General features: G+C 54.7%; 59 protein-coding genes (2 of these 59 cut by a window edge). 33 read left to right on the forward strand and 26 right to left on the reverse strand.

Annotation, left to right across the window (positions count from 1 at the left end; genetic code table 11):
* The 7 genes from GO984_RS11165 to GO984_RS11195 all read left to right on the forward strand — a co-directional run.
* A protein-coding gene (locus GO984_RS11165) for an RsmB/NOP family class I SAM-dependent RNA methyltransferase (protein WP_157022621.1) crosses the window boundary here: on the forward strand, nt 1–72 show its 3' end. It extends 1,206 nt beyond the left edge of the window; 72 of the gene's 1,278 nt are visible here — the last part of the coding sequence; its start codon lies beyond the left edge, outside the window; the stop codon is at nt 70–72.
* 92 nt (nt 73–164) lie between these two features.
* On the forward strand, nt 165–1,907 hold the full coding sequence (locus GO984_RS11170) for a heparinase II/III family protein (RefSeq protein WP_157022622.1): 1,743 nt from the start codon (nt 165–167) through the stop codon (nt 1,905–1,907).
* A gap of 22 nt (nt 1,908–1,929) precedes the next feature.
* Nucleotides 1,930–3,519, forward strand: coding sequence for a bifunctional phosphoribosylaminoimidazolecarboxamide formyltransferase/IMP cyclohydrolase (gene purH, locus GO984_RS11175; protein WP_157022623.1), 1,590 nt, complete (start codon nt 1,930–1,932; stop codon nt 3,517–3,519).
* 15 nt (nt 3,520–3,534) lie between these two features.
* Nucleotides 3,535–4,014, forward strand: a complete 480-nt coding sequence (gene lspA / locus GO984_RS11180; protein WP_157022624.1) for a signal peptidase II — start codon at nt 3,535–3,537, stop codon at nt 4,012–4,014.
* Nucleotides 4,015–4,067: 53 nt separating this feature from the next.
* Nucleotides 4,068–4,583: a DUF3035 domain-containing protein gene (locus GO984_RS11185; RefSeq protein ID WP_157022625.1), complete on the forward strand. Its 516-nt coding sequence runs from the start codon at nt 4,068–4,070 to the stop codon at nt 4,581–4,583.
* 153 nt (nt 4,584–4,736) lie between these two features.
* Nucleotides 4,737–6,080 carry a M16 family metallopeptidase gene (locus GO984_RS11190; protein WP_157022626.1) on the forward strand — a complete coding sequence of 448 codons (1,344 nt, stop codon included), beginning with the start codon at nt 4,737–4,739 and terminating at the stop codon, nt 6,078–6,080.
* On the forward strand, nt 6,077–7,399 hold the full coding sequence (locus GO984_RS11195; RefSeq protein ID WP_157022627.1) for a M16 family metallopeptidase: 1,323 nt from the start codon (nt 6,077–6,079) through the stop codon (nt 7,397–7,399). The genes GO984_RS11190 and GO984_RS11195 overlap by 4 nt, the downstream gene beginning before the upstream one ends.
* 97 nt (nt 7,400–7,496) lie before the next feature.
* Here GO984_RS11195 and dapB read toward each other — a convergent pair whose 3' ends face one another.
* On the reverse strand, nt 7,497–8,306 hold the full coding sequence (dapB, locus tag GO984_RS11200; protein ID WP_157022628.1) for a 4-hydroxy-tetrahydrodipicolinate reductase: 810 nt from the start codon (nt 8,304–8,306) through the stop codon (nt 7,497–7,499).
* Between the two features lie 88 nt (nt 8,307–8,394).
* Between dapB and rbfA the strand changes: the two genes are divergently transcribed.
* From rbfA to GO984_RS11240, 8 genes are all read left to right on the forward strand, one after another.
* Nucleotides 8,395–8,787, forward strand: a complete 393-nt coding sequence (gene rbfA, locus GO984_RS11205; RefSeq protein WP_138162948.1) for a 30S ribosome-binding factor RbfA — start codon at nt 8,395–8,397, stop codon at nt 8,785–8,787.
* Nucleotides 8,784–9,521, forward strand: a complete 738-nt coding sequence (locus GO984_RS11210) for a phosphodiester glycosidase family protein (protein WP_342448078.1) — start codon at nt 8,784–8,786, stop codon at nt 9,519–9,521. Before rbfA ends, GO984_RS11210 begins: the two co-directional genes overlap by 4 nt.
* Before the next feature lie 150 nt (nt 9,522–9,671).
* On the forward strand, nt 9,672–10,577 hold the full coding sequence (gene truB, locus GO984_RS11215; protein WP_157022629.1) for a tRNA pseudouridine(55) synthase TruB: 906 nt from the start codon (nt 9,672–9,674) through the stop codon (nt 10,575–10,577).
* A gap of 173 nt (nt 10,578–10,750) precedes the next feature.
* Complete coding sequence (locus GO984_RS11220) at nt 10,751–11,437, forward strand: hypothetical protein (RefSeq protein ID WP_157022630.1); 687 nt, start codon at nt 10,751–10,753, stop codon at nt 11,435–11,437.
* A gap of 43 nt (nt 11,438–11,480) precedes the next feature.
* Nucleotides 11,481–11,987, forward strand: a complete 507-nt coding sequence (locus GO984_RS11225) for a DUF1643 domain-containing protein (RefSeq protein WP_157022631.1) — start codon at nt 11,481–11,483, stop codon at nt 11,985–11,987.
* Nucleotides 11,988–12,099: 112 nt separating this feature from the next.
* On the forward strand, nt 12,100–13,089 hold the full coding sequence (locus GO984_RS11230; protein WP_157022632.1) for a calcium-binding protein: 990 nt from the start codon (nt 12,100–12,102) through the stop codon (nt 13,087–13,089).
* A gap of 188 nt (nt 13,090–13,277) precedes the next feature.
* Nucleotides 13,278–13,547, forward strand: a complete 270-nt coding sequence (gene rpsO, locus GO984_RS11235) for a 30S ribosomal protein S15 (protein WP_138162943.1) — start codon at nt 13,278–13,280, stop codon at nt 13,545–13,547.
* A gap of 635 nt (nt 13,548–14,182) precedes the next feature.
* A complete protein-coding gene (locus tag GO984_RS11240; RefSeq protein ID WP_157022633.1) occupies nt 14,183–15,388 on the forward strand; it encodes a cation:proton antiporter in 1,206 nt (401 codons plus the stop codon).
* 55 nt (nt 15,389–15,443) lie between these two features.
* Here GO984_RS11240 and GO984_RS11245 read toward each other — a convergent pair whose 3' ends face one another.
* Nucleotides 15,444–16,793 carry a pyridoxal phosphate-dependent decarboxylase family protein gene (locus GO984_RS11245; RefSeq protein WP_157022634.1) on the reverse strand — a complete coding sequence of 450 codons (1,350 nt, stop codon included), beginning with the start codon at nt 16,791–16,793 and terminating at the stop codon, nt 15,444–15,446.
* Nucleotides 16,794–16,855: 62 nt separating this feature from the next.
* Between GO984_RS11245 and GO984_RS11250 the strand changes: the two genes are divergently transcribed.
* Both GO984_RS11250 and pnp read left to right on the forward strand, forming a co-directional pair.
* Nucleotides 16,856–17,185 (forward strand): ArsR/SmtB family transcription factor, encoded by a 330-nt coding sequence (locus tag GO984_RS11250; RefSeq protein WP_157022635.1) that lies wholly within the window; start codon nt 16,856–16,858, stop codon nt 17,183–17,185.
* A gap of 183 nt (nt 17,186–17,368) precedes the next feature.
* A complete protein-coding gene (pnp, locus tag GO984_RS11255) occupies nt 17,369–19,492 on the forward strand; it encodes a polyribonucleotide nucleotidyltransferase (RefSeq protein WP_157022636.1) in 2,124 nt (707 codons plus the stop codon).
* Nucleotides 19,493–19,600: 108 nt separating this feature from the next.
* Here pnp and GO984_RS23815 read toward each other — a convergent pair whose 3' ends face one another.
* Nucleotides 19,601–20,038, reverse strand: a complete 438-nt coding sequence (locus tag GO984_RS23815) for a T6SS immunity protein Tdi1 domain-containing protein (protein ID WP_157022637.1) — start codon at nt 20,036–20,038, stop codon at nt 19,601–19,603.
* A 286-nt stretch (nt 20,039–20,324) separates the two neighbouring features.
* On the opposite strand from GO984_RS23815, the gene GO984_RS11265 reads away from it, so the two are divergent.
* From GO984_RS11265 to GO984_RS11275, 3 genes are read left to right on the forward strand one after another with little or no spacing between them, the layout of a single operon-like run.
* Nucleotides 20,325–20,690, forward strand: coding sequence for a PepSY domain-containing protein (locus GO984_RS11265; protein WP_138162936.1), 366 nt, complete (start codon nt 20,325–20,327; stop codon nt 20,688–20,690).
* A complete protein-coding gene (locus GO984_RS11270) occupies nt 20,665–21,246 on the forward strand; it encodes a helix-turn-helix transcriptional regulator (protein WP_245227052.1) in 582 nt (193 codons plus the stop codon). Before GO984_RS11265 ends, GO984_RS11270 begins: the two co-directional genes overlap by 26 nt.
* Complete coding sequence (locus GO984_RS11275; protein WP_157022638.1) at nt 21,243–21,965, forward strand: glycosyltransferase family 25 protein; 723 nt, start codon at nt 21,243–21,245, stop codon at nt 21,963–21,965. Before GO984_RS11270 ends, GO984_RS11275 begins: the two co-directional genes overlap by 4 nt.
* A 157-nt stretch (nt 21,966–22,122) precedes the next feature.
* Here the strand turns inward: GO984_RS11275 and GO984_RS11280 are convergent, their stop codons facing one another.
* Nucleotides 22,123–22,773 carry a peroxiredoxin gene (locus GO984_RS11280; protein ID WP_138162933.1) on the reverse strand — a complete coding sequence of 217 codons (651 nt, stop codon included), beginning with the start codon at nt 22,771–22,773 and terminating at the stop codon, nt 22,123–22,125.
* Nucleotides 22,774–23,004: 231 nt separating this feature from the next.
* Between GO984_RS11280 and GO984_RS11285 the strand changes: the two genes are divergently transcribed.
* Nucleotides 23,005–24,444 carry an aldehyde dehydrogenase family protein gene (locus tag GO984_RS11285; protein WP_157022639.1) on the forward strand — a complete coding sequence of 480 codons (1,440 nt, stop codon included), beginning with the start codon at nt 23,005–23,007 and terminating at the stop codon, nt 24,442–24,444.
* Nucleotides 24,445–24,512: 68 nt separating this feature from the next.
* Here the strand turns inward: GO984_RS11285 and GO984_RS11290 are convergent, their stop codons facing one another.
* On the reverse strand, nt 24,513–25,268 hold the full coding sequence (locus GO984_RS11290; RefSeq protein WP_157022640.1) for an SDR family oxidoreductase: 756 nt from the start codon (nt 25,266–25,268) through the stop codon (nt 24,513–24,515).
* A 122-nt stretch (nt 25,269–25,390) separates the two neighbouring features.
* Nucleotides 25,391–25,834: a glyoxalase superfamily protein gene (locus tag GO984_RS11295; protein WP_157022641.1), complete on the reverse strand. Its 444-nt coding sequence runs from the start codon at nt 25,832–25,834 to the stop codon at nt 25,391–25,393.
* A gap of 257 nt (nt 25,835–26,091) precedes the next feature.
* Here GO984_RS11295 and GO984_RS11300 point away from each other — a divergent pair, with 257 nt between their 5' ends.
* Both GO984_RS11300 and GO984_RS11305 read left to right on the forward strand, forming a co-directional pair.
* The gene (locus GO984_RS11300) at nt 26,092–26,598 is read left to right on the forward strand and encodes a VOC family protein (RefSeq protein WP_157022642.1); all 507 of its coding nucleotides are present in this window, start codon (nt 26,092–26,094) and stop codon (nt 26,596–26,598) included.
* 68 nt (nt 26,599–26,666) lie between these two features.
* Nucleotides 26,667–27,509, forward strand: coding sequence for an alpha-1,2-fucosyltransferase (locus tag GO984_RS11305; protein ID WP_157022643.1), 843 nt, complete (start codon nt 26,667–26,669; stop codon nt 27,507–27,509).
* 77 nt (nt 27,510–27,586) lie between these two features.
* On the opposite strand, the gene GO984_RS11310 is transcribed toward GO984_RS11305, so the two are convergent.
* Nucleotides 27,587–28,240, reverse strand: coding sequence for an RluA family pseudouridine synthase (locus GO984_RS11310; protein WP_157022644.1), 654 nt, complete (start codon nt 28,238–28,240; stop codon nt 27,587–27,589).
* Between the two features lie 106 nt (nt 28,241–28,346).
* Between GO984_RS11310 and GO984_RS11315 the strand changes: the two genes are divergently transcribed.
* A complete protein-coding gene (locus GO984_RS11315) occupies nt 28,347–28,757 on the forward strand; it encodes a nuclear transport factor 2 family protein (protein WP_157022645.1) in 411 nt (136 codons plus the stop codon).
* Nucleotides 28,758–28,765: 8 nt separating this feature from the next.
* Here GO984_RS11315 and GO984_RS11320 read toward each other — a convergent pair whose 3' ends face one another.
* Nucleotides 28,766–29,140, reverse strand: coding sequence for a winged helix-turn-helix transcriptional regulator (locus GO984_RS11320; RefSeq protein WP_245231081.1), 375 nt, complete (start codon nt 29,138–29,140; stop codon nt 28,766–28,768).
* Between the two features lie 113 nt (nt 29,141–29,253).
* Here GO984_RS11320 and GO984_RS11325 point away from each other — a divergent pair, with 113 nt between their 5' ends.
* Nucleotides 29,254–29,862 (forward strand): NAD(P)H-dependent oxidoreductase, encoded by a 609-nt coding sequence (locus GO984_RS11325; protein WP_157022646.1) that lies wholly within the window; start codon nt 29,254–29,256, stop codon nt 29,860–29,862.
* Nucleotides 29,863–29,894: 32 nt separating this feature from the next.
* Here GO984_RS11325 and rarD read toward each other — a convergent pair whose 3' ends face one another.
* The 4 genes from rarD to GO984_RS11345 all read right to left on the reverse strand — a co-directional run bounded on the left by rarD (nt 29,895) and on the right by GO984_RS11345 (nt 34,914).
* On the reverse strand, nt 29,895–30,797 hold the full coding sequence (gene rarD / locus GO984_RS11330; protein ID WP_157022647.1) for an EamA family transporter RarD: 903 nt from the start codon (nt 30,795–30,797) through the stop codon (nt 29,895–29,897).
* Between the two features lie 68 nt (nt 30,798–30,865).
* Nucleotides 30,866–31,297, reverse strand: a complete 432-nt coding sequence (locus GO984_RS11335; protein ID WP_157022648.1) for a DUF3995 domain-containing protein — start codon at nt 31,295–31,297, stop codon at nt 30,866–30,868.
* A 68-nt stretch (nt 31,298–31,365) separates the two neighbouring features.
* Nucleotides 31,366–33,816 (reverse strand): GcvT family protein, encoded by a 2,451-nt coding sequence (locus GO984_RS11340; RefSeq protein ID WP_157022649.1) that lies wholly within the window; start codon nt 33,814–33,816, stop codon nt 31,366–31,368.
* 84 nt (nt 33,817–33,900) lie between these two features.
* Complete coding sequence (locus GO984_RS11345) at nt 33,901–34,914, reverse strand: GlxA family transcriptional regulator (RefSeq protein WP_157022650.1); 1,014 nt, start codon at nt 34,912–34,914, stop codon at nt 33,901–33,903.
* Between the two features lie 73 nt (nt 34,915–34,987).
* Between GO984_RS11345 and GO984_RS11350 the strand changes: the two genes are divergently transcribed.
* Nucleotides 34,988–35,287 carry a DUF1294 domain-containing protein gene (locus GO984_RS11350; RefSeq protein ID WP_157022651.1) on the forward strand — a complete coding sequence of 100 codons (300 nt, stop codon included), beginning with the start codon at nt 34,988–34,990 and terminating at the stop codon, nt 35,285–35,287.
* Here the strand turns inward: GO984_RS11350 and GO984_RS11355 are convergent.
* Together GO984_RS11355 and GO984_RS11360 are read right to left on the reverse strand one after the other, a co-directional pair.
* The gene (locus GO984_RS11355; RefSeq protein WP_157022652.1) at nt 35,267–35,719 is read right to left on the reverse strand and encodes a GAF domain-containing protein; all 453 of its coding nucleotides are present in this window, start codon (nt 35,717–35,719) and stop codon (nt 35,267–35,269) included. The genes GO984_RS11350 and GO984_RS11355 overlap by 21 nt on opposite strands.
* 91 nt (nt 35,720–35,810) lie before the next feature.
* Complete coding sequence (locus GO984_RS11360; protein WP_157022653.1) at nt 35,811–36,983, reverse strand: thiolase family protein; 1,173 nt, start codon at nt 36,981–36,983, stop codon at nt 35,811–35,813.
* 91 nt (nt 36,984–37,074) lie between these two features.
* Here GO984_RS11360 and GO984_RS11365 point away from each other — a divergent pair, with 91 nt between their 5' ends.
* The 3 genes from GO984_RS11365 to GO984_RS11375 all read left to right on the forward strand — a co-directional run bounded on the left by GO984_RS11365 (nt 37,075) and on the right by GO984_RS11375 (nt 39,835).
* Complete coding sequence (locus GO984_RS11365) at nt 37,075–37,413, forward strand: STAS domain-containing protein (protein WP_138162917.1); 339 nt, start codon at nt 37,075–37,077, stop codon at nt 37,411–37,413.
* Nucleotides 37,414–37,455: 42 nt separating this feature from the next.
* A complete protein-coding gene (locus tag GO984_RS11370; protein ID WP_157022654.1) occupies nt 37,456–37,899 on the forward strand; it encodes an ATP-binding protein in 444 nt (147 codons plus the stop codon).
* Between the two features lie 358 nt (nt 37,900–38,257).
* On the forward strand, nt 38,258–39,835 hold the full coding sequence (locus GO984_RS11375; RefSeq protein WP_157022655.1) for a gamma-glutamyltransferase family protein: 1,578 nt from the start codon (nt 38,258–38,260) through the stop codon (nt 39,833–39,835).
* Nucleotides 39,836–39,893: 58 nt separating this feature from the next.
* Here the strand turns inward: GO984_RS11375 and hspQ are convergent, their stop codons facing one another.
* Nucleotides 39,894–40,220 carry a heat shock protein HspQ gene (gene hspQ, locus GO984_RS11380; RefSeq protein ID WP_157022656.1) on the reverse strand — a complete coding sequence of 109 codons (327 nt, stop codon included), beginning with the start codon at nt 40,218–40,220 and terminating at the stop codon, nt 39,894–39,896.
* Nucleotides 40,221–40,511: 291 nt separating this feature from the next.
* Between hspQ and GO984_RS11385 the strand changes: the two genes are divergently transcribed.
* On the forward strand, nt 40,512–41,099 hold the full coding sequence (locus GO984_RS11385; protein WP_138162913.1) for a transglycosylase SLT domain-containing protein: 588 nt from the start codon (nt 40,512–40,514) through the stop codon (nt 41,097–41,099).
* Nucleotides 41,100–41,194: 95 nt separating this feature from the next.
* Here the strand turns inward: GO984_RS11385 and GO984_RS11390 are convergent, their stop codons facing one another.
* From GO984_RS11390 to GO984_RS11405, 4 genes are all read right to left on the reverse strand, one after another.
* Entirely contained in the window at nt 41,195–41,776 is a 582-nt protein-coding gene (locus GO984_RS11390; RefSeq protein WP_157022657.1) for a LolA family protein, read from the reverse strand.
* Between the two features lie 42 nt (nt 41,777–41,818).
* Nucleotides 41,819–44,686, reverse strand: coding sequence for a DNA translocase FtsK (locus GO984_RS11395; protein ID WP_157022658.1), 2,868 nt, complete (start codon nt 44,684–44,686; stop codon nt 41,819–41,821).
* Nucleotides 44,687–44,795: 109 nt separating this feature from the next.
* Nucleotides 44,796–45,974: an aminotransferase class I/II-fold pyridoxal phosphate-dependent enzyme gene (locus GO984_RS11400; protein WP_157022659.1), complete on the reverse strand. Its 1,179-nt coding sequence runs from the start codon at nt 45,972–45,974 to the stop codon at nt 44,796–44,798.
* A gap of 109 nt (nt 45,975–46,083) precedes the next feature.
* A complete protein-coding gene (locus GO984_RS11405) occupies nt 46,084–47,412 on the reverse strand; it encodes an amidase (protein WP_157022660.1) in 1,329 nt (442 codons plus the stop codon).
* Nucleotides 47,413–47,501: 89 nt separating this feature from the next.
* On the opposite strand from GO984_RS11405, the gene GO984_RS11410 reads away from it, so the two are divergent.
* Nucleotides 47,502–48,731, forward strand: a complete 1,230-nt coding sequence (locus GO984_RS11410) for a UbiH/UbiF/VisC/COQ6 family ubiquinone biosynthesis hydroxylase (protein ID WP_157022661.1) — start codon at nt 47,502–47,504, stop codon at nt 48,729–48,731.
* A gap of 65 nt (nt 48,732–48,796) precedes the next feature.
* On the opposite strand, the gene GO984_RS11415 is transcribed toward GO984_RS11410, so the two are convergent.
* The 6 genes from GO984_RS11415 to GO984_RS11440 form a co-directional block, all read right to left on the reverse strand.
* The gene (locus GO984_RS11415; protein WP_138162907.1) at nt 48,797–48,985 is read right to left on the reverse strand and encodes a Trm112 family protein; all 189 of its coding nucleotides are present in this window, start codon (nt 48,983–48,985) and stop codon (nt 48,797–48,799) included.
* Nucleotides 48,982–49,623: an LON peptidase substrate-binding domain-containing protein gene (locus GO984_RS11420; protein ID WP_157022662.1), complete on the reverse strand. Its 642-nt coding sequence runs from the start codon at nt 49,621–49,623 to the stop codon at nt 48,982–48,984. Before GO984_RS11420 ends, GO984_RS11415 begins: the two co-directional genes overlap by 4 nt.
* A gap of 27 nt (nt 49,624–49,650) precedes the next feature.
* Nucleotides 49,651–50,565 carry a thioredoxin family protein gene (locus tag GO984_RS11425; RefSeq protein ID WP_157022663.1) on the reverse strand — a complete coding sequence of 305 codons (915 nt, stop codon included), beginning with the start codon at nt 50,563–50,565 and terminating at the stop codon, nt 49,651–49,653.
* A gap of 333 nt (nt 50,566–50,898) precedes the next feature.
* Nucleotides 50,899–51,687: an exodeoxyribonuclease III gene (locus GO984_RS11430; protein ID WP_157022664.1), complete on the reverse strand. Its 789-nt coding sequence runs from the start codon at nt 51,685–51,687 to the stop codon at nt 50,899–50,901.
* A 143-nt stretch (nt 51,688–51,830) separates the two neighbouring features.
* Nucleotides 51,831–52,415, reverse strand: coding sequence for a leucine-rich repeat domain-containing protein (locus GO984_RS11435; RefSeq protein WP_167740303.1), 585 nt, complete (start codon nt 52,413–52,415; stop codon nt 51,831–51,833).
* Nucleotides 52,416–52,459: 44 nt separating this feature from the next.
* Nucleotides 52,460–53,038: a leucine-rich repeat domain-containing protein gene (locus tag GO984_RS11440; RefSeq protein WP_167740304.1), complete on the reverse strand. Its 579-nt coding sequence runs from the start codon at nt 53,036–53,038 to the stop codon at nt 52,460–52,462.
* Nucleotides 53,039–53,341: 303 nt separating this feature from the next.
* Between GO984_RS11440 and GO984_RS11445 the strand changes: the two genes are divergently transcribed.
* Entirely contained in the window at nt 53,342–54,451 is a 1,110-nt protein-coding gene (locus GO984_RS11445) for a TauD/TfdA family dioxygenase (protein WP_157022667.1), read from the forward strand.
* 141 nt (nt 54,452–54,592) lie between these two features.
* On the opposite strand, the gene GO984_RS11450 is transcribed toward GO984_RS11445, so the two are convergent.
* Nucleotides 54,593–55,279: a response regulator transcription factor gene (locus GO984_RS11450; RefSeq protein ID WP_138162900.1), complete on the reverse strand. Its 687-nt coding sequence runs from the start codon at nt 55,277–55,279 to the stop codon at nt 54,593–54,595.
* 172 nt (nt 55,280–55,451) lie between these two features.
* On the opposite strand from GO984_RS11450, the gene ribA reads away from it, so the two are divergent.
* Nucleotides 55,452–55,821: the beginning of a GTP cyclohydrolase II gene (gene ribA / locus GO984_RS11455; protein ID WP_157022668.1), read on the forward strand. 719 nt of this gene lie beyond the right edge of the window; 370 of the gene's 1,089 nt are visible here — the first part of the coding sequence; it begins with the start codon at nt 55,452–55,454; its stop codon lies off the right edge, out of view.

Genomic DNA, 55,821 nt, shown 5'->3' on the forward strand with positions numbered 1-55,821 from the left:
CGACCGGATTACTGGCCTGATCGTGGTGGCATGGATGGATTCTATATGGCTTGCCTGCGCAAAGCCGCCTAGGTCTTGCCTCCTCACGCATTCAATCGGTGACTTGAGGCTCTGCCCGCGCTATGCTCCAGCCAAACGCCAGCAGAGCGTATGAGGCAGAGAGCATGTCCAGACACGATAGATTGGCGAGTCGAAGCACTCGTTTTATGAACCGCCTTTATGCGCGGCTGTCCCGCAGACAGCCCGCTGCAACCGGCTTCGTATCACAACCCGAACCACGCACCATTGGCAGCTTTGCCCGTGGCCGACAGTTGGTGGCGGGAAACCTGCTGTTTGCCGGATATCTAGTCGAATCACCCACCACCGGGTTGTGGGACGTCGAAGCACCCGACACGGCCTTTGATGCCGAGCGTAACGGCTTTTCCTGGCTCGACGATCTGGCCTCGGTCGGCGATCTACCTGCGCGTGAAAAGGCCCAGAAATGGCTGTGGGGCTGGATCGACTCTCATGGCAATGGCGGGGGACTTGGCTGGTCGCCGGATCTAACCGGTCGCAGGGTCATCCGCTGGATCAACCATGCCCTGTTCCTGTTACGCGGGCAGGACAAAGAAGCCAGCGAAACATTCTACCATTCCCTGTCGCAACAGACGTGGTTCTTATCCCACCGCTGGAAGGGTGCCTCTCCCGGGTTGCCAAGGTTTGAGGCGCTGACCGGATTGATTTACGCAGGGCTAGCACTGGAAGGGCGCGAGGAACTGGCTGACCCCGCGATCAAGGCCCTTGCGCAGGAATGCCAGCAGCAGATTGATGATCAGGGCGGTCTTCCAACCCGCAACCCCGAAGAGCTTCTCGAAGTTTTCACCCTGTTATCATGGGCCGCAGCGGCCCTGCACGAGGCAGGACGCACCGTCCCCCCCGCCCATACCGCAGCAATCGAACGCATTGCCCCCACCCTGCGCACTTTGAGACACAGCGATGGCGGGTTGGCTCGGCTTCATGGCGGCGGACGTGGGCTGGAAGGCTGGCTGGACCACGCATTGGCCGCCAGTCATGTCGTCGAGAGTAAAACCGACGGGTTAGCAATGGGATATGCACGGCTTTCAGCTGGGCGTAGCTCCGTTATTATCGACGCTAGCGCACCACCAACTGGCGCGGCGTCAACCAACGCTCACGCATCAACATTGGCGTTTGAGCTGACCTCAGGGCGGCGGCCATTGGTCGTCAACTGCGGTTCGGGCGAGGCCTTTGGCGTAGAATGGCGCCGCGCGGGACGGGCGACACCGTCGCATTCAACTCTTTGTATTGAAGGTCACTCCAGCGCCCGGCTCAGTGCGCCACAAAAAGGCACCAGCCACGAGATACTGATCGAATCACCAGATCAGGTCCCGGTTGAGATGAGCGAAATTGCCAACGGTTTTCGTTTCCAAGGCGGGCACAATGGTTTTGACCGCCACTTTGGCCTGACCCACGCTCGCAGCCTTGAACTGTCTTTTGATGGCAGGTCACTGTCAGGAGAAGACATGCTGTTGGCGATTGAAGATGAGTCCAAGCACAAGTTCGACAAAGCTATGGATGCGCTATCGCTGGGCGGTGTTGGCTTTGATATCCGGCTACATCTTCATCCTGAAGTGGACGCTGCACTTGACTTGGGTGGCTCAGCAGTATCCATGGCGCTGAGAAGCGGTGAAATCTGGGTATTCCGCCACGATGGAAACTGCGAATTGAAGTTGGAGCCCAGCGTTTATCTGGAAAAAACCCGCCTGAAACCGCGCGCGACAAAACAGATCATTTTATCCGGACGAGCAATGCAGTATGCGACGCGCATCCGGTGGACGCTCAGCAAGGCGCAAGAGACTGCAATTGCCGTGCGCGACCTGAATCGGGATGACCCCGAGATCTTTGACTGAGCCTGCAAAGGACTGCCCTGCCATGACCGAGTTTCACCCCGTACGCCGTGCGCTGCTTTCTGTTTCCGACAAAACTGGCCTGATTGAGCTGGGCAAAGCGCTGGCCGAGCGCGGTGTCGAACTGCTTTCGACTGGCGGCTCCGCCAAGGCGTTGCGCGATGCAGGCCTGACGGTCAAAGATGTGTCCGACGTAACCGGCTTCCCCGAAATGATGGACGGCCGCGTCAAGACACTGCACCCAAACGTGCATGGCGGATTGCTGGCGTTGCGCGATAACGACGATCACGTCGCTGCCATGGATAAACATGGTATCGCAGCCATCGATCTGCTGGTGGTGAACCTCTACCCGTTTGAGGCCACCGTGGCCAAAGGCGCTGATTATGACACCTGCATCGAAAACATCGACATCGGTGGCCCTGCGATGATCCGCGCCGCGGCCAAAAACCACGGCTTTGTCAACGTTGTGGTGGATGTCGAAGACTACGAAAAACTGCTGGGTGATATGGATCAGCACGAGGGTGCCACCTGCCCACGGTTCCGCAAAAAGCTGGCGCAAAAAGCCTATGCCCGCACAGCGGCTTACGACTCGGCTGTGTCCAACTGGATGGCATCCGCGCTGGAACTAGAAGCCCCCAAGCGCCGTGCCTTTGCGGGTGAGCTGAAGCAGACACTGCGCTATGGTGAAAACAGCCACCAAAAGGCTGCTTTTTATACCGATGGATCTGACCGTCCCGGCGTTGCCACCGCGGTTCAGCTGCAGGGCAAGGAACTGTCCTACAACAACATCAACGATACCGACGCCGCCTATGAGCTGGTTGCCGAGTTCGACCCCGCCGAAACCGCTGCTGTTGCAATTATCAAACACGCCAACCCCTGTGGTGTGGCCCGTGGCGCAACTCTGGCCGAAGCCTATCAGCAAGCGTTTGATTGCGACCGCACCTCTGCCTTTGGTGGCATCGTTGCCTTGAACCAGCCGCTGGACGCTGAGACGGCTGCAAAAATCACAGAAATTTTCACCGAAGTTGTGATTGCACCAGGCGCATCCGACGAGGCCAAGGCAATCTTTGCAGCAAAGAAAAACCTGCGCCTGTTGCTGACTGATGGTCTGCCAGACACCCGCGCATCCATTGTGGCCTACAAGCAAGTTGGCGGCGGCATGCTGGTTCAGGACAAAGACGTTGGCTACGTCGATCTCAACGATCTGAAAGTTGTGACTGAAAAAGCCCCGACAGACGAGCAGATGCAAGATCTGCTGTTCGCCTGGAAAGTTGCCAAACACGTCAAATCCAACGCCATTGTCTATGTCAAAGATAATGCAACTGTTGGTGTTGGTGCCGGCCAGATGAGCCGTCTCGACAGCGCCAATGTTGCTGCCTCCAAGGCGCAGCGCATGGCTGATGTTCTGGGACTGGACGAAAGTCTGGCCAAGGGGTCTGCCGTGGCCTCTGACGCATTCTTTCCATTTGCGGACGGTCTGCTGGAAGCCGCTGCAGCGGGTGCCACCTGCGTTATCCAACCCGGTGGATCGATGCGCGATGACGAAGTCATCAAAGCAGCCAATGACGCGGGCATTGCAATGGTGTTCACCGGCATGCGCCACTTCCGTCACTAAAAAGGACAGCAGGGCATGGGCACACGTTGGATGATCTGGGGCGCAGTTGTGGCGTTCCTGTTCGATCAGATAAGCAAATACCTGGTGATACACTCGATGGAGTTGTCCCGAATTCACGCTATCGACGTGTTCCCACCCCTGCTGAACTTTCGTTACGGCGAAAACACTGGTATCAACTTCGGCTTGTTTGGCGACGGGTCTGATGCGTCGCGCTGGATCCTGATTGGCTTGTCCCTGGTCATCTGTGTCGTGGTCGCGGTTTGGATCCGGGGTTGGCACCCATCCCGATGGATGCAGCTGTCAGCGGGCTTGGTGATTGGTGGCGCACTGGGCAATGTCGCTGACCGGTTGCTTTATGGCTATGTGTTGGATTTTCTCAACATGTCGTGTTGTGGCATTCAAAACCCCTTTGTTTTCAACATTGCGGATGTCTTTATCTTTGCTGGCGCTGCCGGTTTGATCGTGTTCGAAAGACAAGGTAAAAAGGCTACGTGACCTTAAGGTTTAAATACTGTAAAAGCGCGTGAAACAGGCAGGAGTACGGGGCCATGCGGATCCCTCTGAGTGTATTTATTCTGGCCACAGCCGTGGTTCTTGCGGGCTGCAGTTCAAAAGGGCTGCGCAGCTTACAGCAACCCAGCACTGGCCCCGATGAATTTCTGGTGATGCCTGCCAAGCCCCTGACTGAGCCAGAAAACTATGCAACGTTACCCACCCCAACCCCGGGTGGTGCCAATCTGACCGATCAAAACCCCTTGGCTGATGCTGTGGTGGCTTTGGGCGGTAATGAGTCATCATTGAACGCAGGCGGCGCCATTCCAGGTAGTGACGGCGCTCTGGTGACTGCCTCCAGCCGCTATGGCGTCGTGCCAAACGTTCGGGCCTCACTCGCAACTGAAGATGCAGCCTTTCGCAAGCGCGAAAACAGAACAGCGCGGTTCAAACTGTTTAATGTTGATCGCTACGAAGAAGCCTACAGAAAAGAAGCCATCAATCCGTTCAAGATCAACAATCTGTTCAGGAACTCCGGTTTTAGCACTCCTTCGGCGCCTCCGGGACAATAGCGCTCACGTTTTCGACAGATCAGCCACGTCATAGCTTGACCGCAACCGATAAGAGCCTGACATATCACTTGAAACGTCTCTAGGCTGAATTGCGTGTATTGCAGTTGCAATGACACGTGCTGACAGGTCTGAGCAAAACAAGGAGGATGCCGCATGATCAAAGGGATCACATGGGCGAGTGCGATCGTCTCGGCCAGCTGGGCTGGCGCCGCTTTCGCGAGCGAAGAACTGGTTTCCAACTTCACGCTTGGCAATGGCATGCAAGTGGTGGTGGTCGAAGATCACCGCGCCCCGGTTGTACAGCATATGGTCTGGTACCGGGCAGGTTCAGCGGATGAGCCAAAAGGCCAGTCTGGCGTGGCGCATTATTTGGAACACCTGCTGTTCAAAGCCACCGAAACCCTGGAATCAGGTGAGCTATCAGCAACTGTTGCCGCCAATGGCGGCAAAGATAATGCTTTTACCAGCTACGACTACACCGCTTACTACCAGCGCGTCGCCGCCGACCGGCTAGAACTGATGATGCGGATGGAAAGTGACCGCATGGTCAATATCCGCTTGACCGAGCGTGATATTGAAACCGAACGTGAGGTGATCCTGGAAGAACGCAACCAGCGGACCGACAACAACCCGCGCGCGCTCTTTCGCGAGCAGTCAAATGCGGTGCAATACCACAATCACCGCTATGGAGTACCCATCATCGGCTGGCGCCATGAAATGGAGACTTTGGACATGGAGGATGCGTTATCTTTCTACGGCACCTATTACGCCCCTAACAACGCCATCCTGGTGGTGTCAGGCGATGTTGACCCGGACGAAGTAAACCGATTGGCCGAACAGTATTACGGTGTCATCCCAGCCAACCCTGATTTGCCCGACCGCTTGCGCACCGAGGAACCTCCACAAACTGCTGCACGTCGGCTGACCTTCAAAGACGCCCGCGTCGCCCAGCCCTATGTACAGCGCTCATATCTGGCGCCAGAACGGGATGCGGGAGATCAACAGCAAGCCGCTGCACTCTTTTTGTTGTCCGAACTGCTTGGTGGCGGCACAACGTCTTATCTGACCAACGCCCTGCAATTCGAACAGCAGGTCGCAGTTTACACCGGCGCGTTCTACTCAGGCATGTCGCTGGACGACACAACCTTTTCATTTCTGGTCGTGCCCGCCGAAGGCATATCGCTGCAACAGGCCGAAGAGGCTTTGGACCAGACTTATGCAGCCTTTTTGGAAGATGGCGTAGATGCAGAGCAGTTGGACCGGATCAAACTGCAACTGCGAGCTTCTGAAATTTATGCGCGTGACAACGTCGATGGCATCGCTAACCGCTATGGCCGGGCACTAACCTCGGGACTGACAATCGAGGATGTTCAAGCTTGGCCCGACATTTTGCAGGCCGTCACAGCTGACGAAATTATCGCAGTTGCGAAACAAGTGCTCCGCCCCGAGGTCTCGGTGACCGGCTGGTTGATGCGGGATGAGGAGGCAATCCAATGATGGGTTTCAAACAGGTGATGGCGGCCCTGACCGCCTGTGTATTGGCATTGCCGGCACTGGCTGAGGTGAAAATCAAAGAAGTCACCTCACCAGGTGGTATCACCGCTTGGCTGGTCGAGGATCACTCGATCCCTTTCACCGCACTAGAGCTACGGTTTCGTGGCGGCACCTCACTGGATGCCCCTGGCAAACGAGGCGCCATCTATCTGATGGCTGGTCTGCTCGAAGAGGGCGCTGGCGACCTGATGGCGCAGGACTATGCCAAAGCTCTCGAAGGGCTGGCGGCGTCGTTCTCCTATGACACCAGCAAAGACAGCGCTTCGATTTCCGCCCGTTTCCTGAGCGAAAACCGGGGGGAAGCCATCGCTTTGCTGCGCGATACCATCCATGCGCCCCGGTTTGATCAAATTGCTCTGGATCGGGTACGTGGTCAGGTCCTGTCCGGTCTGCGCTCGGATGCCAAAGACCCCAATGACATTGCAGGCCGCGCCTTCGCGGCAATGGCCTATGGCGATCACCCGTATGGTACGGATGGTAAAGGCACCATCGAGAGCGTCACAGCGCTCAATCGGCAAGATATCATTGATGCCCACCAGGCAGTCTTTGCCCGGGATCGACTCTATGTCGGTGCGGTGGGTGATATTGATCCAAAACAGTTGGGCGAGTTGTTGGATACATTGCTCGGCGATCTGCCCGAAACGGGCGCTGCAATCCCCGGCCCCGCCAAGGTTACCATTCCCGGCGGTGTCACCGTGGTTGACTTTGACACCCCACAATCGGTGGCTCTGTTTGGTCAGATCGGCATCGACCGCGATGATCCACGGTTCTTTACAGCCTATGTGATGAACCAAATCCTTGGAGGTGGCTCATTTGCAAGCCGCCTAATGAGTGAGGTCCGCGAAAAGCGTGGTTTGACCTATGGCGTATATTCTTACTTGGTGCCGCGTGATCTGGCAGCGGTCTATATGGGCTCTGTCGCTTCGGCCAATGGCAAAGTCGCAGAAGCGGTCCATGTGATCCGCGAGGAATGGCGCCGGATGGCCACCGATGGCATAACGCCAAAGGAATTGCAGGATGCTCAGACCTATCTAACGGGCGCCTACCCGCTGCGATTTGATGGCAATGGCCCCATTGCTTCGATCATGGTGGGAATGCAGATGCAGGGCCTACCAATCGACTATATTGCCACCCGAAACGACAAAGTGAACGCAGTGACGCTGGAAGATGTAAACCAGCTGGCCGCTGAATTACTGGATCCTGACGGGTTGCATTTTACTGTGGTTGGTCGCCCCGAGGGGCTGGAATCATCGTCTGAATAATCCAAAACGGCGGCAGTTCAACCTGCCGCCGTTGCTTTATTTAGCTACAAATATCCCCGCCGGAGGCAGCGGCCAAGGGCCGCTCACTCGGCCGCTGTTACAGCCCCAAGACATCAACCATATCATACTGGCCTGGGGCCTTGTCCTGCCCCCACAACGCAGCCTTTAGCGCGCCACGGGCAAAGATTGCGCGATCCGTCGCCATATGACGCAGCACAATACGCTCACCTGCAGCAGCAAATAACACGTCATGCTCTCCCACGATGTCGCCGCCACGAATGGCGCTGAACCCGATATCACCCCGCTTGCGCGCTCCAGTGATGCCGTCACGGCCACTGTCAGACACGTCTGACAGGGTCACACCCCGGCCCTCTGCTGCGGCTTCCCCCAACATCAAGGCTGTGCCTGAAGGTGCGTCTACTTTGTGATGGTGATGTGCCTCGATCACCTCGATGTCGAAATCCTCATCCAATGCAGCCGCAACCTTCTTGGTCAGCTGAACCAGCAGGTTCACGCCCAGGCTCATATTGCCCGCCCGCACAATGGCGGCATGACGCGCAGCAGGTTCAAGCTGGGCAATCTGCGCCTCGGACATCCCCGTGGTACCGATCACATGCACCGCCCGCGCCTGCGCTGCCAGCGCGGCAAACTCCAGCGTCGCTTCGGGTGCCGTGAAATCAATCACCGCCTGAGCTTTGGAAAACGCTTCTAGCGCGTCGTCGGTCACGTTGACACCAATCGCCGCTCCGCCCATCGCAACGCCGATATCCTGACCAACCCAGGTATGACCCGAACGTTCGACGACACCCACCAGTCGTGCCTTGTCGCTTTCCAGCACTGTTCGGATCAGCATCTGCCCCATCCGCCCCGACCCACCGGTAATCACGATCCCTGGCCTATCCGTCATTTGCCCTACCCTTTTCTCTCAAGCTGCTTTTTTCCTAACCGCTCTGGCACCGCTTGGCAAAGTCTCACTTTGTGCTTAAATCGGATGTATGGCTAAGAACAAATTCAATGATGGTGCTCCTTCTCAACGACAACTGCGTGTTGGCGAACTCATCCGACGTGCCTTGTCGGAAGTGTTGGCGCGTGGCGACGTCCATGATGCCGAGCTGAACCGTCTCTCTATCACCGTCGGCGAGGTCCGCACCTCTCCCGACCTCCGTATCGCCACCTGTTATGTGCTGCCACTGGGCGGCAAGGGCAAAGAGGACGTGCTGAAACTGCTCGCCAAGAACATGGGAGAGCTGCGCCGTCTGGTATCCAAGAAAACCGCGCTGAAGCATTCGCCGGAGTTCCGGTTCCGTCTGGACGAGACCTTTGACCGGATGGATGAAACTGAACGGTTGCTGAACCAGGACGTGGTGCGCCGCGACATCGAAGAGTGATCAGGGCGCTGCTGGTATTGCTGGCAGCGCTTGGTGCTGCCCCTGTTGCAGCGCTGGACTGCAATGACATCGCCTATGATGGCAACCGCTTCACGGTGTGCGAGGTCGACGCTTCCACGGAAAAACTCCAACTGTTCCTGCGTAACGATCAAGGCAAGGTATATGGCCAGTTTTCCGCGATCGACGCGGCGCTGGCGCAAGACGGTCAAAAACTCGCCTTTGCCACCAATGCCGGTATGTATCACTCCGACCGTTCGCCAGTTGGTCTATACATCGAAAACCAACAGCAACAAATGCGGCTGATCCCCAACGCCGGCCCCGGTAACTTTGGCCTACTGCCCAATGGCGTGTTCTGCATGCGCCCCGGACGTGCCGATGTCTATGAAAGTCTGCAGTATCGCGATTCGGGCGTGAACTGCACCCACGCCACTCAATCCGGCCCGATGTTGGTGATCGAAGGCGAGTTGCACCCTCGGTTTTTGGTCGACTCAAATTCCTATTATATCCGAAACGGCGTTGGCACCTCGGCAGATGGCAAACGCGTTGTCTTTGCTATTTCCCGCAACGCCGTCACCTTTCACCAGTTCGGCCGCCTGTTTCGCGACCACCTGAAACTCCCCAGCGCGTTGTATTTCGACGGTAACATTTCTCGCCTGCATGCGCCCTCTGTGGGACGTAGCGATAACGGGTTCATGATGGGACCAGTGGTTGGTGTGGTTGAGGCGAACGACTAGCAGTTAAGTCGATGGTGCGTGCAAGCACACACCCTACGTTAGCTGAGCGGTTGCAGTTCCTGTCAAAGCTGGGCTTGTTTTCCGAAGTGGAATTGACAGGCCTCCCCCCATCAGCTACCCCGCGCGCCTCACTGTAATTCGGGGAACGACATGGCACGCAAACGCAAAGGCCGCGATATTTCTGGTTGGTTGGTAGTAGACAAACCCGCTGGCATCACCTCGACCTCGGTTGTGAACAAGGTCCGCTGGGCACTGGACGCCAAGAAAGCCGGCCATGCAGGCACCCTAGACCCCGAGGCAACCGGTGTACTGGCCGTGGCCTTAGGTGAAGCGACCAAGACCGTTCCGTATATCACCGACGCGCTGAAAGCATACCAGTTTACCGTTCGACTGGGTCAAGCCACCAATACCGATGACACCGAGGGCGAAGTCATCGCCACCAGCGATGCCCGCCCCTCGGATGACGAAATCATCGCCGCCCTGCCGCAGTTTCTGGGTGACATCATGCAGGTGCCCCCTAAGTTTTCAGCGGTGAAGATCGACGGCCAGCGCGCTTATAAACTGGCCCGCGATGGCGAAGATGTTGAACTGGCTGCTCGCCCCCTCTGGGTCGAGGAACTGCTGCTGGTGGATCGCCCTGATGCCGACCATGTGACGCTTGAAATGACCTGCGGCAAAGGCGGCTATGTGCGCTCGATCGCCCGTGATCTGGGGGCCTCGCTGGGCTGTCACGGCCACGTACGCGAATTGCGCCGGGTTTGGTCTGGCCCGTTTGACGTTGAAAACGGGCTGACCCTTGACCGCATCGAAGAAATCGCCCGCACACCGGAGCTGGATACTTTCATCCAGCCGCTGGAAATTGGGCTGGCAGATCTGCCCGAACTGAAATGCACCCCCGAAGGTGCTGCCAAACTGCGCAATGGCAACCCCGGCATGGTGTTGGCCGCCACCGTCGAATATGGCGATGAAGCCTGGGCCTCGCTGGATGGTGAGGCCGTTGCTGTTGGCACCTACAAGGCAGGTGAATTGCACCCAAGCCGGGTGTTTGTGCGGTAAGCCAACAAAACTTGCACCTTCAACTCAGGCGTGCTTTCAATCCATAGATGTCCGTTTAGGGCGAATGAAATTGGGGGCAAGCGGAGGAGAATTGTCAGACGTTAGCGAATTGCTATGAGTTTCAGCTGTTCAAAGTAATCGCCGAGAATTTTTCGCTATGGCCGGTCGTGTTTTTGATCACCTTTCTTGCTTTACTGATCTGGGCAATTTGGAATCCGGCGCAGTTTTCGGCCTTGTTTAATAGAGTTGAGAGCGTGAAAATCTCAGGCGTCGAAGTCAAGCTAAGCAAGCTGGAAGAGAAGTTTAAGGAAACCAATTTTCAGCTTGTAGAGCTGGAAGAAGAAAACAGCCGACTGAATTCGCTTTACACAACTTTTGACCCCGATGCCCCGAAGGAAGCATTGGAAAAAGTTCGGCAGGAATTAAAGGTGTTAGCTGGCAATATGGACGGCTCCTCTCCTATCCTTGACGGGTTGCGCAGCGGGGCCGATCCAGAGGATATCTTTGCGGCAGCTGAGATCCTGCGAGCAAATCGGGATTTTTCGATGTTCGACCCACTTATTGCCAGCATTGATCGCATAGCATCAGACCCAAGGCTTGAGGACCTTAGATACCAAACGGTCTGGAGCCTGGCGTCTGCAGCGCACCGAATTATTCTAGCGGCGGTAAAACACTCGGATGCCCCCAAACTGACAACAGCTCAGTTAGAGACCGCACGATCTGCTTTAACTAAACTGGGGTCCAATCCCCACGTCCAACTAGACCGCCCCGACAGCCCCAAACAGGGTATTCGCGGCCCCGTTGGATATGCCCTGAACTGGATTGAAATTGGGTTGGAAAAGCAGTTGAAGGCGAAGTAGGTCACTGGTTGCGAACTGATCCAATTTGGACCAGAACTGCAAGATGATCACCCGCTCCCATACCAAGGGCGACGCGCCCTCAACTGCCGTGTATTCCGATTGCGAGACCTATCGCTATAGCCTGACCCGCGTCTGGGATGAGGCGGGCAAGAAGGTGATGTTCGTGATGTTGAATCCGTCCACCGCAACCGAAGTCCAGAACGACCCCACCATTGAGCGCTGTGAACGGCGGGCCAGATCGCTGGGGTTTGGCGGTTTTCGTGCCACCAATATCTTTGCCTATCGTGCCACCGACCCAAAAGACATGCGCGCCGCTGCCGATCCATCCGGTCCAGACAATGACGCTGCTATCCTGGCAGGAATGGACTGGGCCGATCAGGTGGTTTGTGGCTGGGGCACCAATGGCGAACACCTGAACCAAGGACCACGCGTAGAAGCTCTGCTACGGGCCAGCGGTCACAAACTCTACCAGTTGGGGATTAGTAAAGCAGGTCACCCAAAACACCCCCTCTACATCGCTTATAAGCAAGAACCCCAGCTCTGGGTTTGATATCAACCGGATCTCAACTGTTAACCTTTGTTCCCGATTTGTTTTGCCTGATCTTCGACAAAATGCAACACTGATCCCTGTTAATGAGTCTCCATGGGTGTGGGGTGTGTAAATGATCTGGTTGGCAAGTCTCCTTGGCCTGATGGCTATGGGTGGAACCCTGTTCGTTGGCGACGACGACGTTGCAAACAACACTAGCGAAGACGACGAGCCCCGAGGCGGTGGCCAGGTGCCGTCCTCAGGGTCAGGAGAGGTGCAACCCCTGTCCAGCCTTCTTCCCTCGGATACCCCATCCGAGGAAAGTGACATTCTGTCTGGCGGTGATGGTGATGATCATCTGGCAGGTGGGCTTGGTGATGATCAGATCAACGGGTATGACGGCGACGATCTGCTAGAGGGCGGTGGTGACAACGATCAGCTCTTTGGGGGTGAAGGCGTTGATACACTGGCCGGTGGTGATGGGTCTGATTTGCTGCATGGCCAGGGTGGCGATGACCAGCTGCTTGGCGAGAATGGCAGCGACAGCCTGTACGGCCACTTTGGCAATGACTTGATCCAAGGCGGCGGCGGCGATGATACCGCTCATGGTGGGCAGGATGATGACACCCTGGTTGGCGGTAGTGGAAATGACGCCTTACATGGCAACTACGGCAATGACTCTCTTGCAGGTGGCAGTGGCAGTGACACCCTGTTCGGCGGAGTTGGCGATGATTTAGTCTCTGGCGCTGATGACGGTGACACACGCGATTTTATCAACGGTGGCGATGGGGATGATACCCTAGTGGCCGGCGCAAACGATGTACTGACCACGGGAGATGGTGCGGATCAAATCATCGTCGGGAATTGGATTGACGCAGACCAGTCCATCGAAATGATGGACTTCGACCCAACCGAGGATCAGTTGGTTCTACTTTGGGATCTGCAGACCCAACCGGACCCGGACATCGAAGTTGAAGCAGACCCGGATAGCCCCGAATACAGCGTTATTCGCGTTAACGGCACCGAGGTGTTGCGGGTCAATAGTTCCGCCAATCTCACAGCCTCCGACATAACTCTGCTGGATCAGGACAGCAGTGACGTGATCGGACTTCCCTTTAGCTGATCCATCGACGGGCCCAGACCGCTGCAGCTCGCAGAATACCTTTGCCATTTCTTCCAGAACCGCCTATATCCGCGCATCCGCCATGGATTCGCGCGCTTTGTGCTGTGCATGGTGGGGACGACTCCATGGGCCTGTGCTGGACGACATCCCGGCCTGCGCCATTCACACAAACCTTACAGGAGACCCCGATGTCGATCACTGTTGAAGAAAAAAACCGCCTGATGAAAGAATTCGCAATCAAGGAAGGCGACACCGGTTCGCCAGAAGTCCAGGTTGCCATTCTGACCTCGCGCATCACCACCCTGACCGAGCACTTCAAAACCCACAAAAAAGACAACCACGGTCGTCGTGGTCTTTTGAAAATGGTTGCTCTGCGCCGTAAGCTTCTGGATTACACCAAGTCGAAAGACGTGGCTCGCTACCAGGACCTGATCAAGCGTCTCGGCATCCGCCGCTAAGCTTTTTGATCCATCCGGATCTGGAAACGCCTGCTCCGCAAGGAGCGGGCGTTTTTTTATGCGCTAGTCCAGCACGACCAGAGATGTAGAGGCGTATCGCAGAACGTAAGGTCGTTCTTCTGGTGCACCTTTGGGAATTTCCTTGCCAAAAAAGCCACATAACAATCATAAATCATAAACCCATCTCCCAAGTCTTCCGGCCAACAATAAACAACCACGCCATATTCTGGTCCATCTTCACAGCCGTCATAACGAACGTGTGTACCCGGAGATAAAATTGCCATCACCCAACCTCCAACTCACATTTTCAAATTCAAAGCAGGAACCCTGTTTCTTTGATTCAAGGAAAGCCCAAACTGACGTCCTAAACTGCAATGTGCTGTAGAAGGCATAGATTTTGGCGGCGCACCGTTTGCTGGGATGGGGGTAAGCTGTAATTTGGGATACATTCTGAACACTAGCGACATGCCTCGTCATTCAAAAATCTGGCCCGATTGGGGTTTATCTAACTAACAAATGACCAAAACCCAAAAAGCTGTCCACTAACGGTCCATTTTATATAACAATACAACTCAGAGCAGGAGAGCACTCGGATTTCGTGCTCTGGCTCAGTAAAGTCATTGGCAGGAATAGATATGCACCTTGAACTCTCCATTCTGGCTTTGTTTGCCTTTCTCTACAGTCTCATCGCTGGACGTGTGGAGCGCGGAGCAGCCTCTGGCCCGATGTTTTTTGTCTTTGCAGGCATCCTGATGGGACCATTGGTTCTTGGCTGGTTTGACGGCAATGCCATAAGCAGCCAACTGCGAGTATTCGCGGACATGACACTGGTGCTGATCCTATTCAGCGACGCTGCCAATGTCGAAATTTCAGTGCTGAAATCAAAAATTGCCATTCCAGCCAGAATGCTGCTGATCGGCCTCCCCGGCGTCATCATCCTAGGCTTTGGGCTCGCGCTTGTGCTGTTTGACATGCTCAATATCTACGAGGCCGCCATTTTGGGTACCATATTGGCAGCGACTGACGCTGCTCTGGGCAAGGCGGTGGTGACCGACGAGAAAATTCCGGCCTGGATCAGAACAGGCCTAAATGCAGAAAGCGGTTTGAACGATGGCCTCTGCGTCCCCTTCTTGTTCATCTTTATCGCTATGTCACTTGAGGCCATGACCCCAACGGGAGATGCAATTCGACCACTGACAGTGGTCCTTGAAGAGATCGGCATTGGCCTGATCGTTGGTCTTGGGCTGACCTCCGCCGGGTCTTTGTTGCTGCGTCAGTGTTTGGCGCGGGGTTGGGTCACAGAAGTCTGGAAGCAAGTCACCGTGCCTGCACTGGCACTCGCCTGCTTTTCACTGGCACAGCTATGGCACGGCAGCGGCTACATCGCAGCCTTTACCGGAGGCTTGCTATTTGGGCACCTTCTTGATGACACCAAGCATAATTTTGTACTTGCAGCCGAGGGCGTCGGCGAAGCCCTGGCTATGCTGACCTGGCTGTTGTTTGGCAGTTCTGTTGTTGCTGGCGTCATTGGTTTGGTAAGCTGGCAAGTGATCGTCTATGCCTTGCTCAGCCTCACCATTGTCCGGGTGGTCCCGATCTTCCTTTCACTTTCTGGCACAGAGGCAACAGTAAAAGACCGCCTGTTTCTGGGCTGGTTTGGCCCGCGCGGCTTGGCCAGTATCGTTTTTGCAGTGATCGTGCTGGATAGTGGCTTGCCCGGTGGTGAATTAATTTCACTGGTGGTTGTCATCACTGTGTTCTTTAGCCTCATCGCACATGGATTTACCGCAAAGCCAATGACCAATTGGCTGGTAAGACAAAAGCCCGGCAACGAGGGGTAAGCCAGAGTTCGATCATCTCGGGCTTACCCTCCACGGCTTATGGCTCCGGTTTGATCTATCCGCTGGGGCCAATACGCTGCATCAGTGCAATCAAACGGTCAACATGCTCATCTTTAGTTCGGAATGACGACAGGCTGATGCGAAATGCAGGGCGATCCTGCCAGACACTGCCGCCAAACCATGATGTACCGCTGTCCTGAACCTGCTGAAGAATGGAACGAGTGGCCGCATCATCTTTACCTCGTACCAAAACTTGGTTCAGTACAACGCGGTTCAGCACCTCAAACCCTGCTTCGGATAATGCCGAAGCAATGCGCTGTGCCTGCAGGTGGTGGGTTTCGACCATCTGTGCCACACCATTTCGGCCCAACGTCCGAAGCGCCGCCCAGATTGGAATGCCCCGCGCACGGCGTGAAAACTCTAGCGTGAGATTCTTTTGCGCATCAGCTGAAGCACTGGAGTAAGCGGCATCGCTGTTCATCACCCGTGCCAGAGCCTGCGGATCACGACAAATGGCCATCGCGCCATCATACGGCGTGTTCAACCATTTATGACCATCGGTCGTCCAGCTGTCGGCCCCGTCAATTCCATTGGTTAGGCTGCGTATATTTGGCGCCGCTCGTGCCCACAGGCCAAAGGCCCCATCCACATGGACCCAGGCACCTGCTGCTTTGGCTCGTGGAATGATTTCGTCAAAATGATCGAACTCTCCGGTATTCACCTCACCCGCTTGCAGGATCAAGATTGTCTGCGCGTCCATCTCAGGCAGTTGGTCCGGCAAGATCCGCCCCTGCCCGTCCACAGGCGCCTTCTGCACGCGGGCCCAGCCAAACCCAAGTATCTGTAAGGCCTTGCGCACGGTGACATGGGTCGACGCGGGAACAACCACTTTGATCTCCGGCGCGCCCATCAGCCCGTCGTTCACCACGTCCCACCCCAAGCGGTCCAACAAAGCCGCCCGTGCGGCTGCCAAACAGCTTAAACCACAGGCTGTCGCCGAGGTACCAAAGGCAACCGCACTTTCCCGCGGAAGGTCCAGAATATCCAACAGCCAGCGCCCAGCCTGTTTTTCCAAGACATCTGCTACAGGGCTGCCATCTTCGGTTGACGCGCATTGATCCCATGCCAAGGCAAGCCGTTCTGCAGCGGATGCTGATGGCAAGCTTGCGCCAATAACGAAGCCAAAGTAGTTCGGCCCATTAGAGGCGACCGTAGCAGGTGAGCCCAACGTATCCATCATGGAAATTGTTTCGCTTGCAGGTCTGCCGCCTTCAGTCAGTTCCTCGTGAAAACCGTCTAATGCTGCCCGCTCTGTATCAGCTGGAAACACTCGTCGGTCTTCGATGCCCGCTACATAGGCCTGCGCCCGCTGGTCTGCATCCTGTAGCAACTCAAGCTCGTTCATGGCATTCTCCCTGAGATCAATCGATTCTATATCGAGAAAAACCTATATAGGCATCCATCTATATGAACAAGCCATTGCTAGAAACGTTACCTGCCCTGCGCGCACTGGCTACTCCCCAGCGCACCAAGATTATGGATTGGCTGTTGGACCCCCGCGCCCACTTCCCACCTCAAATCGATGGAGATCTGGTTGACGACGGTGTCTGTGTTGGGGCCATTACGGACAAAACTGGCTTGTCCCAGCCAACAGTAACATCCCATATGAAAACGCTGGAAGCCGCCGGTTTGGTGAGCTCTCAAAAGATCAAGAACTGGGTTTTCTACAAAGCAGACCGCAGCGCATTGGCCGATTTGGGCAAGGCTTTTGGATCGGCGGCAAACCGTCAAAATTGACCCTCTGCAAGGGCATCGTCGTATTGAACCTTTCTTTTTGCCCAAAAACCCTATAACGCGAGGAAATCTGGAATGGGGCATCCGAGACCCGAGCCCCAGACACGAAGGATAGGGTCGCGAGCAAGGGCTCGCATTTTTCCGGCCAAAGGGGATACGCCCCTGCAGCCTACGTAGGAAACGTTGATGTTTAACGTAACAAAGAAATCGATCCAGTGGGGCGAAGAGACGCTGACACTGGAAACCGGCAAAGTTGCCCGTCAGGCTGACGGCTCGGTTATCGCCACTCTGGGCGAAACCTCGGTCATGGCCAACGTCACTTTTGCCCGCAAGCAAAAACCCGGCCAGGACTTCTTCCCCCTGACCGTGCACTACCAAGAAAAATACTATGCTGCCGGTAAAGTACCGGGTGGCTTCTTCAAGCGTGAGGCTCGCCCCACCGAGAAAGAAACACTGACTGCACGTCTGATCGACCGTCCGATCCGTCCGCTGTTCGTTCCTGGCTTCAAAAACGAAGTTCTGGTGATGTGCACCGTGCTGTCCCACGATCTGGTCAACGACCCAGACATGGTTGCGATGATCGCTGCTTCGGCTGCTCTGACCATCTCCGGTGCTCCGTTCATGGGCCCAATCGCCAGCTGCCGCGTTGGCTTTGAAGATGGCGACTATGTTCTGAACCCAACCGTTGACGACATGCAGGACCTGCGCCTGAACCCTGAACAGCGTCTGGACCTGGTTGTTGCCGGTACAAAAGACGCCGTGATGATGGTTGAGTCGGAAGCATACGAACTGACCGAAGCAGAAATGCTAGGTGCGGTGAACTTTGCTCACGAGCAGATCCAGCCGGTTATCGACCTGATCATTGATCTGGCCGAAGATTGCGCCAAAGAGCCGTTCGACTTTGCAGCACCTGACTACTCAGAGCTGTTCGAAGCCGTTAAGGCCGCTGGCGACGCTGACATGCGCGCTGCATTTGCGATCAGCGACAAGCAAGAGCGCACTTCCGCTGTTGCCGCTGCACGTGACACCATCAAGGCTGCCCTGACCGAAGAGCAACTGGACGACGCGAACCTTGGTTCCGCTCTGAAAAAGCTCGAAGCTGGCATCCTGCGCGGTGACGTTGTTAAAACTGGTGTTCGTATCGACGGTCGTAAGACTGACGAGATCCGCCCAATCGTTTCGGAAACTGGCCTGCTGCCACGGACCCACGGTTCAGCACTGTTCACCCGTGGCGAAACTCAGGGTCTGGTTGTCACCACTCTGGGAACCGGCGACGACGAGCAGTTCATCGACGCGCTGCACGGCAACTTCAAATCGAACTTCCTGCTGCACTATAACTTCCCTCCCTACTCGGTTGGTGAAGTTGGTCGTGTTGGTGGCCCGGGCCGTCGTGAAATCGGTCACGGTAAACTGGCATGGCGCGCGCTCCAGGCTGTTCTGCCTGCTTCGACTGATTTCCCATACACCATTCGCTTGGTGTCCGAGATCACCGAATCGAACGGCTCAAGCTCGATGGCTTCTGTCTGCGGCGGCTCGCTGTCGATGATGGACGCCGGTGTACCTCTGAAAGCACCAGTTGCTGGCGTTGCGATGGGTCTGATCCTGGAAGAAGACGGTTCCTACGCGATCCTGTCCGACATCTTGGGTGACGAAGATCACCTCGGCGACATGGACTTCAAAGTGGCCGGTACCGAAAAAGGTATCACCTCGCTGCAGATGGACATCAAGATTGCAGGCATCACACCTGAAATCATGGAAAAAGCACTGGCTCAGGCCAAAGCTGGCCGTGTCCACATCCTGGGTGAGATGGCAAACGCACTGACCGAAGCTTCTGACTTCTCGGTTCACGCACCGCGCATCGAAACCATGCAGATCCCCACCGACAAGATCCGTGAAGTCATCGGTTCCGGTGGTAAGGTTATCCGTGAAATCGTTGAAGTGTCCGGCGCTAAAGTCGACATCAACGACGAAGGTATCATCAAGATTGCTTCGCCAAACGGTGAATCGATCAAGAAGGCCTACGACATGATCTATTCGATCGTGGCCGAGCCTGAAGAAGGTGCCATCTACACTGGTAAAGTTGTCAAAATCGTCGACTTCGGCGCATTTGTGAACTTCTTTGGCAAGCGCGATGGTCTGGTACACGTTTCCCAGATCGAAAACCGCCGCCTGAACCACCCGTCAGATGTTCTGAAAGAAGGCCAGGAAGTAAAAGTCAAACTGCTGGGCTTTGACGATCGCGGCAAGGTTCGCCTGTCGATGAAGATCGTAGACCAGGCAACTGGCGAAGAGATCAAACCAGAAGAGTAAGCCAACCCGGTTTTACATTTTTGAGAATATCGAAGGCCCCGCTGGCAACAGCGGGGCCTTTTTGCGTCTGCAGGAAGCAAGCTTTCCACTTGGTTCCGCTACCGGCAATCACTCAGTCACTGGCAATAAGACATGCCCGCCCTCGGGTACGTCTTTGGCGGTTAACGACCATTCACCTGACAGCTCGATTAACTCTTCAAGCGGAGCTGTACCAAAATTGGAGGCTTCGTATGGCCCATGGAAGAGAGCCGGAATTATCAAGTGAAACACCCAGCCTGCCTCCAAGTTACCCAATTGGCTCCGAGCCACTTCCACTAGGTTAGTCATTTCCCAATCAAGTCGAAAATCTTCACTCTCAACAAGTTTGAAAAAATCTTTCGAAGTTGCAGCCACGACCTCGCAACTCAGCTCCTCTGGGCAAATACGCCAATACGCAGAGCTTTCATCCAAGACCAAGATATTCCCAAATTCATTGCGTCCAACAACTTCAACGCCTTTCAACCCAGTCCAACCCCAATGTTCGTTAATCTTAGCGAGTAAATTCACAGTTTGATCCGATAAATTTTTTTCAATAAAAACATAGCCCTAAATACAGCTGACACACCAGATGACCTACTGTCATACCATTTTGTTGATGATCACAAGCCACAGTCATGTGTTGATTGTCCAGTAGAAAAACGAAGGGCAGCGTCTGACCTATCGGCCTGGCAAAAGGCATGAAAACACGCATAAACCTTAGTCCAATCCCCGCCAAAACCAACCAAAAACCAATCGTTTCGCCCTCGCCCCCTCCCCACCTCATCATCACCGAAACCCAAATTGGAGATGAAAAATGGAAAACCTCAAAACACTTACACTGGCTGCTCTGATCGTTGGTGCCCCTGCTCTGGCCGTGGCCAATATCTCAGTTGGGGATACAATTGGAACCACCGAGGCCGAAATCCGGGCTGCGATCGAAGCACAGGGCTATACTGTGCAGGAAATTGAAATCGAAGATGGTGAAATCGAGGTTGAAGTCCGAATGGATGGCGTAGAAACTGAGCTGGAGCTTGATGAAACAAGCGGCATGGTCACCGAAGTTGAGGTCGAAGACGACCACGGTGAGGATGAAGACGACGATGACGACGAATCCGAAGATGACGCCTCTGCAAACGAGAGCGATGACGCAGAAGATGAGTCTGACGACGACGACGATTGATACCGGTCAGCACAAAGGGAGCCAAATGCAGAACAATACGCAACTCTGGCTCTGGCTTCTTTTGGTGGTGCAGGCTCTCTGCGCCACCTTCTTTATGTTTGACGCCGCCTCTGACCTACTCGGCCGCGAGGATGCAGCAAGTTTTCGTCACTACAATAGCTTTGAACTGCTGCTGGCACTGGCCTTGATTGGCAGTTTGTTGGCAACCGTTTTACAGATCCGTGCACTCGCGCATCGGCAACGGCGATTGCGACGCCAGCTTGACGTAGCATCTGATGCCTTTGCCGAACTGATCGAACAGCAATTTTCGGACTGGCAGCTTAGCAGCGCGGAACGCGACGTTGCCTTACTGGCGATCAAAGGGCTGCCAGTTGCCGATATCGCTGCCCTGCGCCAAACCAAAGAGGGCACGGTCAAAGCCCAATGTGCGGCTGTCTACCGTAAGGCAGGCGTTACAGGTCGGCTACAATTGCTCAGCTACTTCATCGAGGAACTGTTGGCTGAACCACTGCTGTCAAATGAAGCACAGCCCGCGCACAACAACGAGTCATCATGAAAATCAAACCTTTTGTCATCCACCTCGCCCGAGCAACACAGCGACGAGCGCAAGTAGAGCAATTATTGCAGCGGTTGGGGCCAGACAGTGAAATCATCGACGCCGTTGACGGCGCGGCCCTGTCTCAGGAACAACTGGAACTGGCTTATCAGTCCAATCAGCTCGCGCCCCGCTATCCGTTTTCATTGCGCCCCGGCGAGATTGGTTGCTTTCTCAGCCATCGCAACGCCTGGACTTCCCTGTTGGACAGCGACGCTGATGCGGCTCTGATATTGGAAGATGATGTAGAACTAAACAATGATTTCGACGCAGCGCTTTCGCTCGCGGCGCAGCATTTAGCAAAAACCGGGTATATCCAACTGCAGACCCGCACATGCGAAGGTGAAGAACTAGACCATCAGGACAGCTATGCCCTGATCCGCCCAAGGATCACGCCTCTACGCACCTCAGGGCAACTGGTCAGCCGGTCAGCCGCCGAACGTCTACTCGCAGCAACCGCTCCTTTTGACCGGCCAGTCGATACCTTTCTTCAAATGCATTGGCATACAGATATCCATATCGCTGTGATCACCCCGGCCTGCCTGACAGATCGCACAGCCGAAACCGGCGGAAGCACAATTGGATCGCAGAAACCGCTATTGGAAAAAATTCAGCGTGAATGGAAGCGTGCGCGGTACCGGAACAAGGTAAAAAACCACTCTAACCGCAACACCAGATAAGGGACTTTTGCCTTTGCCCCGGCCTGGATCTTTCCAGTTTTATCAGATGAACAGAACCCCGTTCTTCATCTAGCCTAAAATATCCTCGGAGGTGAATGTGCCACAGCACCTGGGCTGTGGCACAGAGGAGGCAGACAGCCTCCTCCTTTTCTGCTTTTTACTGTGGGGCTTTGGTCTTCCGCAGATAGGGGAAGATGGTTTCAAACTCACCAAATTTCGCCTTGGCATCCTCATTGGACACTGCTGGCGGGATGATCACGTCTTCACCTGGAACCCAGTTTGCAGGTGTCGCAACACCTTTACCCGACATCTGCAACCCATCCAGCGCGCGCAGGATTTCGGCAAAGTTACGACCAACCGTCATCGGATAAGTCATCGACAACTTCAGCTGCTTGTCCGGGCCGATGATGAACACCGAACGCACGGTCGCGCTATGGGCCGGGGTGCGCCCGTCGGGCATATAGGCTTCAGCTGGCAACATATCGAATGCTTTGGACACGGCCAGGCCATCATCCGCAATAATTGGGAATCCAGCAGCAGCACCACCATAACTTTCGATGTCAGTTTTCCACTTTTTGTGGTCCTCAACACCGTCGACAGAAACCCCAATTACCTTAGTATTGCGGGCGGCCCATTCGTCCGCCAACTGGGCCACAGCGGAAAACTCGGTAGTACACACCGGGGTGAAGTCTTTGGGATGCGAAAACAGGATTGCCCAGCTATCGCCAATCCAGTCGTGGAACGAAACGGTCCCTTGGTCTGTTTCAGCGGTGAAATTCGGAACGACATCGTTGATGCGTAGGCCCATGGCACTTTCCTCTCATATCAAAATACAGATCTTATGAACGTCTAAGTAGTCACTCATGACCATCGTTGCACCCCTTCTAACGAGGTGCCAGTCGAAAACAGCGTCAGGCGACGATCCTTGATTTGATCAAATTTACTTTTGATCTCTTGCCGCCAGTGAGCCGGAGTGACAGAGTAGCGCCAAATACCCGACCGCATGGTCGGTTACATAATCCATCGTGGGAGAAATGACATGATCGAGAAACGTGACTTTTACATCAACGGGCAGTGGGTGGCTCCATCGCAGGCAAATGATTTTGCGGTAGTCGACCCCTCAACCGAAGCACCCTGCGCAGTGATTTCACTGGGCTCCGAAGCTGACACCAACACTGCTGTAGCAGCCGCAAAATCTGCCCTGCCGGGGTGGATGGCGACACCAGTGGCCGAGCGGATCGCATTGGTTGAAAAACTGGTCGAGGCTTACAAAACCCGTGGCGAAGATCTCGCCCAGGCAATGTCGACTGAAATGGGTGCTCCCATCGACATGGCCCGCAGCCAACAGGTTGGGGCAGGCATTTATCACCTGCAAAATTTCATCCGTGCCGCCAAGAAATTCGAGTTTGAAAAACCTCTCGGATCTCATGCGCCCAATGACATGATCATTCACGAAGCTGTTGGTGTTGCAGCCTTGATCACGCCTTGGAACTGGCCGATGAACCAGATCACGCTCAAGGTTGGTGCTGCGGCGATTGCTGGCTGCACCATGGTGTTGAAACCCTCCGAGCAAAGCCCGCTGAATGCGATGATCTTTGCCGAAATGATGGACGAAGCCGGTTTCCCAGCTGGTGTATTCAACTTGGTCAACGGTGATGGCGTCGGCGTTGGCTCCACCCTATCCTCACACCCGGATGTCGATATGGTGTCCTTCACCGGTTCGACCCGTGCTGGTACGGCAATTTCCAAATCTGCGGCTGATACTCTGAAAAAGATACACCTGGAGCTGGGCGGCAAAGGCGCAAACGTCATTTTTGATGATGCGGATGAAAAGGCCGTGAAACGCGGTGTGCTGCATATGATGAACAACACAGGCCAAAGCTGCAACGCCCCCAGCCGGATGCTGGTCCAGCGTGGTGTCTATGACGCAGCCGTTGCTACAGCTGCCGAAGTTGCCGCCAAGGTCAGCGTTGGCCCAGCTTCCGAGGAAGGTCGCCATATCGGCCCAGTTGTCAATGAACTGCAATGGGGGAAAATCCAAAACCTGATCCAACGGGGTATCGATGAAGGTGCCAAACTGGTCGCCGGTGGTACAGGCCGTCCCGAAGGGCTGGAAAAAGGGTTCTACGTCAAGCCCACCGTATTTGCAGACGTGAACAATCAGATGGTTGTCGCGCGTGAGGAAATCTTTGGGCCGGTCTTAGCGATCATCCCGTTCGACACCGAAGAAGAAGCCGTGGCAATCGCAAATGACACCCCCTATGGCCTGACCAACTATGTACAAACGCAGGATACTGCCCGTGCCAATCGCATGGCCCGTGGCTTGCGTTCGGGTATGGTTGAGATGAACGGCCAGTCCCGTGGTGCTGGCGCGCCCTTTGGCGGCATGAAGCAATCCGGCAATGGCCGTGAAGGCGGCAGCTTTGGCATCGAAGATTTTCTGGAAGTCAAAGCTGTTGGAGGTTGGGCGGCCGAGTAAGCCCCCACCCCACATCCAATTTGCAGAAAGCCGCCTCTTCAGGCGGCTTTCTTGTTTTACGTGACCCGTCAAACCAGCCGAACCGAGACACCTCCATCCGCCAGTACCGGGCCACCTGTGATGAAACCGGCCCGATCCGACAGCAGGAACATCGCCATTTGAGCAATTTCCTTAGGCTCAGCCATACGTTTCAAGGCATGTAGGCCAGATATGAACGCATGTGTATCGGCATCATCTCCGGCCATCGCTGTCAGCGTCCCACCCGGCAACAGGGTATTGACCCGCACTCCCTCCCCGCCATGATCCGCTGCCAATGATTGCGCCAACCCAATCAACCCAGCCTTTGAGGCAGCATAAGCCCCCATGCCCGGCATGCCACCGTTTGAATAGCCCACGAACGACGAGGTAAACAGCATCGCGCCACCACCTCGTTTCACCAAGGCCGGCATCTGTGCCTTGGCGGCGTAAAAGGCACTGCTCAGGTTGGTTTCAATGACAGAGTTCCATGTACCAACTGACATATCCGCCATTGGCCCCATGTCCCCCATGATCCCAGCGTTATTGAACGCTCCGTCCAATCCGCCATAACTTTCGGCTGCCAGATCCACCAATGCCTGAGCATAGCCAGCATCCGTGACATCCCCGGCCAGTGCCACTGCAGACCCGTTGCTTTGGGTAATTTGCCCGACAACCTGCTCCAGCTCTTTTAGACGGCGTGCGCCTAAAACAACTTTGGCACCCTCAGCTGCAAATAACATCGCCGCAGCAGCACCAATGCCACTGCTCGCCCCGGTGATAATTATGACTTTGTTTTCCAATTCCATTTTGGACTCTCCATGTGTTGATCACAGAGACACAAAATCGATCAGCTATACATCAGGCGACCCGTTTCATGCGGTCCTGGTTTTAGCTCCAGAACAAGGCGCAAGAAACGGGTCGGTTAAGGTCACGTCCTGAACAGGGGTTCAACAATCAGTTGCGGAACCCCATCCGATGTTTTCTGCACAGAACGACCATCCCAACCAATTCGTCCAGAAACGCGTTGGCGAAGTGCCGAGAAGCTATCAAACTTCACCACATCCACAGGATCATCAAAGTGCAGGGTTATGCACCTGATCTCGCCATCACCAAGGACCGAAAGACCGCGAATGGTCGCAACGAATTTCTGCCCCAGATAGCGACCCTGTACTCGGTCCCCGATTCTCAGGTGCAGTTTGTTGCCGGCCTTAGCCGCCATCGTGTTCCAATCACGCATACCGTGCTGCTGCGCCAGTAGCTCCAACGACTTACTATGCGAAATCTCGTGACCATTGTCGTTCAGTTGTTTGCGCAGGCGTTTTGCCTGCGTTTTCAGCTCGCTTAACGGAGCCAGGTTTTGGGTATTCATCATCTTTGCCTCGTCCAATATCAACGGGCGCGTAAACTCTGACGGGGCTCACATTGCCATCAAACGCACCAGTATTGGGCGGAAGATGTAGATCAAGTGGGTTTCACCATAGCCAATTGGCCGTGAGCGGCAGGGACCCAAACCTGGGCGCTGACTACGGTATATCGCGCCATCGGTCAAGATAGATCGATTTCCCACTTGACCTGAAGCCAGGTTGAGCTTGCAGACTGGCCCCAGAAACCGTGTTTCAGGAGCCTAAAATGTCAGCCCCCGACGATAACCACCCAATTGGCCAACATATTCGCGGCCTCTATGAAACCCATATCCCCGTTCGTGATCTTGAGCAGTCAGTGATGTTCTACCGGGACATTCTCGGTCTACAATTGGCCCGCAGCATTCCAGAACGAAACGTTGCCTTCTTTTGGGTCGGGAATCGCAACCAATCCATGCTTGGTCTTTGGGGCAGCGGATCGGCCCCCATGGGCATGCGGCTTCACTATGCGTTCCGGTCAGACCTCAACGGTGTTTTGTCCCTTCCTGAAAAACTAAGACAAGCCGGACAACAACCCTTGGGCTTCAATGGTGAACCCATTGAGGAACCGGTTGTGATTGGATGGATGCCCGCCGTTTCGATCTATCTGAAGGACCCGGATGGGCACTCTCTTGAGTTTCTTTCGATACTTGATGAGACGCCAGATTCGGATTTTGGCGTGAGATCCTACTCCGATTGGATAACCAACAGAACGAAAGATGGGGGTAGGGCGTGAAGCAGTTACTGGCCTTGCACAGTAGGAGCGCTTAGTAAGGGCAGTACCAAATCACAAAGGATCACCGTATGATCACTGCCCGCCTCCATGGTCGTCTGGGCAACCAGATGTTTCAGTATGCTGCAGCTGCCGGGTTAGCAGCACGTCATGGTGTGCCGGTGGCACTGGATATGCGCGGTGCGGTCTTGAATGGTGAGGGCGTGCCAACACGGGTGTTCAACCTGGATCTGGCAGATCCGACCAAGCTGCCGCCGTTAAAGCAGAAGTCCCCTCTGCGATATGCTCTTTGGCGTGGTTTTGGCTCTGCGCCAAGGTTTCGTCGCGAACAAGGGCTTGGATACAATCTAGACATTGAGAGCTGGGAGGATGGGACCTACCTTCACGGGTACTGGCAGAGCGAAAAGTATTTTTCGCATATCAAGGACCAGATCCGCGAGGCATTTGTTTTCCCCGATTTCTCAAATGCCGCTAACGCCAACATGGCAGAGCGGATAGCAGGTAGTAATGCCATATCGTTACATGTGCGGCGTGGCGATTACCTAACGTTTGCGGCACATGTACTGTGTGATCAGGCCTATTACGAGGCTGCACTGGCCCGCGTATTGAAGGGATTATCAGACAACCCAACGGTCTATGTGTTCTCTGACGACCCACAATGGGCCAAGGACAACCTGCCTCTGCCTGTCGAAAAGGTTGTGGTCGATTTCAACGGCTCAGAAACCGACTTTGAAGACATGCGACTGATGAGTCTGTGTCAGCATAACATCATCGGTAACAGCTCATTTTCGTGGTGGGCTGCCTGGCTGAACCAGAACCCGGACAAACGTATTGCCGCCCCGGCCAACTGGTTTGGCGATCCCAAGCTGAACAACCCGGACATTCTGCCCGAGGATTGGCTAGAGATCAGCTAGGTCAGCCTTTCATTGACACAACGTAAGGTTGTTTCACGTGCGAAACATATTATGTGAATTTGGCTTGCCAAAGGTGTTCAAAAATTCGGCTGGGCGCGAAATTTGATTGATTGGCTGGTTTCGGGATGTTTCACCCGCAGCTCCTGCGAATGCAGCATCATCCGGTCATACTCGCGTGCTTCACCACTTGCATAGAGTGGATCCCCCAAGATCGGATGCCCTAAGGCCAGCATATGAACTCGCAATTGATGGGTTCGACCGGTCTTCGGCGTCAATCGCACCCGGGTTTCATTCGCACCGTATTTGACAACATTCCAGTCTGTGACCGATGCCTTGCCCGTGTTCTGGCAGACCATCTGACGTGGCCGGTTGGGCCAATCCACAATCAGCGGTAAGTCAACAGTACCCGCACGAGGCTCTAGCCGACCCTCGAGACGTGCCACATAGACCTTGCGGGTGGTGCGCTGCTCGAATTGCATGGACAGGTTGCGCTGCGCATGTGGGGTCAGAGCAAAGACAATCACACCCGAGGTGTCGCGGTCTAACCGGTGTACCAAGACCGCGTCAGGAAAGGCCAGTTGCACACGTGTCAGCAAGCAATCAGCGAGGTGTTCCCCCCTGCCCGGCACAGATAACAGCCCGGCGGGTTTGTTCACCGCCACAATCTGGGCGTCGGAATGCAGGTACTCTAACGGGTCCTGCGGCGGGGTATATTCGCTTGATACTGCCATAAATCCCTGCCTAGCGCCTGCAGACTGCAGGGGCAAGTTCCCGCGACGTCGCGCTTGCCCGCCATTGCCCACCATCGCAGGATCACACAAAACGGGAGAACCAAAGATGCATCCAACAGTCAGCCGTATGATGGACGTAGTTGCCAAGGGAGACGACAGCCTGATTGCCGGGCTGCTAGCTGAGGATGTCCGTTTCCTTCCACCAACCTATTACAAAACCTGGACCGGACGCGAACCTGTAGCAGCTGTATTGGGCCACGTAGGTCGGGTGTTCAGCAATTTTCGCTATCGCCGGGTCATGGGCGAAGGCAACGATTGGGCACTGGAGTTCGAGTGCACGATTGGCGCGCTTGACGCGGTCGGAGTCGATTTGATCACTTTGAATGAAGCGGGTGAAATACAGTTATTCGAAGTGACCATGCGCCCCTACAAAAGTGTTGGTGCACTGCGGGAAGCAATGAATGCGCGGGTGATGACCGATGCACGGTTCCTAAAATTTCGCGACGCACTGACGTGAACCTGCAGTTACGAGCCGTATAGCTCTGGTTCTATCGACTCGGTCCATTTGCGAAGTTCATCGAGAAACAGCAGCGCGGTTTTACCACGTTCAGTCAGGCTGTATTCCACTGAAATCGGGGACGAATTGATAATCTCTCGCGTGACCACTCCCTGCGCCTCGAGATGACGCAAACGTTCGGTGATCATTTTTTTGCTGGCCGCTGCGATCATGCGCGACAAGTCGTTGAACCTGACTGGACCATATTGCAAATGCCATAAAATGGACCCCGTCCATTTTCCCCCCAGAATTTTCATTCCGTCTTCGATTGGGCAGGGTTTTTCGCAGGCAGACGTTGCGCGGCGACGTCCGTTTTCATCCTCGATCACACGTGGTTTCATCATGGCCCTCAAAAAACATCTAGGTTACCAAAAGTATACTGGTTGCTATAGTAAACCTACACCCCCACCTCCCGAGATGTGAAGTGAAAAACAACTAACTTTCGGGAAGATCCAACATGTCGAATATTCTCATCATCAACGGCTACCAGCCTTATGACTTTGCCCCCGGCAGCCTGAACCGGGCATTTGCCGAGCGCGCAAAGGCTTTTTTTGAGACGCAAGGCGATCAGGTGCGGGTAACAACCGTGGTTGAGGGCTATGACGTCGAAGCCGAGATCGCCAGCCACCAATGGGCGGACACAATCATCATGCAGTTTCCAATCCACTGCATGGCAACGCCGTGGAATCTCAAGAAATATCAGGACGAGGTCTACACGGCGGGGATGGATGGGCGTCTGGCCACTGGTGACGGACGCAGCGCAGAAGCTCCCACTGAGAACTACGGAATGAGTGGCGCGTTAAAAGGCAAAACCTATATGTTGTCGGTCACGTTCAACGCCCCGGTTGAAGCGTTTAACGACCCAGAGCAAACTTTCTTTGCGGGTGCCTCGGTCGATACGTTGCTGTATCCTTCCCATCAGAACGGTAAGTTTCTTGGCCTTGAAAAGCTGCCCACCTTTGTCGCCTATGATGTGATGAAAAACCCGCAAGTCGAGGCGGATTTTGCACGCTTTGACGCACATCTGCGCGACACCTTTGCCAAGGTTGCAGAGCCAGCCGAATAACTCACAAAACGGGCGTCCCTTAACTGGGGCGCCTAGGCTGGTTTAGTCCGCATCTGTTTAATCAGAGACACCGAATAGATCACCAATGCTGCCCAGATCATAGGGAAGGCAATCATGCGGGCACCACCAAATTCTTCACCAAAGACAAATACGGCAATCAGGAAAATCATTGTTGGCGCGATGTATTGCAGGATACCGATGGTCGACAATCGCAACAGTTTGGCCCCATTTGCATAGGTGATTAAAGGTATCGCCGTAACCACGCCACAGCCCAGCAACAGCGAGGTATCTATACCTGTGCCGCCAATATGGCCGGATCCGGTTGCGGACAGATAGATGACATAGCCCAGTGCCACCGGCATCAGGATCAGCACTTCCAGCATGAATCCCTGATTGGGACCAACTGGCAGTGATTTCTTGAAAAAGGCATAGAACCCCCAGCTTAGCGTCAGTCCAACAGCCGCCAGTGGTAGGCCTCCGGCGTCCACAGTGAGCACCACCACTGCCGCTGTGGCCAGAGCAATCGCCAGCATCTGCATCCGGCTGGGTCGTTCACCCAGCAACACCGCACCAAGAAGAATACTGAACAGCGGGTTGATGTAGTAGCCCAGCGCCGCATCCAGCGCGTGGCCACTGGCAATTGACCAGACATAGATACCCCAGTTGACGGTAATCAGTGCGGCAGTGACACAGCCCATCATCAGTGTTTTGGGATTGCGCAACGCTGCCTTCAGGTCCTTGGTTCGGCGCAGCACGATCAGTAACACCCCGGCCACAGGCACCGACCAAAGCACCCGGTGTGCCACCACTTCAGCTGCTGGGATATGCGACAGTGCCTTCATGTATAGCGGCAACAGCCCCCACATCACATAGGCCGATATGGCAAAGGCCAGGCCACGTGGGCTGTCGATGTTGTCAGTGTTGGGGGATGTCATTGCGCACTCCTATGGCCGTAGTTATGGCAGGTCTTTGCGCAAAGGAAACCGGGAAATGCCGCCCTTGTTCAGGTCAGGGCCACATCCAGCAATAATGCAGCGATCAGCAGGCACAATGGGGCATAAATTCTTTGATCCAGGCGAGCAAAGGGGTGTTCCGGTACCAGTTCCCGCCAGAAGGACATATAGGCTGCCAACCCGCGGGCTGAGAACACCAGGATCATGGCGACCAATAGAATTTGATACATCCGTGGCAACAAGATACCCGACATCAATCCACCAGAGGCCAGTACAATATGGGCCGCAGCTGTCAGCACAATAGCGACACCTAAACTGGCCAAACGCGGTGGCATCTTCTGAATGTCCTTACTGCCAACTACGGTACGCGCCAGTGCTTTCTCATCCCCCACAGGCCAGCTGCTGCCCAGCGCCCACAGCAAATGCACCAATGCGATGGCTAGTAGCAGCAGGACGGCAATAATAGCGCTGAAAGGCATCATCTGGTCGGGTTCCTCTGTATATCCGCTGCCGCATGGCTCTCACCATATGGCAGCGGATACAACAGCTATCAGACCTTCACGCGCTCTGATTTGGGATCATACATTGGCTTCAGCGAGGCCTCGGCCCGGATACGTGTTCCCATCACGTCGACTTCATAAGTCGACGCCAATACATCAGCGGCGCTCTCGCCTTCACAGGGCACATAACCTAACCCAATCGCACCGCCTAGCGTGTGGCCATAGTTACCAGAGCTGAGATAGCCGACGATCTTACCATCCCGGATCAAGGGTTCGTTGTGATACAGCATGGGTTCAGGATCAGTCAGTTTGAACTGCACCATGCGGTTTTTTGGACCACTTTCCTTGCGCGCTAACACAGCATCACGACCAATGAAATCTGGTTTGTCAGTTTTCACCGCAAACCCCAACCCAGCGTCAATCACATGATCCTCACAGGTGATGTCATGGCCAAAGTGACGAAACCCTTTTTCAATCCGACAGCTGTCCATCATGTGCATCCCACACAGTTTCAGCCCCATGTCCCGTCCCGCCTCGGATAGCGTTTCAAAGGCATGACCCGCCATATCCGAACTGACATAGATCTCCCAGCCGAGCTCACCCACATAAGTCACCCTATGTACACGGGCCAACCCCATGCCCAGCTCAATCTCCTGCGCAGTACCAAAAGGGTTCACAGCATTTGAGAAATCACCTGGCGACACCCGTTGCAGCAACTCGCGTGACTGCGGTCCCATCACGGCCAGCACGCCCTCGCCCGCTGTGACATCGGTCAACACCACTCGGTAATCGCCCTGATGACGCATCATCCAGGTCTGATCCGCCAAACGCGTTGTCGAGGGCGTTACAACCAAATAGGCGGTCTCGCTCAGGCGGGTGACAGTGACATCTGCCTCGATCCCGCCACTTGCATTCAGGAATTGGGTATAGACAATCTTGCCTGCCGGTACCGACAAGCTGGCACCACAGACATAGTTCAGGAACGCTTCGGCATCGGGGCCTTCGACGCGAATTTTACCAAACGAGGACATGTCATACATGCCGACGTTTTCACGCACGGCCCGGTGTTCCGCAGCTGAGTTTTCAAACCAGTTTTGCCGCTTCCAGCTGTACTGATACTCACGCTCCTGTCCCTCATTTGCAAACCAGTTGGCCCGCTCCCAGCCAGCGGTTTCGCCCATCACTGCGCCCTGATCCAAGAGTTTCTGATGGAACGGAGAGCGACGAACACCGCGCGCGGTGGCCTTTTGCCGGTATGGGAAGTGATCCGCATAGAGCAGCCCCAGCGTTTCCTTAGAGCGTTCAAACAGATAGTGTTTGTTGCCCTGAAACGGATGCATCCGGGAGATATCAACGTCACCCAGATCAAAGGGCTTTTCACCTGCGTCCATCCATTGCGCCAGTGCCATTCCAGCGCCACCAGCAGATTGAATACCGATTGAGTTAAAGCCTGCGGCAACCCAGACATTGTCCATCTCAGGTGCTTGACCCAGATGATAGGCATCGTCCGGCGTAAAGCTCTCAGGCCCATTAAAGAAGGTGTGGATACCTGCTTCGGCCAGCATCGGCATACGCTCGCAGGCGGCTTCAAGGATCGGCTCAAAATGGTCGAAATCTTCAGGCAATTGGTCAAACTCAAACCGGTCAGAAATACCATCCATACCCCAAGGCTTGGCATTGGGTTCAAAGGCGCCCAGCAGGATCTTACCGGCATCTTCCTTGTAATAAGCACATTCATCCGGCACCCGCAGCACTGGCATCTGGGTCAGACCGGGGATCGCTTCGGTGACAATATAAAAGTGCTCGCAGGCGTGTAGCGGCACGTTGGTGCCTGCCATTTTACCAACTTCGCGGCCCCACATGCCTGCGCAGTTCACCACCATGTCGGCTTCGATATGGCCCTGCTGTTCACCATCGTCGCTGGCCCAGTCTACACCGGTGACCCGGCGACCTTGCTTTGTCATGCCGGTCACCTTGATACGCTCCTTGACCAGTGCACCATTCTGACGCGCGCCCTTGGCCATCGCCAGTGCGATGTTGGCCGGATCCGCCTGCCCGTCTGTCGGCAACCAGATACCACCGGTCACGCCATCCAGGTTCAGATGCTCATAACGCTGCTTGACCTCCGCCGGTGACAGTTCTTCGGCAGGAACCCCAAAGGCCCGCGCCATGGCGGCGCTGCGGTATAGTTCTTCGCGTCGCTCATCCGTCAGCGCAACCGAGATTGATCCAACTTGGCGAATGCCCGTAGCAACCCCGGTTTCATCTTCCAGCCCGTGATACAGCTCAGCCGAATACCGCGCCAGCTTGGTCATATTCGAGCTGGCCCGCAGCTGACCGATCAGCCCGGCGGCGTGCCAGGTGGTGCCCGATGTCAATTGTTTGCGTTCTAGCAGCACCACGTCCTGCCAGCCCAGTTTTGCCAAATGATAGGCTACCGAGCAGCCAATAACACCGCCGCCGATGATGACCACACGGGCCTTGGTGGGAAGATCGCTCATGTCGTCGCTCCAGACTCTGAATTTCTCATCAGCCTGACATGCTTGCGTGACTGGAAATGCACCATTTCCGCCAATTTTTGACAGTTATTCTCCGATCTCAGGATCGGGTGTTGCGCCCTGCCCGCCAGACCGACGCCTTTTGCGTACCACAAGCGGCGTAAGTCCGAACTGCGCCTTATACTGTCCGGAAAAACCACTGGGGAAACCACAGGCCAGACCGATTTCCTGTACACTTAGACTGGTGTTGAGCAACAGGTTGTTGGCTTTGCTTAACCGCATTTCACGATAGAAACTGTTGGGGGTTGTAGCAAATCTGGTCTTGAACTTGCGCTCAAGTGACCGGGCGGAAATGCCGACTTGAGCGACCAGTTCGGAAATAGGTAGCGGATCCTCGATATTATCCTGCATGATTCGGATACAATGGTCGAGATCGGTGTCTCCGGTCGCAGTTCCCCGTGCGCCGCCAAACGGTTGCCGGGTTGAAAAGTCGCGGATATTGTCGTGCAGCAGTACATTGGCCACTGTCACCAGCGCCGCAGGTGAAATGTGCCGCCCCATCAGTGACAAGACCACATCTACCGTTGCCCCCATGCCGGCACAGGTCACCACGGGCCCGTCTTCACTGGCCAATGCCGTGCCTGCTTCAAACAATCCACTGCGTTCACGCAACAGGGCCGAGTTTTCCCAATGGGTGGAGAGGTGTACCCCTTTATCACCTCGATCCTGGATGTATCGGCTGGCGGCCTCGGCCAAGAGAAACACCTGCGCGTTGCGATAGGTATAAGCCGAGATCAGCCCCGGTAGCGACAAAGCAGGGGTGTCGGGATCGCTATTGCCGATCACAAAGGCATAATCAGCTGTTGGCCGGTCGACAAAAGGTTGGGAATTGACAAAGGCCTCGCAACGGCTTTCGATCATCCCGCCCTTGGCTGATCGGTAGGTCCAGGAAAATGGCGGTTGCGCGATGATCCGATTGGCAACACGCAGGGCATCGACAATTGCTGCGACTTCAAGCAGGACAAAGCCATCGGCAACGACAATATCAATCTGCCAGCACCGGGACGTGGGCTTTAGGTCGGGTTTGGATCGGCTGTTCATATGGCGAGTCCTAGGGCATCTTCACCAAAATCCGCAACGGTAAACCAAAGCGTTAAGAGGGAGAAACAACAGTATGTCCACCAACCCTTGGGTTCTTTCTGCCGTGTATCTATTTACTATCAACGCCTTAGAGATAGTGCTCTTTATGCTTGATAAACGTCGGGCGCGGCTTGGTCATTGGCGCATATCGGAACGAACCCTGCTGATTGTAGCCCTGATGGGCGGCACACCGGGCGCCTATTGGAGCCGCCAACTATTTCGCCACAAGACCCGGAAACAACCGTTTTCGACACTGTTGCATGTGATTACCCTACTGCAACTGATAGCTGGAACGGCAATTATCTGGAGCGCCCTAACGGGCAAATACATCTGACAGAATCTGACCAAGAGCTGTGGCATCTTTCTGTGTAAACGCATCCGGTTGATTGCTGTCGATGTCAAAAACGCCAATCAATCCACCCGAGTTATCTAACACCGGCAACACCAATTCCGAACGGGTGGAGCTAGCGCAGGCGATATGACCTTCAAAGCTTTCAACATCTGCAATCAACTGAACTTCTCCCGTTCGGGCCGCTGCACCACAAACACCGCGCGAAAATGGTATTTGGAGACAACCGTGACCCCCCTGATAGGGACCAATTTTTAGCAAATCCGGGTCAGTGACACGGTAGAATCCAGTCCAGTCAAAGCGGTCATCGGAAAAATGGACTTCGCAGGCGACAGTGGCCATCAACGCCACTTCGTCTGTTTCTCCGGCAGTCAGGGAGGCAATGGATTTTGCAAGGTAAGAATAGTCAACGCTCATAGAGAAACCTTTGATTTAAAGGGGTGGGGGCCTGCCCCCTTTTGACCTGACGGTCAATTCACCCCCGGGGATATTTTGAGCTAGATGAAGATCAGATCCGCTCAATTGCGATTGCAGTGCCTTCACCGCCACCGATGCAGATCGCCGCGATTCCCCGTTTTAGTCCACGTTTTTCCAACGCGTTCAGCAAGGTAACGATGATTCGTGCACCTGATGCGCCAATCGGGTGTCCCAGCGCGCAGGCACCGCCGTTAACGTTTACAATATCACGCGACAGGCCCATTTCACGCATAAAGGCCATGGGGACCACCGCAAAGGCTTCGTTCACCTCCCACAAGTCGACATCTGTTTTGGACCAACCAATCTGGGACATCAGCTTTTGCACTGCCGGTACTGGTGCAGTAGTAAACAGACCCGGTGCCTGCGCGTGGCTGGCATGACCGAGGATACGCGCTCGTGTGGTCAGCCCCTGTGCCGCCGCAGATTCGGCAGAGGCCAGCACAAGCGCGGCCGCACCATCTGAGATCGAAGATGCATTCGCCGCCGTCACCGTGCCATCCTTACGAAACGCCGGTTTCAGTGTAGGGATTTTTTCAGGGCGCGCCGACTTGGGCTGCTCATCCGCGTCACTGACGATTTCTCCTTTACGTGTTTTGACAGTGACCGGGGCGATCTCACCGTCAAAAGCTCCGCTTTCTTGTGCCTCCAGCGCGTTTGAAAGCGATCTCAGGGCGAATTCGTCCTGCTCCTGACGGCTGAATTGATAAGTATCGGCGCAATCTTCGGCAAATGTCCCCATCAAGCGCCCCTTATCATAGGCGTCTTCAAGCCCATCGAGGAACATATGATCAATCACCTGATTGTGGCCAATTCGAGCACCGCCGCGCATTTTTGGCAGCAAATACGGAGCGTTGGACATGCTTTCCATACCACCGGCTATCATTGTCTCAGCATGGCCTAGCGCAATCTGATCAAAAGCCATCATCGTGGCCTTCATCCCGGACCCGCACATCTTGTTCAGTGTGGTGGCTGGCACCTCTTCGCCCAGACCAGCAGCAAAACCGGCCTGACGAGCCGGTGCCTGACCTTGGCCAGCAGGCAATACACAGCCCATCAAAACTTCATCTACAGTGGTAATTCCTGCACCCGCAAGGGCGGCCCGAATCGCCGTACCGCCCAGTTCCGCAGCAGCGACGCCATCAAATACGCCTTGAAATCCGCCCATTGGCGTTCGCGCAGCTCCCGCAATGATAACCTCTTTCATGCTCTTTCCTCTTCAGCTTTGATCCTGCATACAAAATGGTAAGGTTTACGGTCTAGTCTGCACAGTAACGAAATGCCAACTGGGGGAAATTATGAGCCTGACCAGCACAACAACGGGCAGTGCCCAAATTGTTACCGTGAACGCGGAGCGCATTGATGCAACGATTGCGATTCAATTCAAAGAAGATATGCGCAACGAAACCGAAGGTGGAGCAGACCGTGTCATTTTAGACCTGTCTGAGGTGGAATTTATTGATTCCAGCGGATTAGGCGCCATTGTCGCTGCGATGAAGCAGTTAGGCAGCAGTCGCAAGATGGATCTTGCTGGCCTGTCCCCAATGGTCGACAAAGTATTTCGGTTGACCCGTATGGACACCGTTTTTGATCTTTATGCCTCGCTGAACGAGGCCACTGCCACCAGCAACAGCTAACTGATGGTATCGAAGGCGCAATTTGCGCGGAGTGAAAGCCCAATGGTTAATACTTTTGCCTACTCGTTCCTGGCCACGGAGCTGAATGCCCGCAGTGGCATTGGTTCGGTGGTGGAGCGGTTGCGGACAATGGGGCTTCCCGAAGCCCGGGCAGAAGAGGTGCAGATCGCGCTGGCCGAGGCTGTCAACAATGTTGTTGAGCACGCCTATGCAGGTACCGACCCCGGTGACGTGAATATACGCTGCAATCTGGATGCGGATCAGTTGTGGATTAACATTCACGACGCTGGCCTGCCTTTGCCCGATGACAAGCTACCTGAAGGTAAGCCAGTCGATTTGAACGTTCCTCAGGCAGATCTCCCTGAAGGTGGGTTTGGTTGGTTTTTGATTCGTGAATTGACCAGCGATATTCACTACGAACGCAAAAGTGGGAACAACCAGCTATCCCTTCGGTTTGAAGTGAGCGCCAGTGCGCCCTTGGGATAATTCACATCCTTCGAGACTCAACGGCTCGGTCTATTCAGTTTACACCACTCCTACTCCAGCTGCATCATTTCAGCGCTGTGTTTCAGAACATCCCACTTAGTTCCGATCATTCCATCAGGACGCCACATTACTGCCGCAAAATTGGCAAACCCGCGCCCAAAGTCTGTGCAATTACTTTACGTGTAGCTGCACAAAGCTTCCCTCGGCGCCGCGTCAATCCAGCCCCCACCCTGTACGCGCGCCGGGGACTTCTTTCTTCTTTTAAAACGTTGGCTTAATGCACCTCATCGTCATCTATGAGGATTGCTTTCCGGAGCCTAACTTCTAATCTCCCATCAACACTTGACGGGAGATAACCATGCGAGACTTTCAAATTCCGGGCCGTTCGGCGGTCTTCGCCCAAAACGGAATCTGTGCGACTTCGCATCCGCTGGCGGCCGGAGCCGCGATCGACATTTTACGACGTGGTGGGAATGCAATGGATGCCGCCATTGCCGGCGCAGTACTGTTGGGTATTTGCGAGCCCCAGATGACGGGGATCGGTGGCGATTGTTTCCTACTTTACACTCGGCCAGGTTCAAATAAAATCCACGCCGTTAACGGATCTGGACGTGCTCCCGCAGCTGCCAGCGCAGCGGATTTACGCGATCAGGGGTTGGATACTGTTCCCCTAAACAGCCCTCACTCGGTGACCATACCCGGTGCGATGGATGCCTTTTGCCATCTGGCTGAAACAGAGGGTAAACTGGGTCTTGATGCGGTGCTGCAACCTGCCATTCACTATGCGGACACAGGGGTTCCGGTGGCTGCTCGTGTGGCTTTTGACTGGGCTGAAGGGGCCGCCACACTGCAGGGTAGCGCGCGGCGTGATTACCTGTTCAACGGCGAGCCACCGCGTGTAGGACAGGTTTTTCGATCACCCGGTCAGGCAGAAGTTTTACGTCGGGTTGCGCGTGATGGGCGCGACGCTTTTTACACTGGCGAGGTCGCTGACGATATGTTGGCCGCTTTGACCAAGCAGGGTGGCGTCCATCAAGCGGATGATTTTGCTAGAACCGCCTGCTTTTCGACCACTCCGGTAAGTGGTGACTATAAAGGGATAGATCTGGTTGAGCATCCGCCCAATGGTCAGGGCGCAACCGCGATTCTGATGCTTAACATTCTGAAACACTTTGACATTGCTGCAATGGACCCGTTGGGGGCGCAACGCACGCATATCGAAGCGGAGGCCGCAAAGCTGGCCTATGATGCCCGCAACCGGTTTATTGCTGATCCGGATCACATGACTCGATTGCAGCATATGCTGGCCCCTGAAACGGCGGCCAAACTGGCGGCCTTGATTGACCCGAACCGCGCCATGGACAACCCCGCACAGCTAAGTGAGGCCGTGCACAAAGATACCATCTATATCACGGTGGTCGACAAAGACCGGATGGCGGTTTCGCTGATCTACTCCATATTCCACGGATTTGGGTCCGGAATTTCTTCAGACAAATTTGGCATATTGCTGCAAAACCGTGGCGCCGGATTTACCCTGCAACAAGGTCACCCAAATGAGCTGGGCGGAAACAAGCAGCCAATGCACACGATCATTCCCGGCATGCTGCGCCAGAACGGACGGGTGGTGATGCCTTTTGGCGTGATGGGCGGAGCGTATCAACCCAACGGGCATGCGCGACTTGTTTCGAATTTGACTGATTTCGATATGGAGTTGCAAGCCGCAATGGATGCGCCACGCGCCTTCCATGATGGTACTGTTATGAACGTTGAACGGGGGTATTCAAATACTGTTCGGCAGCAGCTTGCAGACATGGGTCATAAGGTGAAAGTGCCGCACACAGCTATTGGCGGGTCACAAGCAATCCGCATTCACGATCATGGGGTATTGGAAGGCGCCAGTGATCCACGCAAGGATGGCTGCGCATTAGGGTACTAATCTGACAGGGGCGTTCAGTGTAGGGTGCGTGCTTGCACGCACCTTCGCCAACCAAGGGCTAGTTCAGTTGGAAATGCAGCGGATAGGTGCCGTCTGAAAACGGGCCAAACATATCTGGGATATCCGGGTGGTCCACTGGTTCGCCAGAATAGTCGGCAACCAGATTTTGTTCCGAGACATAGGCCACGTAATAGCTTTGGTCATTCTCCGCCAGCAAATGGTAAAACGGCTGTTCTTTGGCAGGTCGGCTTTCTTCAGGAATTGCCTGATACCACTCATCCGTATTGGTGAACTCGGGATCGACATCAAACACCACACCACGAAACGGATGCTTTTTGTGGCGAACAACTTGCCCCAAGTGATATTTTGCGCGTGTTCTTAGCATGTCTCTGCAGCCCCCAGATCTTATTTATACTCTGTGATCACTGACTTTGTCCAACAGTTGAGACCCAATTATGAGAAACAGTCTGTGGGTATTTGTTTAACAGTACAGATAACCTTAGCGCTGCTTTCTCCCGAGACAACCAGCAAGATTTTTGGCTGAATGTCACTTGGGTTCAGTTGATTACGCAGATTGTGGCTGTGCCGCTTCTAATGAAATCATATTTGCAAATGTGATTTCATCCACAGGTCATTTTTTGATATGCTCTGCAAAAAAACAAGAAGGCAGAGGCAAATGAGCAGAATCATCAGCGCCTTGATCGCATTGCTGATCATGGCATCCTGCGGCGGTGGCCAGAAATCACCGCCACGTAATCTGGACAACGCCTGCAGCATCATCAAGCAGCGTCCGGACTACCTAAAAGCGTTTAAATCCACCGAACGTCGCTGGGGTGTCCCGGTGCATGTTCAAATGGCTACAATTTATCAAGAAAGCCGCTATCGCGCTGACGCACGCACGCCGCACAAATATGTTCTGGGGGTGATCCCGATGGGGCGTGTCTCTAGCGCCTATGGCTACTCACAGGCACTGGACGGCACTTGGGATGAGTATCGCCAAGAGGCCGGCAAGCGTGGAGCTAAACGCAATCGCATACAACACGCCAGTGACTTTATGGGTTGGTACATGAACAATAGCCGCGAGAAAAACGGCATTCCACTGACAGATGCACGCAACCAATACCTAGCTTATCACGAGGGCAACACTGGCTATGCCCGTGGCAGCTATCGATCCAAACCCTGGCTGCTAAGAGTTGCGAATGAGGTTAATGACCGATCAAATATGTACCAAAGACAGTTGGCCAACTGCCGCCAGTTCAACTGATCAGCCTTGAGTGTAGGGCAACCCCACAAGGTGTTGCCCTACGATTGACAGCGACCCCCAATCATACAGTCGGAAACGAAAATTTCGTTGGGCGCTTAATTGCTTGCCGTAGTACTGAACAGATTTGATGGCAGCCGTAATCCGGTTTCCAAGGCACCAAGTATTACCGTAGTTTGTCCCCCAGCGTTGTCATGAACGACCCACTTCCGCAGCTCCACTGGGTCACCAGTGAACATCAACTCGATGCTGCCATAGTCCGGGTGTTCCGGATCCTGCGACCGAACAATTGTTGTGGTTCCATCAAACCGATGTCCAACCACCATATTGGCCTGATTTAAGTTCACCTTGCGGGCAAGGATCACGGACAGTGGCGTGCGTCTTAAAGGATACGTTTCAGGCGGTTGATTTGACTTGGGATCAAAAATCACGACTGACCCAGCACCGGCAACCACTGTCCCCCCGCCCGGAGTGTCGTATTCAAACCGCATCCGACCAGGACGGTGAATATACAGCTGGCCCGTCGACAGGCTGCCATCATCGTTGATCTGCGTAAAACTGGATTTGGCCGTTTTGATACCATTCAAGTAGCCAGAGATTTCATTCAGGCTCAGCTTTTCAGCGGCCCATGCGGCAGGGGCGCAGACAGTCAGCGCCAGAGCTAATACAATCTGTTTCATAGATCCTACATAAGCCCTGTGCGCTGAAAGTGAAGAGGTGTGTTACTGCTGCTCTGGAACCAGAATTTCTCTTTTACCCACATGGTTTGCAGGAGAAACAAGGCCTTCATCCTCCATCTGCTCAACCAGCCTCGCGGCTTTGTTATACCCGATGGCAAGTTTACGCTGAATATAGGAGGTTGAACATTTCCGGTCTTTGATAACGATCTGTACGGCGGTGTCATACAGCGCGTCTTCGCCGTTGGTGTTACCACCTGTCAGCCCCAGAACTGCATCAATATTGCTGGCTTTATCGTCATCAGGACCTTCCAACACGTTGCTCATGTATTCTGGCGGACCAAAGGCTTTGAGGTGATTGACGATCTCTTCAACCTCTTCATCCGACACAAAGGGACCATGACAACGGGTGATCTTGGCGCCACCAGCCATATAAAGCATGTCACCCATACCCAACAATTGTTCGGCACCCATTTCGCCCAAAATTGTACGGCTGTCGATTTTCGAGGTCACCTGGAAAGAAATCCGAGTTGGGAAGTTTGCCTTGATAGTACCGGTGATCACATCAACCGACGGACGCTGGGTCGCCATGATCAAGTGGATACCAGACGCACGCGCCATCTGCGCGAGGCGCTGAATACAGGCCTCGATCTCTTTACCAGCAACCATCATCAAATCGGCCATTTCGTCCACGACAACCACGATATAGGGCAGCACTTCGGGGGCGAATTCTTCAGTCTCAAACATTGGTTCGCCGGTATCGTCATCAAACCCGGTCTGAACGGTGCGTGTGAACATTTCACCCTTGTCCAAGGCGTCACGGACCCGTCCATTATAGCCTTCGATATTTCGCACACCCATTTTGGACATTTTGCGATAGCGATCTTCCATCTCGCCAACGGTCCATTTCAGCGCCACAACCGCTTTTTTCGGGTCGGTCACAACAGGCGAAAGCAAGTGTGGGATGCCATCATAAACCGACAATTCCAACATCTTGGGATCGATCATGATCATGCGGCATTCGGACGGTGTCAGCTTGTATAACAGCGACAGGATCATGGTGTTGATCGCAACCGATTTACCGGAACCCGTGGTACCGGCGATCAGCAGGTGAGGCATCTTGGCCAAGTTGGCCACAACCGAGTCACCACCAATATCTTTGCCCAGCGCCAACGGCAGGCTCATCGTGCTGTCGCCAAAGCCACGCGACGCCAGGATTTCACGCAACACAACTTTCTCGCGGTTTTCATTCGGCAGTTCGATACCAATGACAGAGCGACCAGGCACGGTCGAGACACGCGCCGACAGGGCCGACATGGACCGGGCGATATCATCTGCCAGACCGATCACGCGGCTGGCTTTCAAACCTGGCGCAGGCTCCAGTTCGTACATGGTCACAACTGGGCCAGGGCGGACCGAGACGATTTCACCTTTGACGCCGTAATCATCCAGAACATGCTCCAGCATACGGGCATTTTCTTCGAGAGCCTCATCGCTCAGATGATGCCGCTCAACGTTGTCCGGATTGGACAGCAAGTTCAGAGGTGGCAGTTCAAAACCATTTTCACCATCTTCAAAGACCAGTCCAGGCTGCGCCTCGGCAATCGCACGAGAGGAGGGCACCACTGGTTTCAAAACCGGCTTTTCAACCACAGATTTGCGTGGCTCGGAAACGGGCAGATCCATCGGAGCCCGCGGCAGAGCAGGCTGCGGCGCAACAGGGATTTCGTTTCCAATATCGATATCTTCTACAGGAGCCATTGCCGGTGCCGGCGCGGGTGTGAAAGGTTGGGCCGACATCGGAGGTTCAGGCGGCAACCCATCCAGTGGGGATTGCGGGTTAAACACCAGCGGCTCGGGGCGGCGGCCTCTCCCCTTGGTTAGTGGCAAATTCGGGTCCTGCTCAGGCGGCAGGTCAGCAGCGCGGCGCTCGCGCACAGCATCAGCGATCCTTGCAGCGATACGATCATCGCCCGGCATACCGTCCACTTCCGCAAAGGACTGTGGTTCAACCAATTCCGATTCTGGCATTGTCATCGCTTCGGAACGACGGATTAAGGATGGCATCCGAGATAACAGACCACCGCGTTCTGGCGCAGGTTCCTCAACCACATCTTCTACGGGTGGCGAGGCAGGGACCACGCCATAGCGATCCATAGTTTCGATCACTTGTGGTTCGGTCTCAGCATCAAGCCTGTCGGCTTCAGCCCGTTCAGCGCGTTGCGCACGGTAATTCATCGCTGCATGCAGGCCACCGGTCGCACCCCGGCCTAATAGATTAGCCAATGCACCGTATGCCATGATCACCCCAATCAACATGAAACGACCAGCGCGGGATAACTCTGCCCGGGTGAAACCCAGAACATATGCACCCAAGGCCAACATACTGAGTGCTGCAATAAGAGACATCAGCTTAACGGTGACGGCATAGCTAATTGGTGAAAGGGTTAACAATGCCCCCATCACAGTGTCACCCATCAAACCACCAAGACCATAGTTATGCGTACTTAACCACGAGTCAGCGGGAACAAGCGTCGCTGCATAGATGGAGCACAAAGCAACACCAATTGGCGCAACAGTCATGCGTGTTATTGCGCGATCTTCGCCCCAATGCAGTGCAAACCGGGCTCCCCACATCAACAACGTCAGGGAAATTGCCCAAGCGCCCTGTCCAATAACCATAAACAAGGGGGCTGCAATCGAAGCTCCAGGTCGCCCCATCCAGTTCTGGATCGGTGCATCGGTCGACACCCACCAGTTGGGATCTTCAGGTGTATAAGAACCAATCATTGCAGCGGCCATCAAGCCAGTAACGATCAGCAAGATGCCAACCAGTTCTTTGCCACGTTTTTCGATGGCTGCTTGCATATTACTATCCAACAGCGGGTCGCGACTGCGTGTTTGAAATGCCATGCCTACCTCGTCCTCATATGGGCCATTGCCTGCTGTTTTCGCAGGTCTTGTGCCCGGTCTTTTCTATTGGCGAAACGACGGTCCACTGCTCGGACCATCGAAACGCAATTTAGTACAGACAGTTGCGCAGCTGTGTCAGCGCAACCTGCATTTGTTCCTTGGGCGCCACCAGTGCCACCCGAATAAACTCTTTGCCCGGATTCTGCTCGCCTTCGCCTTGGGCCAGATAAGCCCCGGGAAGAACCCGCACGCCAGTCTGCTGCCACAGCTTCAGTGCTGCATCCTCGCCATCCGCAACAGGCAGCCAAAGGAAAAAGCCTGCTTCGGGCGACTGATAGCCCGGTAGCTCGGCAAAAACCTGATCCGCGATCTCGTATTTTTCTACATAGAGCGCTCGGTTTTGTACCACATGTGCCTCATCTGACCAAACGCGGGCCGCCGCAGCCTGCAAAGGTAGTGGCAATGGGGCACCAGAATAAGTTCGCAGTTGCCTGATCTGAGCCATATTTTCAGGGCCACTTGCGATCAGGCCCGAACGCAACCCGGGCAGGTTCGACCGCTTCGACAGCGAATTGAACAATACCACACGGTCAGGATCTACCCCCAACTCCTGCGCTACGGTCAATGCGCCAACCGGAGCTGTGCCGCGGTAAATCTCTGAATAGCACTCATCCGCAAAGATTTTGAAGTCATAGCGCTCGGCCAGTTGGATCAACTGTGTCCAATAGGCGCGATCAGCCACTGCACCCTGCGGGTTGGCAGGCGAGCAGATATAGGCCACCGCAGTCCGATTCAGAACGGATTCTGGCAGGCTGGCATAGTCGGGCAAATGACCGGTTGCTTCGGTCGCAGCAACAAAAACCGGGTCTGCGGCCACCGAAAGTGTCGCCACCATGTAGACCTGATAAAACGGATTTGGGATCAAAACCGCCGGTTTTTGACCGTTCTTCTGTTCAGGACAGAGCGCCATTGCCGCATTGTACAGCCCCTCGCGAGTGCCGTTTAGCGCCATGATCTGGCTGTCTTTGTCCATTGCAACACCGTAACGACGCTGAATCCAGGCGCTGATTTCTCCGCGCAGCTGGTCCGAGCCCTCATTCGGTGGATACTTATTAAAGCCCGCTGCATTTTCGACGATCACATCAGTAACCCACTGAGGAAACTCATGTTTCGGCTCACCAATGGTCATGTGCACCACGTCCCCGCCTGGGGTATGGTGATCCAAAAGCGCCCGCAATCGCGGAAACGCGTAAGCCGGAAGGTTCGAAAACCGCTCGGGAAAATTCATTTTCTATGCCTCAAGTCCGGGATCATTTTCGCCCCGTTTATCCACAAGATACAGGTGTGGCGGCTCTCCGTCCAGCCGCCCATTCACAGGCCTTTGATATATGTGGCTTTCAGGCCAAAACCTGCTCGATCGCTGCACCAACCCGCAGCAGCGCCTCTTCACAATCTGGCTGCCCCAAGACCTGCAATCCGCAGCTCGGCGTACCGGTCGGCAGTGACAGGCCACACAGCCCCATCAGATTGCCAATGCGAGTGTTGCGCAGCGCCATCAGATTGGCACGGACATAATAGTCTTCGTCAGTCAGGAGCCGGTGCATATTTGGGGGTAAAATGGGTGAGGTCGGACACAGAACTGCATCAAACCCAGACGTAGCCTGATCCCAGACCATACGGATCTGTTCCAATTTGGCCCATGCAGCCACATAGTCAGCACCTGAGAACGCATCACCAGAACGGAACCGCTCCAGAATGGCAGGGAACATCAGGTCCGGAGACGCCTCGATCACATCCTTCCACAGCCCGTAAGCCTCGGTGGTAAACAACACACCGCTAAGGGCCATCGCATCCTCTAGGGCGGGCACTTCCAGCGGAATCACTTCTGCACCAGCAAGGCGCAGGCGTTCCAATGCCGAAGCATGTGCATCGCGCACCGGATCATCCAGATCCTGATGCGCTACGGTCTGAAGATCCGCAAACCGCCGTCCTTTTAGGTTCACACCGCGCAAGTCCGAGCCAGACGTCCCTTCAATCACCCCCAGGAATAGAGCTGCATCTTCGACTGTGCGAGCCAGTGGACCCACGGTGTCAAATTTCAGGCACAGTGGCACCACCCCTTCCAGACTCACCCGACCCGATGTGGTTTTTAGCCCAACCAAATCATTCCAGGCAGACGGGATGCGCACCGAACCGCCGGTATCAGAGCCAATCCCACAGGCCGCCAGTCCAAAAGCAACCGAGGCAGCCGCCCCAGAAGACGAGCCCCCAGGTACGACCTCGGCGTCGTTGATACAGGGAGGCGTTTCTTTGACCGGGTTCAATCCCAGCCCGGAAAACGCCAGCTCGCTCATATGAGTTTTCCCCAAACATACGGTTCCCATCGCTGTGGCATTGCGCAGGACCAGTGCATCTTGATCCGGGATCCGATTCAACAAAAGGTCAGATCCCGACTCGGTCCCCACCCCCGCGCTGTCAAACAAGTCCTTCCAGCTGATCGGCACCCCATCCAGAAGGGAGCGACGTTGACCTGCATCGGCCCGCTCAGCAGCGGCTTTGGCTTCGGCAAGCGCGCGGTCATGGGTCACACGGGCATAAATACGGTCACGCTGTGGGTGGGCATCGATGGCGTCCAGGTAGGTGCGAGTCAGTTCTAGAGGATTAATCTCGCCCGATCCAATACCACGGCCCAGATCCGCTGCGCTCATATTTAACCAATCCTGCATTCTCACCGTGCTCCCAAATATGTGTCAAAGAGACGGTAGCGACACCGCAGCCCATGGACAATCCCGAACGCAAGCGCATAGTGCGGCGCATGAAAAACACATCTGATATCTTGATCGTGGGCGGCGGACTGAATGGTCCTGCACTGGCCTTAGCGCTGGCTCAGACCGGCTTTACCGTCACTGTGATCGATGCATTGCCACAAACGGCGCTACAGGACGAAGACTTTGATGGCCGTGGCTACGCGCTGGCTTTGGCGTCCCAGAGATTGTTGCAACAGGTTGGTGTGTGGCAGCATGTAGGCGAAGACAATGCCCAACCCATGCTGGAAATCAAAGTCACCGACGGTCATGCCGGCCAGGGGCCCTCGCCATTTTTTATGCATTTTGATCATGCTGAGATCGAAGAAGGCCCGATGGGTTATATGGTCGAAGACCGGTATCTGCGTCGCGCCCTGATCAACGCCTTGGAAAACGAACCCAATATTACAATGATCAACCAGCGCACCGTGGTGGCACAGAACGTGGATGTCAGCGGTGTAACCCTGACATTGGACGGCGGCGACACGTTGCGCGGACAGCTCCTGATTGGGTCTGACGGACGCAAAAGTGGTACCGCCCAGCGGGCAGGTATCAAGCGCAGTGGCTGGGACTATGGCCAAACGGCCCTGGTCTGTGCCATCGAACACGAAAAGCCGCACCAAGGAATTGCCCATCAATTCTTTATGCCGCCAGGACCTTTGGCGATCCTACCTCTGCCCGGCTCTCGCTCCTCTATCGTTTGGAGCGAGAGCACCGCGACCGCGCAAGCCATTCATGCCCTGGACAACGACGGTTATATCGAGGCCCTTCGTCCGCGATTTGGTGACTTCCTTGGTGACATGAAACTGGCTGGAAAGCGGTTCACCTATCCGTTGAATCTGACAATCGCCAACGCCTTTATTGATGAGCGCATGGCACTGGTGGGTGACGCTGCACACGGTATGCATCCAATTGCAGGTCAGGGTTTGAACGCAGGTCTGCGCGACGTTGGCGCACTGGCGCAGGTCTTGACTGAAGCCAGCCGTCGGGGCGAAGACTTTGCATCACTTTTAGTGCTGCAACGGTATCAGCAATGGCGCCGGTTTGACGTAGCAACACTGGCTGCTGCGACCGATGTGTTCAACCGATTGTTCTCAAACAACAACCCGGTCCTGCGGTTTGGGCGCGATATTGGTATGGGCGTTGTTGGCTCGCTGCCTGGTTTGCGCCGCAGTTTTGTCCGCGAGGCAGCAGGCCTGACTGGAGATCTGCCAAACTTACTGGTGGGGAAAGCAATCTAGGCGAGTCTAGGACAATTCACTCAGAACAAAACGGTGTGGCGCGACCTTTCGGCTGCGACATTCCATCAATCCAGCACGCGCGCCTCATCTACCAGCATCACAGGAATGCCGTTACGGATCGGAAACGCCAAACCTGCGGCCTTGGATATCAGCTCCTGAGAATCGGCGTGATATTCCAGCACGGCCTGCGTCTGCGGACAAACCAACGCCTCAAGCATATGGCGGTCAAAAGCTGGCGTTTTGGTCTCGTTCATTGAAGTACTTCCTCGTTGGAACCGCCTAGCAGGGCAAATTCAATCAGGGTTGTCAAAGTTTCACGTCTTGTCGCAAGGCCGGGCGCCTCGAGCAAGGCTTGTTTATCCTCCGGATCAAAGTCCAGCATCATCGACAGCGAATTAATCAATAACTCATCATCCGCATCTTTAAGCGCTTCCCAGTCTGTCGACAGATTACGTGACAAAAAGAACCGCTCGAGCAAGTCCAGAAATTCCAGCCGGTCAAATTTTGCATCCGCCTCAACTCTACCCAAATCACGGCTAAAGCCGTCCCAGTCAATTTGGCAACGCCGGTATGGCGTAAAGCCGTCGGTTTCCTGTTCAATCCGGAAACGTGAAACCCCGGACAGGGTGATCAAATAACGACCGTCTTCAGTTTCTGAGAACTGTGTCACCCGGCCAGCGCAACCGATTTCATGCAGGGCATCGTCCTGCAGTTGCCTTGAACAGGGCTGCACCATGCCAATCAATCGCTGTGGCGTTTTCAGGCTATCCTCGAGCATCTGCAAATAGCGCGGCTCAAATATATGCAGCGGCAGGCGTGACCGGGGCAGCAACAGCGCCCCGGGAAGAGGAAACACGGGAACCGTGTCCGGTAGGTCAGCGGCTTGGATCATTGAATTGAGACTAGCCCTGCCCCGTGATTAAGCAAATATCATTGAGCTCAATTTACGGCGACCGTTAAGAACAACCGTATCTTCTGGCTTTAGAGCATCAAATATCGTGAACAGCTGAGCCTTAGCTGCGCCATCATTCCATTCACGGTCACGACGAAACAATTCCAGCAACTCAGCCACTGCGGCCTCGGCATCATCTGTTGCATGCAGGGCCTGTGCTAAATCAAATCGGGCCTGATGATTACTGGGGTCCGCATCAACCTGAGCCCGCAAATCAGCCACGGGACCGGCATTTGCGGCCTGACGAGCGAGCTCTATCTGGGCCCGCGCCGCTTCGATTTCAGGTGCTTCAGCGATATCAGCCGGTGCACCGTTCAGCACCGCCTCGGCCTGATCAGCATCGTCCTGGGCCAGATGTGAGCGTGCCAAACCAGCATAGGCAGCGGCGTTTTTGTCATCTTCGCCAATCACTGCTGCAAAAATTTGTGCCGCATCTTCAGCTTCGCCTTCGGCCAGCATAGTTTCTGCAGCTTCCAGCGCTTCGCCCAGTCCACCGTCAGCAGATCCGCCTCCGGCCTCGACCACTTTGGCAACAAAGGTGTCAATCTCGGAAGGGGGCAATGCACCCTGAAACCCGTCAATCGGCTGACCTTTGTAAAAGGCAAACACTGCTGGGATCGACTGGACCCGCATCTGCTGGGCAATCATTTGGTTTTCGTCGACGTTGACCTTCGCCATGGTCACTGCGCCTTTGGCACGGGTCACTGCCGCCTCTAGCGCCGGGCCCAATGTTTTGCAGGGGCCACACCAAGGAGCCCAGAAATCAACGATCACCGGCGCATTTTGCGACGCCTCGACCACATCCTGCATAAAGGTCGCCTCAGAGACGTCCTTGATCAAATCTGCTGCCGGCGCTTCGGCCCCACCAATAATATCCATCATAACCTTGTTCTCCACATCGGACTTGCCCCCTATATGAAAGCTGGCGACCAAGAAACCAAGAGAGGAGTTGGCGGATTGGAGTGTAGCCGAATGGATATTGTTTAGTTTTCTGAGAGAATGATGGCAAGGGACGGCACAACGCGGGTCAAACATGGCAGCCCACTGAATGTCTATGGCCGTGGTCAGCAGGGTATAACGGATCTATTGGCTTGCCGACGCTGGACTATGGGATGTGTTTAGGCTTGCCCCCATGATTGAGGGCAAGCTGTGGTATATTGACCGGATGGTTTACCTGTATCAGGCCACAAAAGGCGTCAATTCAACCTGACCGCGCTAGATGTCAAAGGTTGCAAAAACTGGGGCATGGTCGCTGGGCTTTTCCCAACCTCGTGCCTCACGCAGGACGCGGCTGGAATGTGCCGATGCCGAGATGTCAGACGTGGCCCAGACATGATCCAGGCGCCGCCCCTTGTCCGCCGCATCCCAATCTTTGGCACGGTAGGACCACCAACTGTACAACAGGCCCTCAGGGATATCCTGACGCGTGACATCAACCCAGTTTCCGGCTTCCTGAACTTCCGCCAGATGTTCGATTTCGATTGGTGTATGACTGACGATTTTCAGCATTTTCTTGTGGTCCCAAACATCATCTTCACGCGGCGCAATGTTCAGATCCCCTACAAGAATGGCTTTTTCCGGGGTCTCATTGGCAAACCAGTCCCGCATGTCGGTCAGGTAATCAAGCTTCTGGCCAAATTTCTCGTTGATCTCGCGGTTCGGTTTGTCGCCACCCGCTGGGACATAGAAATTATGGATGGTTACGCCGTTCTCCAGACGTCCGGCGACGTGACGCGCATGGTCCAAGCCAGCAAATTGTTGGCTTCCCGCGTCTTCGATTGGCAGTCGCGACAGGATTGCAACGCCATTGTAGCCCTTTTGACCGCGCGCAACCATGTGGGTGTAGCCCAGCTCGGCAAAACCTTCGGTCGGAATTTTGTCGACCGGGCTTTTACATTCCTGCAGACACAGCACATCCGGGCCCTGTTCGGCCAAGAATTTCAGCACCAATGGCTCACGCAAGCGGACCGAGTTGATATTCCAAGTGGCAAGGGTAAAGGACATATGCGTCTTTCCTGTTCTAAATTCTTAAGCAGCCGGGCTGCGTGATGATGCTGACTTTGTTCCTATCCCGATTTGCACAAAACAGGAACAGCCAGCATTGATTATCAGGTGATTGGCACCGAGGCTAACCAGCCCAACTGCAACTAGTCATCTATGACGCGCACGCCCTGCTCACGCAATTTGGCCACTGGGCCGAGTTGTAAGGGCTTGATGCCGTTGTTGGCACTTACAATTGCCAATGCGGGCAGCCCTACAAGCGGTGTGAGATCTGAAACCGCTGTTCCCTGCATATTCAAACGCTTCAAATTCACCAGAGAACTTAACCACGGGATCTCAGACACTCGGGTATTGGAGATATCCAACCGGGTAAGAGCGGTCAAATTCTCTATCGGCTTCAACCAGACAACGTTGGTATTTTGCAGTCCTAGGTACTCAAGCGAGGTGTTTTTTTTGAAGGGAATGATCGAATCGATCGCAGTGTTGCCGATATCCAGAGTGATCAGACTATCGAGATGGATAAGCGAGCGAACTCTCTCAACCCAAGTGCCACCAAGATAAAGCGTTTGTAAATTGGGGAGCTCTGAAATCGGCTCCACATTTTGTACCTGAGTGTTCGCCAAGTCGAGCTTCTTCAACTGCGTCATTCCGGCAACGGCGGAAATATCGCTGACCGGCGTGTTGCCCAGAGTAAGGATTTGCAGCTCTGCCATATCGGCCAGCGGTGACAAGTCCGAAACCATGGTTTCATCAAGGCTAATTTTAGTTAGCCCCTTCATTTCAGAAAGCGATGATATGTCAGTAACTTGAGTGTTGTTGAGCCCAAGCTTTCTAGGCCCGTCAGCCCGGCAAGTGGCGACAGGTCCGAAACCGGATTAAACCACAGGTTCAGCTCTTGTAGCTGCGTCATTTCAGACAAAAAGGACAAGTCTTTGACCGAGGTATTGGCCAAGGACAGAACGCGCAGCCCCGTCAGACTCGCAATCAACTCTTTGTCCAGAACGGCAACAGATCCCAGGTCCAGCACTTTCAGATTTGGCAGCTGAGCCAGAATGGAAATATCGTTGAGCGCAGGCCCTTCACGATCACAAGAAATTCTACCGGGTGTACAATATTGCGACCCCAAGACAATTTCTCGCAGGTGTTTTGAGTTAGCCAGCGACGGTGGCAAATACTGCAGGTCTTTTACGCGCCCCAAGTCCAGTTTTGGGTAACCCGAAGCGGCATTCTCTGCAATTTTCTGCTCTGCCATCTGGTATGCAGCCATCTCAGCCTGGGACTGGGCCGTCGCTGTCGAAACCAGCCCGAAGCACAACAAACCGGACCAAATCACCTGATAGAATTTCTGTATCATCGCGCTTCCTTTTGTTGCCAAGCGCACCCTGCCCATTCAGACAGCGCGATACCAGCCTCAATTTACCCCTTAACCTATTTTGCGGCTCTCGTGAAATTTCCTTGCGATTTTTCAATTTCCTGTTCAAGTGGATTTGTCTCTGAATGAGTTGAATCGGAATTCACACATGCCTGCTGTGTTGGGGCGCCGCCCCGGACACCCTTATAAAAAGGCCTTTGATTGGTGGCCGCCACCGCAGTCCGCGCTTGCGGGCTAAGGCCCTGATCCCAATTCCCTAGACACATTCCCCTTGGAGATATCCAAATGAACAACGCAACTTTGCGTCACGATACCGCTATGGTTCACGTTGACTGGCAGGACGGTACCAGCTCCGATTTCCCGTATATCTGGCTGCGGGACAATGACCCGGCAGCATTCCACCCTCAAACCAAAGAGCGAACTGGTGATTTGACCTCCCTTTCGCTTGATGTCCTCGCCACCAAAATTGAAACTGACGGAAAAGTTCTGACCATCTGGTGGTCTGGGGATGACACAATCAGCACTTTTGATTGTGATTGGTTGCGTAGCCGTAGTCCGGGCCAGCGTGCGGCAGACCCCGCGCATACAGGCTTTACTTATTGGCGGCAGGAACTTGGCGCTGCTGGAGTTCCACGCGTTGGCTCCGATGATGTTCTCAATTCTGACACAGCCTTGAAAAACTGGTTGGTCAGCACCCAGACGTTTGGGTTTTCAATTGTCGAAGACCTAGCCAACAATACCCAGGCAGGCATGGACGTCGCGCGGCGCATCGGATTCTTGCGGGAAACCAACTTTGGTCGCACATTTGAGGTGCAATCCAAGCCCAATCCCAACAATCTTGCTTACACATCGGTTGCACTGCCGTTGCACACTGATCTGACCAACCAGGAGTTGCCGCCCGGATTTCAGTTTTTGCACTGCATGGCTAATGAAGCTGAGGGAGGTGGTTCGCTGTTTTGTGACGGGTACGCCATCGCTGAAGACCTGCGTCTGTCCGACCCCGAGGCTTTTGGCCTACTTTCAACCATTTCGATCCCGTTTCGGTTTCATGACGAAAATACTGACATTCGAAGCCGTAAGAATGTGATCAACCTGGATGAAGACGGTCAGGTAATCGAAATCTGCTTTAATGCACATATCGCGGATGTGTTGGACTTGGAGCCCACATTGATGGTTCGGTTTTATCGCGCCTATCGTCAATTCATGATCATGACGCGGGACCCTGCCTATCTTGTCACACTCAAACTGAAAGCCGGTGAAATGGTGGTATTTGACAACCGTCGCGTGCTGCACGGTCGTGAAGCCTTTGACCCGCAAACCGGGTTTCGCCACCTACACGGCTGCTATGTAGATCGCGGCGAATTTGAAAGTCGCCTGCGCGTTCTACAGCGCTGAGGCGAAAACAAAAAAAGGCCGGGCGCGAAGCCCGGCCAAGTCCAACAGGGAGGTGCATATCATAACCCGGATATGCGCGGGGTCTGTTGGTTAATAAGTATGTCTACATTTGCCTTTTTAAACACCCGGGCCCAATTTTTGTCAGGCAACCAGCCGATATCCGCCTGATTCTGTCACCAACAACCGCGCATTTGACGGATCCGGCTCAATTTTCTGGCGCAACCGGTAAATATGGGTTTCCAGCGTATGGGTGGTAACGCCAGCATTATAGCCCCAAACTTCGTGCAACAACACCTCGCGGGCGACCACCCCTTCGTTCGATCGGTACAGGAACTTGAGGATATTAGTCTCTTTTTCGGTCAACCGGATTTTACGGTCATCGTCGGTCATCAACAATTTCATCGATGGCTTGAACGTATATGGGCCCAAGGTGAAAACAGCGTCTTCCGACTGCTCGTGTTGGCGCAACTGCGCCCGGATGCGGGCCAGTAGAACCGGGAATTTGAAGGGTTTCGACACATAATCATTGGCGCCGGCGTCCAGACCCAGAATGGTGTCTGCATCGCTATCATGACCAGTCAGCATCAAGATTGGAGCTTTGACACCCTGCTTACGCATGAGGCGACACAGTTCACGGCCATCGGTATCCGGCAAGCCGACGTCTAGAATGATCAAATCATAGAGGGCCTCCTTGGCGCGCTCCATCGCACTCTGCCCATTGTCCGCCTCGAACACGTCGAAATCTTCTGTCATCACCAGCTGTTCGCTCAGCGCCTCGCGCAGATCTTCATCATCATCAACCAGTAATATCTTTTTGAGTTGTGCCATGGGGAACCCTCCTGTCCTGTTGACCACACATGATCACAGCCTGCCCAAACGACAAGATTTGCTGCAACCCTCTCACGCGCACGTGTCCCCTGCACGGGAATTGTTTCACTTTCCTTGTCATTGAGCATAGGTAAAGCATGTTTATATTTCACCACAGACCGAGACACCGCAGATGAGTTTAATGCCCACTTTGATCGAGTTGCTTGCCCGGGCTCGGGTAGATCTTCGCATGGGGTTGCCGGTGGTGTTGTCAGGTCACGGCATAGCCGCGCTGGCCATTGCAGCGGAAAGCCTGACGGCTGAGCGGCTGGCAGATCTGCGCGCTATGGGAACAGTTTCCCTGGCGCTGACCGCGCGCCGTGCCGAAACACTGAAAGCCCAAGTCTACGATGGCGACATCACCCGGATCACACTGCCTGACAGTGCGGACCGTGCCTGGGTTCAAGCGCTTGCGGATCCGGCAGATGACCTGAGCACCCCGATGAAAGGCCCCTTCAATAGTCTGCGAACAGGTAGCGCCGAGCTGCACCGGCTGGCAATTG

The sequence above is a fragment of the Parasedimentitalea huanghaiensis genome (assembly GCF_009753675.1).
In the GTDB taxonomy this organism is placed as follows: Bacteria; Pseudomonadota; Alphaproteobacteria; order Rhodobacterales; family Rhodobacteraceae; genus Parasedimentitalea; species Parasedimentitalea huanghaiensis.

What these genes read in the sequence shown, in the direction of transcription:
- GO984_RS11305 (WP_157022643.1), top strand. Translation starts at nt 26,667, where the DNA reads ATGATCACTGCCCGCCTCCATGGTCGTCTGGGCAACCAGATGTTTCAG.
- GO984_RS11440 (WP_167740304.1), bottom strand. Translation starts at nt 53,038, where the DNA reads ATGATACAGAAATTCTATCAGGTGATTTGGTCCGGTTTGTTGTGCTTC.
- GO984_RS11350 (WP_157022651.1), top strand. Translation starts at nt 34,988, where the DNA reads ATGTCCACCAACCCTTGGGTTCTTTCTGCCGTGTATCTATTTACTATC.
- GO984_RS11425 (WP_157022663.1), bottom strand. Translation starts at nt 50,565, where the DNA reads ATGATGGATATTATTGGTGGGGCCGAAGCGCCGGCAGCAGATTTGATC.
- GO984_RS11420 (WP_157022662.1), bottom strand. Translation starts at nt 49,623, where the DNA reads ATGATCCAAGCCGCTGACCTACCGGACACGGTTCCCGTGTTTCCTCTT.
- hspQ (WP_157022656.1), bottom strand. Translation starts at nt 40,220, where the DNA reads ATGCTAAGAACACGCGCAAAATATCACTTGGGGCAAGTTGTTCGCCAC.
- GO984_RS11195 (WP_157022627.1), top strand. Translation starts at nt 6,077, where the DNA reads ATGATGGGTTTCAAACAGGTGATGGCGGCCCTGACCGCCTGTGTATTG.
- GO984_RS11370 (WP_157022654.1), top strand. Translation starts at nt 37,456, where the DNA reads ATGGTTAATACTTTTGCCTACTCGTTCCTGGCCACGGAGCTGAATGCC.
- GO984_RS11325 (WP_157022646.1), top strand. Translation starts at nt 29,254, where the DNA reads ATGTCGAATATTCTCATCATCAACGGCTACCAGCCTTATGACTTTGCC.
- GO984_RS11335 (WP_157022648.1), bottom strand. Translation starts at nt 31,297, where the DNA reads ATGATGCCTTTCAGCGCTATTATTGCCGTCCTGCTGCTACTAGCCATC.
- GO984_RS11240 (WP_157022633.1), top strand. Translation starts at nt 14,183, where the DNA reads ATGCACCTTGAACTCTCCATTCTGGCTTTGTTTGCCTTTCTCTACAGT.
- dapB (WP_157022628.1), bottom strand. Translation starts at nt 8,306, where the DNA reads ATGACGGATAGGCCAGGGATCGTGATTACCGGTGGGTCGGGGCGGATG.
- GO984_RS11395 (WP_157022658.1), bottom strand. Translation starts at nt 44,686, where the DNA reads ATGGCATTTCAAACACGCAGTCGCGACCCGCTGTTGGATAGTAATATG.
- GO984_RS11410 (WP_157022661.1), top strand. Translation starts at nt 47,502, where the DNA reads ATGAAAAACACATCTGATATCTTGATCGTGGGCGGCGGACTGAATGGT.
- GO984_RS11360 (WP_157022653.1), bottom strand. Translation starts at nt 36,983, where the DNA reads ATGAAAGAGGTTATCATTGCGGGAGCTGCGCGAACGCCAATGGGCGGA.
- GO984_RS11390 (WP_157022657.1), bottom strand. Translation starts at nt 41,776, where the DNA reads ATGAAACAGATTGTATTAGCTCTGGCGCTGACTGTCTGCGCCCCTGCC.
- GO984_RS11355 (WP_157022652.1), bottom strand. Translation starts at nt 35,719, where the DNA reads ATGAGCGTTGACTATTCTTACCTTGCAAAATCCATTGCCTCCCTGACT.
- GO984_RS11250 (WP_157022635.1), top strand. Translation starts at nt 16,856, where the DNA reads ATGAACAAGCCATTGCTAGAAACGTTACCTGCCCTGCGCGCACTGGCT.
- rarD (WP_157022647.1), bottom strand. Translation starts at nt 30,797, where the DNA reads ATGACATCCCCCAACACTGACAACATCGACAGCCCACGTGGCCTGGCC.
- rbfA (WP_138162948.1), top strand. Translation starts at nt 8,395, where the DNA reads ATGGCTAAGAACAAATTCAATGATGGTGCTCCTTCTCAACGACAACTG.
- pnp (WP_157022636.1), top strand. Translation starts at nt 17,369, where the DNA reads ATGTTTAACGTAACAAAGAAATCGATCCAGTGGGGCGAAGAGACGCTG.
- rpsO (WP_138162943.1), top strand. Translation starts at nt 13,278, where the DNA reads ATGTCGATCACTGTTGAAGAAAAAAACCGCCTGATGAAAGAATTCGCA.
- GO984_RS11375 (WP_157022655.1), top strand. Translation starts at nt 38,258, where the DNA reads ATGCGAGACTTTCAAATTCCGGGCCGTTCGGCGGTCTTCGCCCAAAAC.
- GO984_RS11300 (WP_157022642.1), top strand. Translation starts at nt 26,092, where the DNA reads ATGTCAGCCCCCGACGATAACCACCCAATTGGCCAACATATTCGCGGC.
- GO984_RS11430 (WP_157022664.1), bottom strand. Translation starts at nt 51,687, where the DNA reads ATGTCCTTTACCCTTGCCACTTGGAATATCAACTCGGTCCGCTTGCGT.
- GO984_RS11270 (WP_245227052.1), top strand. Translation starts at nt 20,665, where the DNA reads ATGAGTCTGACGACGACGACGATTGATACCGGTCAGCACAAAGGGAGC.
- GO984_RS11190 (WP_157022626.1), top strand. Translation starts at nt 4,737, where the DNA reads ATGATCAAAGGGATCACATGGGCGAGTGCGATCGTCTCGGCCAGCTGG.
- truB (WP_157022629.1), top strand. Translation starts at nt 9,672, where the DNA reads ATGGCACGCAAACGCAAAGGCCGCGATATTTCTGGTTGGTTGGTAGTA.
- GO984_RS11415 (WP_138162907.1), bottom strand. Translation starts at nt 48,985, where the DNA reads ATGAACGAGACCAAAACGCCAGCTTTTGACCGCCATATGCTTGAGGCG.
- GO984_RS11385 (WP_138162913.1), top strand. Translation starts at nt 40,512, where the DNA reads ATGAGCAGAATCATCAGCGCCTTGATCGCATTGCTGATCATGGCATCC.
- GO984_RS11450 (WP_138162900.1), bottom strand. Translation starts at nt 55,279, where the DNA reads ATGGCACAACTCAAAAAGATATTACTGGTTGATGATGATGAAGATCTG.
- GO984_RS11365 (WP_138162917.1), top strand. Translation starts at nt 37,075, where the DNA reads ATGAGCCTGACCAGCACAACAACGGGCAGTGCCCAAATTGTTACCGTG.
- GO984_RS11245 (WP_157022634.1), bottom strand. Translation starts at nt 16,793, where the DNA reads ATGAACGAGCTTGAGTTGCTACAGGATGCAGACCAGCGGGCGCAGGCC.
- GO984_RS11230 (WP_157022632.1), top strand. Translation starts at nt 12,100, where the DNA reads ATGATCTGGTTGGCAAGTCTCCTTGGCCTGATGGCTATGGGTGGAACC.
- GO984_RS11310 (WP_157022644.1), bottom strand. Translation starts at nt 28,240, where the DNA reads ATGGCAGTATCAAGCGAATATACCCCGCCGCAGGACCCGTTAGAGTAC.
- GO984_RS11405 (WP_157022660.1), bottom strand. Translation starts at nt 47,412, where the DNA reads ATGCAGGATTGGTTAAATATGAGCGCAGCGGATCTGGGCCGTGGTATT.
- GO984_RS11295 (WP_157022641.1), bottom strand. Translation starts at nt 25,834, where the DNA reads ATGATGAATACCCAAAACCTGGCTCCGTTAAGCGAGCTGAAAACGCAG.
- purH (WP_157022623.1), top strand. Translation starts at nt 1,930, where the DNA reads ATGACCGAGTTTCACCCCGTACGCCGTGCGCTGCTTTCTGTTTCCGAC.
- GO984_RS11280 (WP_138162933.1), bottom strand. Translation starts at nt 22,773, where the DNA reads ATGGGCCTACGCATCAACGATGTCGTTCCGAATTTCACCGCTGAAACA.
- GO984_RS11285 (WP_157022639.1), top strand. Translation starts at nt 23,005, where the DNA reads ATGATCGAGAAACGTGACTTTTACATCAACGGGCAGTGGGTGGCTCCA.
- GO984_RS11445 (WP_157022667.1), top strand. Translation starts at nt 53,342, where the DNA reads ATGAACAACGCAACTTTGCGTCACGATACCGCTATGGTTCACGTTGAC.
- GO984_RS11265 (WP_138162936.1), top strand. Translation starts at nt 20,325, where the DNA reads ATGGAAAACCTCAAAACACTTACACTGGCTGCTCTGATCGTTGGTGCC.
- GO984_RS11275 (WP_157022638.1), top strand. Translation starts at nt 21,243, where the DNA reads ATGAAAATCAAACCTTTTGTCATCCACCTCGCCCGAGCAACACAGCGA.
- lspA (WP_157022624.1), top strand. Translation starts at nt 3,535, where the DNA reads ATGGGCACACGTTGGATGATCTGGGGCGCAGTTGTGGCGTTCCTGTTC.
- GO984_RS11315 (WP_157022645.1), top strand. Translation starts at nt 28,347, where the DNA reads ATGCATCCAACAGTCAGCCGTATGATGGACGTAGTTGCCAAGGGAGAC.
- GO984_RS11345 (WP_157022650.1), bottom strand. Translation starts at nt 34,914, where the DNA reads ATGAACAGCCGATCCAAACCCGACCTAAAGCCCACGTCCCGGTGCTGG.
- GO984_RS11185 (WP_157022625.1), top strand. Translation starts at nt 4,068, where the DNA reads ATGCGGATCCCTCTGAGTGTATTTATTCTGGCCACAGCCGTGGTTCTT.
- GO984_RS11340 (WP_157022649.1), bottom strand. Translation starts at nt 33,816, where the DNA reads ATGAGCGATCTTCCCACCAAGGCCCGTGTGGTCATCATCGGCGGCGGT.
- GO984_RS11290 (WP_157022640.1), bottom strand. Translation starts at nt 25,268, where the DNA reads ATGGAATTGGAAAACAAAGTCATAATTATCACCGGGGCGAGCAGTGGC.
- GO984_RS11170 (WP_157022622.1), top strand. Translation starts at nt 165, where the DNA reads ATGTCCAGACACGATAGATTGGCGAGTCGAAGCACTCGTTTTATGAAC.
- GO984_RS11225 (WP_157022631.1), top strand. Translation starts at nt 11,481, where the DNA reads ATGATCACCCGCTCCCATACCAAGGGCGACGCGCCCTCAACTGCCGTG.
- GO984_RS11320 (WP_245231081.1), bottom strand. Translation starts at nt 29,140, where the DNA reads ATGATGAAACCACGTGTGATCGAGGATGAAAACGGACGTCGCCGCGCA.
- GO984_RS11400 (WP_157022659.1), bottom strand. Translation starts at nt 45,974, where the DNA reads ATGAATTTTCCCGAGCGGTTTTCGAACCTTCCGGCTTACGCGTTTCCG.